Below are 57,671 nucleotides of genomic sequence, written 5' to 3' on the forward strand. Positions count from 1 at the left end.
AAAAAAATCTTTTGGTAATAAGGTATCACATTCGAATCGTAAAACAAAGCGTACCTTTCTTTTAAATTTACATAAGGTTACGTTGACAAGTGATATATTGAATAAAAAGTTTAGATTTCGTGTAGCAACAAGAACTTTGAGAACTATAGATTACAAAGGTGATTTAGATGCTTTTTTGCTCAACACAAGAACGATTAAACTAAGTGAAAAAGCGCAGAAGATAAAAAGAAGGTTGAAAAAAGTTTTAGTAAAGCAAGAGGTAGAGTTAGCCGTTTCAGATGCATAGCAAACCTCAATGGCTTAGAGCAAAAGCTCCGACCGGTGAAGTATTCAATGAAACTTTAAACATCGTTAAACTGCATAACTTACATACGGTATGTGAAGAAGCTGCATGTCCAAATATTGGTGAATGTTGGGATAAACGTCATGCTACTGTGATGATTCTTGGTTCTGTTTGTACTCGTGCTTGTGCATTTTGCAATGTTGCAACTGGCATTCCTGATAAACTAGACCCTCATGAGCCAGAAAATTTAGCAAAAGCGATAAAAAAGTTAAACTTAAAACATGTTGTCATTACCTCTGTTGATCGTGATGATTTACCAGATGGTGGCGCAAATCAGTTTATACAGTGCATAGAAGAAATTAGAAAGATAACTTCAGAAACAACAATAGAGATTTTAACTCCTGATTTTTTAAATAAGAAAGGAGCATTTGAAGCAATTGCTGTTGCATCACCTGATGTCTATAACCACAATATTGAAACAGTGCCGAGATTGTATGCAAAAATAAGACCACGAGCTCGCTATTTTCATTCACTATATTTGTTGAAGATGGTAAAGCAGATTAATCCTAAAGTTTTCACAAAGTCAGGGCTTATGGTTGGTCTTGGAGAAACAAAAGAGGAAATACTTCAGGTTATGGACGATTTGCGCAGTGCTGAGGTTGATTTTATTACAATTGGTCAATATCTACAACCAACTCCAAAACATGCAAAACTTGATAGGTATGTTACCCCAGAGGAATTTGAGCATTATAAATACGTTGCTTACTCCAAAGGTTTCTTAGTGGTTGCATCAAGCCCACTAACTCGGTCATCATACCACGCTGAAGAAGATTTTAACAGGCTCAAGGCCTGTCGTTATGTTAATTCAAATTAATTTTTACTAATTATAAAGGAGTTGAGCGACTTTACGTAATGTCTACTATAAAAATCGAGAAGAAATCACAATTAGTTAAAGAGGTATTCGATTTCGTGGCAAGTCGCTACGACACCATGAATGATATAATGAGCCTCGGAATGCACAGATTATGGAAAGATAAGATGGTAAATAGTGTGCATTTTACAAAAAACTCTAAGATTTTAGATGTTGCTGGAGGAACTGGAGATATAGCAATAAGAATAGTAAGAAAAGAGCCAAGTGCTAAGGTTACAGTATGTGACATAAATCAAAATATGCTAAGCAGAGGACGTGATAAAGCTATAAATTCAAACCAAATTAATTTTGATTGGGTATGTGCGAATGCAGAAAGTTTACCATTTGAAGACTCCGAATTTGATTATTGCACAATAGCTTTTGGCATTCGAAACGTTTCTGACCGCAAGAAGGCTTTAAGTGAGGCGCACAGGGTATTAAAACCATATGGGAAATTTATCTGCTTAGAATTTGCCCCTATGCACTATCAAAATGAGATATTTACCAAACTTTATGACTTATATTCATTTAAAGTAATTCCTAAAATTGGCAGCATAGTTGCTAAAGACAGGAGTTCTTATGAATATTTAGTGAAGAGCATTAGAGAGTTTCCAACTCAGGCTGATTTTAAAATGGAAATTGAAGAGGTAGGCTTTAAGAATGTTGAGTTTCATAATATGAGCTATGGAATAGTGGCATTACACATTGGAACAAAATGAATATTAAATTCTGGTATAGAACGCTGGATTATTATCTCATCCTTCCAGTGTTTTTTTTGCTCACTATAAGCTTCATTCTTGTTTATTCAGCAAGCCCTGTAATTGCGCAGCGTCTTTCTTTACCACAAGATTATTTTATACGGCGCCATACAATTTATATAGTCCTGTCACTAATTACCCTGGTGACATTTTCTTTTCTAAACACAAGAACTATACTTAACCTCTCATTCGCAGGTTTCATTTTATTTACTATTTTAGTGGCAGCTGCGATAATACTTGGTATAGAGGTAAAAGGTGCGAAACGATGGTTACATATTGTCAAAATTTCAGTTCAACCATCTGAGTTCGTAAGGCCATTTTTTTCTGTTGTTATAGCTAGTATCTTAGCCAGCGGAATGAAGTTTAAAATGCACATATCAATCATAATATTTCTGTTAGTTTTTGTGTTGTTACTTTTGCAACCTGATTTCAGTATGTCCATGCTTTTAACATATTCTTTTATTGGTCAAATGTTTATTGCATGTATACCACTTTTATACTTTCTATGCATAATAGGAATGGCCACAACTGGAACTACAATAGCTTACTTATGCCTCCCACATATAAAGCAAAGGATTTACAATTTTGTCTTTTTTACGCAACGCGATAACTTTCAAGTCACAAAATCATTAGAAGCATTCAAAAGAGGTCAATTAACTGGAGTTGGACCTGGTGAAGGTAGCGTAAAAACCTCTCTTCCTGATTGTCATACAGATTTTGTGTTTTCTGTTTTAGCAGAAGAATTTGGTTTGATTACGTGCTTAGCCACATTGATGTTATTTGGCATCATTTCCGCCCGCTTGCTTTACGTTGCATATAGAGAAAATGAATTATTCAATCTATTGGTAATTCTTGGTATCTCAATTCAATTCATCACACAATTCATAATAAACACAGGGGTAACATTGAGTGTTTTTCCCACCACCGGCATAACCCTGCCACTACTTAGCTATGGTGGTTCTTCTCTTTTATCTTCGAGCATCGCACTTGGCATAATGCTGTCTTTCAGTAGAAATCAAGCTATCGCATTAAAGTTTCGTGAGCGTGTTATGCTTGTGGACTAGTGGTCACCCGCTCACAACTATTATTGGTATCCCTCCAAAATGGGTATCTGTTCAGATGAGTGGCAAGAGATATTATGAAATCTGAAAGAGTTATGTGGAAATTTTTCAGAAAATATTCCACTGACATACTGAACAACAAATACATCACTATGTCGTTTATCGCAAAAACTTATATTTTTCGTAACCGTTCACAGATTTCCACTTAATTCTTCAATCTCACTAATAGAAAGGCCAGTAAACTTGACAATAGTGTTGACATCAACATTATTAGCCAGCATTGCTTTTGCAACTTCAATTTCCCTTTCTTTTCTACCTTCCTCTTTAGCAAGATCAAGTCTGTATTCAAGAATGGCTTCTTCTTTGCGCAGATCCATTATTCTTTCTTCATAAGCTACTAGATCTTTTTCATTCCAGTGAAACTTATCTAATTCATCATATGCTAGCTTTATTATTGGTGATTTTTCTGCAATTTTTCTGAGATCTTCGTCCGTTGTTTCATCTGCATATTTGAAAAAAAATAGCCAACGGTCTACTACACTTTCTAGTTGTTCTTCTCTACTCTTAGGAAATTTTGGCAGCTCTATGAAGATAAATTGAAAATCTTTTAAGTCATGCTCATTGGTTTTCTCATCTCTTATGGTATGGCTAGATATATAGTCAAGCTTATCAGGGAATAAGGTGCAATTTGAAATCATGATAAAGAAAATCTTCTTTAAATCAACGTATTTACCAGATTTATCAGCTTGTCTTGAGTAAGCCTTAGCAGCATAAAGTTGTGCACGTTTTTCAAAGCCTTTATCACGAGTGAGATGCATCTCAATTATATACCTGTTCCCACTAGAATCCCTGCAAAGAACATCAACAATGCTTTGTTTATCAGAAGCAATTTCAGGGTCCATAATGGTGCTTAAGAATTCTACTTCTTGTATAGTATTGACTTCAGTACATCCTAAAATATCGTTCAAAAAGTGGATAAGAATATTCTTATTTTTTTCAGTGCCAAAGATTTTCTTAAATGTTAAATCTAACTTTGGATCGAGAAATTTAGAAAGAGCCATGGCAAAAATGCTTGAAAATATTAATAATTATACACTATTATTAACAATTATTCAACCGTATTTTTGAAGATAGCTATACCGCTGCGGCCGCTAACACGTAGCGGGATGACGGTTGTCAGGCTAGTGCCTTCTCCTGTCATCCAAGTAGCCGATACTGGGATCCAGAAAAAAGGATGATGTCATGAAAGTAGCTGAAACTGGAATCCAGCAGATCAAGCTTTCCGCTCATCCCCAATTATGCCTTGTTCTTTTTCCACTTCATCCATTTCAGTACTAGGTTTTAACATCATATATGTGATACCACCAACTGCTAGTGCTGCTGCTGCAATTGCAGCCACTGCTATTACTATAGATATCAACTCAACTGCAACTGTTCCGGTTGCAAAAAGTGCCACTTCTACAGCAGTGCCTAATACTGCGACTGCACCACTGGCGAAAAGACCTTTTTTAATTGCTGATGTAGGTTGTTTTTTTTCTGTTTCTTCCAGGAGGGGTGTTGTATTCTGGTTATCTTGTGATGAATGGTTCGCTTCTTTGTTTAACTTCTTGAGTTGTTTTTCTTCTTCCTTTAGAAGTTGCTTTGTTGCTTGTTGTTTCAGTTGTTCTTCTTCTGCTTCCTTTAAAAGTTGCTCAATTTTAGTATAGCTTTTAACATTCCCCAAGTCTTTTCTTACCTGCCCGAATACAGAACAGCTCCCAGTGTACATTGAGCCTCTGGGAGTGCTTCCATCTTTATTTTTCAACAAAGGATTTGCACCATTTGTTATTAGAACACCTACTATATCTTCATCACCATCTCGAGCGGCAAAATGCAAAGGAGTCCATCCACGTTGATCCAACGCATTAACATCTGCTCCGTTTTGTATTAGAGCATTTACTGTGCCTATACGACCATATTCAGCAGTCAAATGCAAAGGAGTTTTTTTATTTTTATCTACTGCATCGACTTCTGCATTGCTTTGTGATAGAACTTTAACTATCTCTGTATGACCATTTCTAGCAGCCAAATGTAAAGGAGTGTATCCATTTCTATCTTTTGCATCAACCTTCGCCCAGTTTTTACTAGAATTTCTACTATCTCTGTATGACCTCCTCCAACAGCAAAATGTAAAGGAGTCATCCCTTTGTATTCTACATCAACACTTGCATCATTTTCTATTAGAAGGTTTACTATTTTTTCATAGCCACATAAAACAGCTAAATGCAATAATGTAAATCGATCATATGCTATTAGTGTATCATCTTTAATTTCAAATAGGTAATCTACATCAAAACCAGCTTCTTCCCATTTCTTATATTCTTCTGGATATTTCTTTAATTCCTCTTTTATTTTGTCAATTACGTTGTCTTTACTTAAGCCTTCCTCCTTATCAACCGCGCTTAACATTCTTTTCAACTGCTCATAGTTCATTGTCATAATTTTACCCCTACTTCAATAATATTTTAATTATCATGTATTATGGCAAAAAAATCAACTCATCTCTTCCAAAGGTTCTATATTAAAGATGGAAAGTCCAGAAGCGATGACGTGCGCTAAGGCTTGTACGAGAAACATTCTTGCAGCGGTGAGGTTTAAGTTGTCTTCCAGTATGAACCGCATGTTTAAATCACTCTTGCCATACCCCCATAAAACGTGAAACGCTTCTGCAACTTCAAGTAAGTAGAAAGTAATTCTGTGTGGCTCACAAAGCCTTGCCGCTGTTTCTATCACATTTGGCCACTTTGCTAAGGTTTTTATGAGGAAGAGCTCCCCATCTGTCTTTAAAAGTGAAGGATCTGCTGTTGGGAGCTCTTTTGGAGCATTACGCATTAATGAGTGAGCACGAGCATGCGCATATTGCACGTAAAAAATAGGGTTGTCTTTTGACTGTTCTTTAACTTTAGCAAAATCAAAGTCCAAGACCATATCATTCTTGCGTGTTAACATTATAAAACGAGTTATGTCCCTGCCAACTTCTTCCACTACATCTCTTGCTGTGAGGAAGTTTCCTGATCTTTTGGACATCTTAACAGGTTTGCCATTCTCGAAAAAATTCACAATATTATGCAGTTTTACCTCTATTTTTGCTTGATCATTACTTAGTGCAGAGACAACTGCTTTTAGCCTTTTGATATAACCACTATGATCACTACCGACTGCTACTATCATATTATTAAAACCACGTGATATCTTATCAAAATGATAAGCGATATCTGAGGCAAAATAAGTCCAACTGCCGTCCTCTTTCTTCAATGCACGGTCAACGTCATCACCAAATTTTGTAGAGCGAAATAACATCTTTTTTCTGGGAGTCCAATTTTTACTTTCTTTGCCTTTTGGTTTCTCCAGGTACCCTTCATACACCAAACCCTTGTCAGACAATATCTTTATACTCTCTTCAATTTTGCCACTTTTTTGTAGCTCATACTCTGAAGTAAAAACATCATGACTTACCCCAAGTAAGTTCATGTCTTCCTTTATGAGTTTTAATATAGAACTTAAAGTATATTCCCTAATCACCTGATTATCTTGCTTTTCTAGAAGCTCCTTGCCATATTTTTTGGCCAGCCCATTCCCTATCGGTTTTAAATATTCACCTGGGTATAAACCTTTTTCGATGCTGATTTTTTCTCCCAGAGCTTCCTTATACCGCAAATATACTGACTTTATTAGTGTATCTATCTGCGCTCCAGCATCATTAATATAGTATTCCTTAGTAACTTTATAACCAACTTTTTTCAATAAATTTGCCAGAACGTCACCAAATACTGCTCCTCTTGCATGACCAATATGCATTGGACCAGTTGGATTTGCAGATACAAACTCAACATTGATGGCCTGATTGTTCCCTATATCTAGGGTGCCAAACTCTGTTTTCAGCTCATTTATTTGTTTTAAAATTCCATGCCATACTTCTATTTTTAAGTGCATGTTGATGAAACCAGGGCCTGCTATTTCTACTTTTGCAACTTCATCAAAAGGTTTAAATTCTCTTGCTAACATCCCTGTAATCTCGACTGAATTCTTCTTTTCATGCTTTGCAAGCACCATAGCAACATTTGTATAGATATCACCATGTGCTCTATTGCTTGGAGGCTCTACAATAAAATTTGCCGCACTTGTATTTATGACACCCCTTTGCTTCAACTCATTTAATTTGCTGGAAATTAGAGAGGAAACCTGCTTGAAAATGTTCATTAACTAAAAAGCTATAAGACTTGTAGCAGTATAGTGGATAAATGGAAGGAGTTGAAGGGTTATCTGATGTAATTTATAGCTAATGATAATTATATAAAAAACACTGGCACTACCTCCGAAGAATCCCAAATTACTTCTTTGCACAATTCACAATCTCTGCCACCTTCTGTACAATCAGTTATTCTTTCCTTCTGATCAAAAAATGCTCTGCATTCATCAAAAGTTTTATTACTTATTGTTCCATCTTTTCTTACAAGTCTATCTGTTTTCTTGTCAGCAATCATCAGTGATTGACTTTGAGAGAGCACCGCCATTGGCTTACCTCTGTCAATACTGTCAGGGTAGTAATATGCTCTTGTGTTAACTAAATAACTATTGTCAGAAAACATGCTATTCTTACAAGATGCATACCAATCAGGCCAATAATCTTTGTTACCAACTTGGCGTATATTATAAGATTCTTTGCAAGTACTATTCGAAGGAATAGTAACGCACCATGAATTCATAGTTCTTCTCCAAGTGATAAAAGGGTATTCCATGCCATTCTTATTGCAGTTAGTTGCCGTTATACCAAATTGTTTTACATAATAATCATCAGTTTTAATCTTGTCAATAATGTCTGCACTTAAGTCAGGGTATAATTTATTTATTGCCTCTCTTATATAAAGCTTACCATCGTTACTTACGTCAATATAGTTACCATCTTTTTTGCTGTTTTCACATCCTTTTCGGTTACACCCACCATCATCAATTATTTCTTTAGTTCTCTCTTCAAGGTTACACGTTTTTAATATGTCACAATTTAACTTTACCCTTAATTCTTTGTCTATTTTTTCTTCTACTTCCTTTATCAATTCACCCTTAGTCTTATCATCAATCTCACAATTAAGATCTTCCTCTAGTTCATTTTAAATCTTTTCTTTCAGTTCATTCTTAGTCTTATCATCAATCTCAAACTTAAGATCTTTCTCTAGTTCATTTTAAATCTTTTCTTTCAGTTCATTCTTAGTCTTATCATCAATCTCGGACTTAGGGTCTTTACAATCATCTAGCTTTGTATGTAAATTAATTTTTAACATACGTGGCAGTTGACGTACATGACTTGCATGCTTATAATTTGAATAAGGAAAAGTGTTTTTTAACATAAAATAGCTCCATTAATAAATAAGAATTAACATAAAATGGGGGGTTGTACTAACAATGTACACACCTTGGTTGCCTTTATATAATATGAACAGTATCTTCTGGTACTGACATTTTTTCTGAAAAAATGCTGGTTCTTTGCGTGAGTCTATTATAGAAGCATTTATCGCATCCACACAAGCTTTGCATTCAGAATTGCTATCACATCCTCCTTTGAGACGATTGTCTGGACCAATTTCAAGGTCGTTGTCAGTTTTATCTATAATTTCTTTACAGTCTGCAAATTTTAAGCCACTAGTTTTCTTAGTAATGGCATCTTTAATCTCTCCAGAAGTTGCGTCAACTGCTATTGTGAGTTTTGAAAAGTCAATTGGTTTTTTAGGTTCTGGACAAGCAGGACACTCAGGACAAGGAGGTATTTTTACCTCAGGACATTTTACATCAGGACGAGGAGGTATTTTTATATCAGGAAGCTGTATATTTAATTCGAGTCTATCACAACACGGATCAAAGTGGTCATGGCAATGTGGGTTAAAGTGGTTATGACAATGTGGATCAAAATTATGATGGTACCGTGGGTCAGTTGTGCAAGCTGTGCGCGTAGGAATACATGAACCGACACGTAGAGATGAGGAAAAATTATAATTCATAAGAATCCTTTAAAAAATAACTATTGAATTATTATAGGATAAAAAAGTTAATGATCTAATAATTTTAAGGCTAAAATTAGCATATACAAACTTACAGTACATTTCAAAATACGACTTTAATGTAGCAGATATTAGAGTTAAAAGTTTTACTATGGTAGAATAATGATAAGATTCCAAGAAGAAGCTGTCAGTAGTCAAATTAGTCGTGTTGCTGAAATAAATTGTAATATATGGTTACTGTGAATAACAAGTAAGCACCTGTTTATTATATTTTCAAGCAAAATGTGAAGCACATGGGAAACCATGTGCTCTTGGAAGCACGTATAGCTAGACGTGCGTTTATGAGTTGTTTAAAAACAATCTTCTAATAAAGAAACCCAAATTCATCACAAGGATTATAACATGTGTCATAATAGTTATGATATGAGTTAAAATGATTGTGGCACGAATTAGTAGCATAAGTTGCGTATGCAGGTGCACAAGCTTGTGCACAGTTCAATACTGGTGCTGGTAAAGCTGGCAAATTATAACCCGTAAATGGTATTTTTGGTAAATTACTGCAATGAGAAAACATAATAATCCTTAAAAAAATACTATGATGTTATTATAAATCACAATGATTAAAGATATAATAACTTTAATTATAAATCTAGCATATCAACTAACGATATGATGTAAATTTTCTTTCAATTCCACTGTATCTTCGCCAGTTTTGCATACAACCCGTCTTTACTTATTAGGGAGTCATGAGTCCCTACTTCTTCTACTTTTCCGTGATTAATTACTATAATCTTGTCAGTTTTAAGTGCAGTTGATAGTCTGTGTGTAATTACGATCGTTGTTCTGTTTTGCATTAACTTGCTTAATGCTTTTTGCACGAGGTTCTCACTTTTATAATCAAGGGCAGAGGTTGCTTCATCCAGTATTAAAACCTGAGGGTTTTTGAGTATGGCTCTTGCTATTATAATACGTTGTTTTTGTCCTTCAGAAAGTTTTAATCCTCTTTTTCCTACAAATGTATCAAATTTATCAGGCAGCTTATCAATAAATTCCATCGCATAAGCGCTGATAGCTGCTTGCTTCACTTCTTCATATTCAGCACCAGGTTTGCCATATAGTATATTTTCCATTATTGAGCAAGAGAATATTATGTTATCTTGTGGCACTAAGCCAAACAACAATCTGAGGTCATTTAACGCAATTGACTTAATATTGTGCTCATCGATAGTAATGCTGCCTCTGCTTGGATCATGAAAACGGAGCAGAAGTTTTAAAATGGTGCTTTTACCACTGCCAGATGGTCCAACAATTGATACTAGTTGACCTGCCTTTATAGAAAATGATACGTTATTTAACGCTGGCTTATCAGACTGAGATTCATAAAAAAATGTCACGCCATTAAACGAAATTCCTTTTTGAACACTACAAATTTTTATAGGATCATTGGCATCTGCTATAGAGCTTTTCATATTTTTAAATTCAAATAAACGCTCTACTATTCCAAGACCTCGTTGTAAATCACTGATATTATCGCTCAAATTATTTATAGCTCCTGCCGCAAGCGCTGAATAAAACACAAATGAGGAGAGTTCTCCAATAGTTATATTATTGCTTAAGACTTCTTTAATACCAAAAAAGAGCAAAACAACTAGTGAACCTATCACACACGTGATAACTAGAGTTACTAAAATAGCACGCAAGAGTACTAATTTTACGTATGATTTTGATACTGAGTTTAAATGCTCCTTAAAACGGGTTTTTTCATTTTCTTCGAGTACAAACGATTTGATAGTCACTATAGATCGAAAATTTTCCTCACTAAGTGATGCAAGCTCACTTAATTTATCCTGGGCAAAGCGTGCATAGCTACGCACTTTTTTTCCAAATGAGGTCATAATAATGAGTAGTATAGGTACTATTGCGGCTGCATACGCAGTTAGGTGCAGATTTGTATATAATAACATGGCAACACTGCCAATTAATATTACAAAATTTCGCAATATGGTGAGTAGGCTGCTATTTATTATTGATTGCAGCGCAGAGGTATCAGTAATGAGTGCTGAGATAACATCTTGTACGCCTGTGTTCTCAAAGAAACTTGGTTGCAAGTCACTGATACTGCTATATAAGTCATATCTGATTCTTGCGATAACTTTCTCGCTGCCAATGCCAATGAAATATAACCGAGTAAATGCAGTGAGAGAAATGGCTAAAACTATAAGTATTGCAACTAATAGTTTGGTAGTAAAATCGTGCTCTGTGCCAGAATCAATTATGTTGCTTAAGCCTCTGCCAAAGAGGAGGATCGTTAAGGCTGAAAATAAAACTGCAATAAAAGCTATGATGAAATAAGATAGATTAGGCTTTATATAGCAAAATAACTCTCTAATATTAGATCGCATCGTATTTTGAAGTTTCTAAAGTTAAGTATATAGATTTTAGTTTCAGGGGAAAGGGGAAAAGTGTAGCACAATAGCTAACGTCATACCGTGTACAAACGTTGCAATTTTTAAGCAAAGTGATGTTGTTCAAGTAGCTGACACTTGGGGTCTATGTTTTTTCTGGTCACACGCTGGAATGACAAAGTGAGCGTGCGTAGGTGTCATCCCAGTACTCCTTTCTCGTCATCCCAGTGCCCCTATGATGTCATCCCAGTGCCCAGACACTGGGATCCAGGAAACTTAACTCTACACCAAGTAAATGTACAATAAGAACTAGATTCCAGCGTCACGCGCTGGAATGACATCATAGGGGCACTGGGATGACGAGAAAGGAGCACTGGAATGACACCTCTCTTGGGCTCTTTTAGCCATAAATATTTAAGAAATTTACCAAAGGAAAAAAGGCAAAAGAAGCCCCGTGGTTATTATCCGCTTTAAAATATTGGCGTTTTTTATGTTTTAAACGCTTGACAAGAGAAATTCAGCTGCTTTTAATTGCAACTAACCTACGCTGCAAATGTTTAAGAAATTTACCAAGTAGAAAAAAAGACAAAGAATCCCCGAGTTAGCTAGTCTTTTACTATCTTTGTCGAGTATTGGCATTTTTTGATGTCTTGTAACGCTTTGTAAGCGCGTTCAGCTTATTTAGATAAAAATCTAGATGTAGATGAAGTTTTGTAAAGACATACAGTATCTATATACTGCAAAAAATTGAACATAAAACGCCGATACATTAAGTAATCCTTACCTTTTAATCTGCAGATTGGCGAAAGCAAATACAATAGCTTCACTGTCATGATAAGGGGGCTGGCGGAGTTTGTCAAGTAAGTTTTTTCGTTTCTATTCCCAAGAAAAGTTCGTCATATGGTTATGCAAGAAGTCTATTCGTGTAGTTGTGAGCAGCCTAGTTATAAATCACTCACAATTGATATGCTTGAATTATTCTCAGTAAATAAATCAAGCATAATGTTAGGTATTCTACCATCAACTATGTGAACAACTCCAGCACATTCCTCTACCATTTTAGTATATGCCATAAGCCTTTCAATAAATTTTTCTCCTTGAATTTTGCCACAATCAATCGATGCATTTAAATTTTTAACAGATATCTTCCTGCCACCAATTTTATCTATTTCTTCACCTGTATCGCTAAAGGTTATCATTTTAGATGCAGAAACTGCAATTGCAATTGTGCTTGCAGTGCTATCGGCATCAATATGATATGTTTCCCCATTTTTTCCATGACCGATAGGTGCAATAACTGGTATAAAATCTGATTCTTCAATAAAAAATAATATATCAGGATTGATTTCAGTGGGCCTACCGATGAATCCCATGTCTAGTATTTTTTCGATGTTATTTGATCTGTCTTCCTTAAGCGTAGCGCTTATCTTTTCAGCTTTTATTAAGTTGCCGTCTTTTCCACATAATCCAATAGCTGAACCACCAGCAGAATTTATATGCTGAACAATTTTTTTATTAACTGAACCACACAGTGCCATTTCAATGATTTTCATAGTGTCTTTGTCTGTAAGTCTGATACCATTCACAAACTTACTGTCCATACCCAGCATTTTTAACACTGAGTTAATTTCATATTCTCCGTCATGAACTATCACCGGATTTATACCAAGCTGCTTTAATAAGACAACATTATGCACAAAAGTATAGAATAGTGTTTCATCTGAGATCGTTACGCTGCCACATTTAATGACAAAAGTTTCACCCACAAAGCTAGGTATGCTAGACAGCACTTCAAGTAATATTTCTGCTTTTTGTTCAAATGATACTTCACCCTTTAAAAATTCACTACTTTTCATTTTTTTATCTTGTAAACTTGAAAAACTCATCTCTTACCTTGATTATTTTATGCTTAACACGGATGCTTATTTGATGAATTGACACATTCTCATTATTAATCCATTTTTGAGTATCTTCTAGAATGGCATCTAGGCTTTTTTGACTCACTTTATCTATTTTTGTTAGCACAACGTTAAAGTTAATATTATTATATATTAACCAATAAATGAAGTCTTTGTCTATTTCTTTTAATCCTACCTTGCTATCTATCAACACAAACACTCTTCTTAGATTTTTTCTTTGAATTAGATAATACTCAATTAAGTTTAAATATTGTATAATTTCCTCCTTACCTGCATGGGAATAACCATACCCTGGTAGGTCAACAAGTCTGAATTTATCATTGTACATAGAGTAAAAATTTATTTGTCTAGTACATCCAGGTTTAGAGGAAACTCTGGCAGCTTTTTTGCTGTTTATCAGTAAGTTGATCAGACTGGATTTTCCTACATTTGATCTACCAGCAAACGCAATCTCTGGAGCCGACTCATCTGGTAATGATTTCATGTCCGAAGCTCCAAATATGAAATTGCAGCTTGATGTTATCTGTCTTGCCATTATATTCAAGTAGAAGGTAGTAGATATATTATAGTGTTATTGCTTGATATAAGAAATTTTTTATTTCAGTATGTATTACTTAGTTAAAATACTAGATCTGTGCTATATGAATATAGAGAATAATTTACAAGACTTAAAGAAAAAATTTAGTGATATAGAAAGGAACTTGGAAAACCCTACCAATTTAAGTCAAAAAGAATTCATTACCTTTTCAAAGGAATACTCTGAGCTCAGGCCAATAATCAAGATAATTGATGAATATAACACGCTGAAAGAGGAAATTTCAGACTTAGAGGAAATAATGAAAGATGAAAACAGCGAAGGTGATATAAAAGAGTTAGCAAAAGAAGAATTTTTTGAAAAGCACAAGGTATTATTACCAAAAGTAAAAGCAGAACTAAAGTTAGCATTATTGCCTAAAGATGAAGATGACTTAAGAAATGCAATATTGGAAATCAGAGCAGGTACAGGAGGAGAAGAAGCAGCATTATTTGCAGCAATGTTATTTCGTATGTATCAAAAATATGCAGAAAGAAGAAATTGGAAGTTCGAGCCAATAAGCATTTCTAATACAGGTATAGGTGGCTATAAGGAAGCTTCTGCACTCATTAATGGAACAGAAGTTTTTGCAAGGTTGAAATTTGAATCAGGAGCACACAGAGTACAGAGAGTGCCAGAAACTGAATCCTCAGGAAGGTTACATACCTCTGCCGCTACTGTTGCGATATTACCTGAAGTAGAAGAAGTTGACTTTAAAATAGAAGAAAAAGACTTACGAATAGATGTTTATAGATCCAGTGGTCCTGGAGGGCAATCAGTGAATACAACTGACAGCGCAGTAAGGGTCACCCACTTGCCAACAGGGATGATTGTAATACAGCAAGATGAAAAATCGCAGCACAAAAATAAAGCTAAAGCGCTTAAAGTATTGAGGGCAAGGCTATACGAAATTGAAAGACAAAAAAAAGAAATGGAAAGGTCAACAATGAGAAAAAGTCAGATTGGCTCTGGTGATCGTTCCGAGCGTATAAGAACATATAATTTTCCACAATCAAGAATAACAGACCACAGAATTAATCTAACTTCACATCGGCTAGAGCAGATTATAAAAGAAGGTGAACTAGATGAATTTATTGAGGCATTAATTTCACGTAATGAAGCAGAAAGATTGGCCGGGGAAAGTTAATCGCTCACATCTGTAAAAAGATCATTAATTATACCGGATCTTTTAAAAACAATAAACAGGCAGTAAAAACAAGTTCTAGTACTATCGCGGATAGAACAAGAACAGCTACACTAATTGCTTGACCGTTTTAAATGTAGCTTGTTAAGCCGATAAAAATAGCCATGATAAAAGCTCTAATGAACGAGACTGCAGAAGAAGCTGTGCCTTTAATTTCAGGGAAAACATTTATTGATGCATTAAAAATCACTGGCTGGCAAATTGCACAACTGATAGAAAAAATAATCATAGACAGTGTTAGTAAGTAGAAAGAGTGGGGTACAATTATACTGAATATTACAAGCAATAGAGACCCAATAGCACCCACGCTCGTACCAGAAATTACACACCATATTGCTCCAAGTTTCTGTAAGATTTTGCCAGCAAATAGACTAATGAGTGAGAAGCACCCAACTATTGCACCTTGATGTAGTGCATAAATAGTGCTAGATAAACCAAAAGTCTTTATATACAGAAAAGGTCCACAAGTGATGAATGACATATAAGCGGCAGAAAAGAGGCTTGACATTAAAGACAACGTAACAAACCTCGGACTAGATAGTAGTTTTCTGTAATCTTTCGTCATTTTTTTCAAACTAAAAATATCGCGGTCCTTTTTTGTTTCTGGTAACAGAAAAAGCAGCAAAACCCAAGAGATCAAACAAAGTATTGCAACAGTTGCATAATTACCACGCCATCCTACAATTTCATTAATGAAACTGCTATGCAAAAGCCTAGGAAATTATAAGCAATAGTTAATTGAATTGTGCCTTCTGATACGTTAAAATAGTGCACCATATCAGGAAAACTAGGTACGGAAATGTCAATTTCAATGAACTTAGCAATTAGAGACAGGATTAATAGAAAGGGTAGTAACATTTGAAATTTTTAATTAATGAATAAAAATATCACATTTAAAGTGTTGAAAGAAGAACATTTTTTACTGTTATTAAAATGGTTAGAAACACCTCATGTGAAGCTATGGTGGGTAAATTGGACACTAGGGTTAATTAAAGAAAAATATGACAACTATGTTAAAGCCCTTACTCTCTGTCCTAACTTTACTTATTTCCTCTTACTTTTTCAACAGTCCGTCTAAATTACCACAAGCAGTTTAATTTTTCATCATTATTCAAAAATATGCAAGAAGCTTTATAGAAACTTAACATAATTTTATCATAAAAATGTCATTCTTAAGTCTTATGTAAAAACAAATTTTGACACTAAGTGAATCTTTTTTAATTAACTATGAGCTGGATAAATTGGAAAATAAATTTTGTTTACTTTTATAATACCTTAAGATCTAATATCACTTTATCAGTCAAAAGTATCACAATAGGCTAGTATGTTCCTTACTCTTTTCCTAAAAATATTACCTATTTATATTACAATATTTATTGGTTATTTAGCAGGAAAATGTCTTAAAATTGATAGAAACACTATATCTCAAATACTCTTTTATATAGCTAATCCAATAGTGATTTTATATGGAGTCTCTCATACAGAAGTTAATTTAAAAGTAATTTCTCTGCCGATTTTGATATGGTTTATAGGTAGCACTATGTCCTTATCAGTGTATTATCTTTCTTCTTTTTTATTTAAGGATAACACGAGAAACATATTAGCGTTTAGCTCGGGCAGCACAAGTATGGGTTATTTTGGCCTGCCGATTGCCATGGCTTTGTTTGATGAAGATTCAGTATCTGTATATGTTGTTTGTTATATAGGAATGGCGTTGTTTGAAAATAGCTTAGGATTTTACATAGCTGCAAATGGTATTTATACCGCAAAAGAATGCATATTAAAGTTGTTCAAACTTCCTTCGCTTTATGCGATGGTTCTGGGCTTCTTTTTAAGTATATATGATATACAAATACCTACTTTTTTAACAGATGTTATGATGAATATTAGAAGTACATTTGTCACATTAGGGATGATGCTACTTGGAGTGAGCATTGCAAATATTACAAGCTTTAAAGTAGATTGGAAGCTTGCTTTGATCACTATTACAGCAAAGTACATATTCTGGCCACTGTTTGTTTTAGGAATTGTCCTTCTAGACAAACATGTTATAGGTGTATACGACGAGAGTATATATAAAGCACTGATGTTGCTGGCTATTATTCCAGTTTCTGGGTCCAGTATAATACTTGCTAATATTTTGAATTATCAACCAGATAAAGCTACTCTGTTGCTTCTAATTAGTACTGCAGTGGGACTATTTTATGTTCCACTAATAATATCATTATTTTTTACTAAACTTATTCTTTTTTGATCAAGCGGTAGATAAAACTTAAATTTACGCTAGCTTCTTGCATAATCACATAAAAAACCTACTCTTTTTTGTCATTCCAGCGCGTGACGCTGGAATCTAGTTTCACTTTATGATGGTGTCATGAAAGTAACTGGCACTGGAATCCAGAAAAAAGAATGGTGTCATGAAAGTAGCTGACACTGGTTCACTCTATAATGGTGTCATTCCAGTGTCAAGCACTGGAATGACACCATAGGGGCACTGGGGTGACAAGAAAGGGGCTTGAATGACAGGAGGTAACGCAAGAAGTCTACTGCTATTCCACGTCAAGAACAACCATAAGTTCATTAGGGTTCACATAACCTAAAGCATTTTTTGCTTGCTCATCAAGCAGATCTAAATCTAAGCTTTTTTCATATAAGCCAAATACTTTATTGTCCAACTTTTCCTTTTCAGAAGAGACATCCTTTAGCAAAAGCTTATTGTACTCAATCTCTTTTTTTAAGTCGATTAACGTCAATAAGCCACGTTTACCTGTAATTGTGCTAATGCTAAAATATAATGTAAGAGAAGAAATGAATAAGGCTGCGCTTAAACACAGTAACTTTTGCTTCTTTTTAGATATAAGCACCATACTTTCACATACAAGAAATACATAACATGAAAAGGTGAACAAAAAGCTAAGAACCTTGACGCGCTTTACACCTTGGCTTTACCTTGTTTATAATGTAAATCTTACCACCCCTTTTCACAACTTTACAATTTTTATCTCTGTTACGATGAGATTTTAGCGACCCTTTGACTTTCATATCTATAGTAAGAATTAAATTACCTTACATTATGATCACTTACAGAGAGTTAGTCAATTGATAAATTTTTCACATTTTATTAAAATACTGTATAATTGTTGCTGATACTTCTTCGATTGACTTTTGCGTGACATCAATAATTGGCCAGTTATTCTGCTTAAATAGTTCCTCTGCTTCTTTAATTTCCTTTTCTACTTTCTCAGGGTTAGCATATATATTATTATCTTCGTTGTTAATTGAAGTAAGTCTATTTTTGCGTATTTCTATTAGCCTACTTACGTCTATTGTTACCCCTATCGTTAGTTTATTTTTTAATTTTGCCAAGTCGACATAAAAGGGTACTCCACTAACAAAAGGAATATTTGCAACCTTATAGCCTCGATAAGCTAAATACGTACTGGTGGGAGATTTTGATGTGCGTGAAACTCCAACCAAAATTATATCTGCTTTATTAATATCTTGAATACTTTGTCCATCATCATGATTAATAGTGTAGTTTATTGCCTCAATGCGCTGGAAATATTCGTTATTTATCTCAGTATGCAAGTCAAGCTTTTCGTCTTTTTCAATTTCAAGATAGGACGAAATTTCTCTAATAATATGTGATAATATTGCTCTATAGGGAATTTTCAACTTTATACAGTTATCTTTTAGATATTTTCTTAGCTCATCATCAGTAATAGTGCATATAACAAAGTTATGCTCATCACTTTTCTTATTAATTTCCTCCAAAATTTTGTCAACCTGCTCTTCTCCTTTCACAAAAGACCAAACATATTCGATTGTTTCTACAGAACGAAAGTGTTTCAGAGCTGATTTTGCAACTGATATAACAGTTTCACCACTTGAATCTGATACTAAGTGTAAATTAAGCTTTTTAAGGGTCATGTTTTATATAGTGTTATACTAAAAATAATAGCAAGCAATCGGCTACTGAAATTGTGCTAATTTGTTAATCTATGTCAATGCAGAAAAACTATCTTGTTGATAAAACTCAAACTAATTGGTAAATTCTTAACACAATTATTCTCAAAACGAATGTTTTTATTAAAGCCTACAAATTTCACTTCTTTTTCTAAAAAAGCACTACCTTGGATTGGGATTATTTGTTTCGCATGTTTTTTAATTGGAATGTTTTTAGCGTTATTCTTCTCCCCAGAAGATTATAAACAAGGAGAAATTGTACGAATTATGTACATTCATGTGCCTTCTGCATGGCTTGCTCTTGGAATATATGGATTAATTGCATCACTTAGTTTCATTTCATTGGTGTGGAACAATAGCATTGCTAGTGTCTTGGCACATGCTGCTGCTCCTGCAGGGACAGTCTTTTCTGCAATATGCTTAATCACAGGTAGCATCTGGGGAAAAGGAACCTGGGGCACTTGGTGGGTATGGGATGCAAGGCTTACTTCAATGCTAATTTTATTTTTCCTATATGTTGGCTACCTTTCATTGTGGAGCGCTTTTGATAATGAAGCGAGGGCAGAAAAATCAGCAGCAGTATTTGCCATTTTTAGTGCTATAAATATTCCCATAGTAAAATTTTCCGTGAACTTATGGTCTACTCTCCACCAGCCTGCAAGCATTTTGAGAAAAGGTGGAATAGCAATAGAAAGTTCTTTGCTGTTGCCACTCATTGTAATGTTTATGTTTTGTGCCACATTTTTTTTAGTAGTGTGGATACTGTATTCGCTTTACTTAATTAATTTATATACGATAAAGAGAGAAATTAGTGTGCGGTATTAGGTAGCTTTGTAAGTATACAGGTAAATATGCTAGAGAAAATTAGGTAAAATATCTTTGGTCACTTTAAATACTTGCCTGCTGAAACTGAAGAACGTGCTATGTTATGTGATCTAACTAATTTTAAAAGCAGCAATGACCAACTAACTAGAATAGATCAGGTATTGAATCGAGATCAACTTGAACATTTTACCAACGTTCTTGAAACATATGATGCAACGGCACGTAGTTTTTACGATTAGGTGCATTGTAAAATAGCAACCGTTGCAACCATGAACTCTAAAATATTCAAGGAGCCTACCAGTATCTTTAAAGTAAATGTTCATGTGATTCCACAGATAATTTCTGTTTTTTGATTCTATCTGTCCATTTATCATTTTCTATATCTTGTTTGTTTGTTGCTCTTTTTTCTTGCTCAACAATTGCCTTATCTACCTTCTGATAAATTGCATTAATTGCATTTTTTTCTTTGTATACTTCGCTTTTCCCTTCAATAATTAACTTAATAAAAGTATTTACAACAGACTGCACTTGGTTATGATTAATATGGCCTCTTATCAAAGAAGGTAAACAGCCTAATTCCATTATATGTTGACCTATGTTATTATCTATACCTTCTGTATGCATTAACATTTCATCATCAAACTCTTTCAATACTTCTGATGCTATTTTACCTTGAAAGGAAAGCCCTAAATTATCTGCTACTTCACTTATTAATAACTCTCTGTTTTCTTTATTATCTTCCAATTTAGCATAATCACTCAATAGATCCATAACTGTAGATACTCTGACTTCAACAAGATCATTAACATCTTCTAGAGCAAGTCCTAACCCCAAGAACCTCTCTCTGAGATTTTCGCTTAAAAGATTGATAAACTCTTCATTTGCATCCGATCCTGTAGTAGATATTGTACCATCTAAATAGTTACTTTGAGTACCTAAGCTATGCTCTATTTGTATTTTTGTCTCAGGTTTAAATCCTAATTTTGCACAGAATTTCTGAAAATATTCTTTAATAATGTTAAACAAGCTCTTGCCATCATCTTTATAATTTTTTAACTCTTTAGGAATAGTAAGTGACAATTTACCATCTCTGTATGTTACAAAGTCTTTACCATCTTGAGACTCAAGTGTAAATTCTAATGAGTTAGACAGATCACATATCTTATCACCATGCATAACTTGATTTTTAACAGAGAGTATTGGTAGCCTCATGTCAGATCTAATTCTTACATTATTTTGGTTAGCACAATCAATATTTATTACTTTTTTAGGATTTTCTACTATGAACGACTGTCCAAGTGCAAGTTGGGTTTGTATAAATGGAGCAGCCTCATACCCTGCTTGATTACAATTGGTGACTAGCTCTTCTAAAATAGCATCACTTGGAACTTCTGCCCCAGCGTATCTAAACATTTTTTTGAAAACTTCTTTTGCAAAGGAACGGTAGTCTTTGTTTTCATCTTTCTCTGTTGGTAATAGATGTTGGCCAGCATTGTAAAATTCTTTCTTATATGAATCGGTTTTTTGATGATTGGCAGTTTTGGGATTTTCACAGTGATTTTTCCATAGCTCACCCAATGCATTACTTACAAGCTCTTTCTCAATATCTTCGAGTACTGAAGCAACAAAAGCTTTGCCATGATCGGTATCTATTTCTCTTGTTCCTTTTTTGTTAAATATTTCGTCATTATATATATCATCACTATTAAAAAGTTCGCTTTTGCGGTGCTTAGCTCCTTCCTTAAATGCAATAATAAGATTTTTATCTATTTCTTTTCCGTTAATAATAAAATTCATCCTTTGAAAATCTAAGAACATTGTTTCACCAGAATTTGCTAGTTCATTATCTTGACCTGCTCTTAATTTACTAAAATTGAACTCTTTAGCTGTGGCCTTTAATCTAACTACTGGACTCTTATTATTTTTTCCTTTTGCCTCTTTCATAAATAACACCTTACTGTAAATATGCTGTAAGTTATATCATATAATGATGAATAATTTGGTAATATATTAAGAAAATCGACAGTATATTTCTTTATTTAAGAGGTGCAGGAAAGGCGCAGATTTCTCTTTCCATTTGTAGCGTACTGCATTAATATTTATGTATTAATTTAGAAAATAATGATGAATAACATTGTAATTGTTGGTCTGCAATGGGGTGACGAAGGCAAGGGTAAAATAGTAGATTATCTTTCTGGGAATGCAGATGTAGTTGTGAGATTTCAGGGAGGAAATAATGCAGGGCACACTATAGTAATAGATGATGAGGTTTATAAATTAAATTTACTGCCCTCTGCTGTTTTGAGAACGGGCAAAATATCCATCATAGGAAACGGTGTTGCTCTTGATTCACATGCTCTAATCTCAGAAATAGAGTCATTGAAAGTTAAAGGAGTGGATGTAAACTATAACAACTTGATGGTATCCGAGAGCTGTCCATTAATACTTAGCGTACATAAGGACAAGGAAAAGCTATTTGAAGATTTAAACGGAAATCACAAAATTGGTACAACAAACAAAGGGATAGGGCCATGTTATGAAGATAAAGTTGGAAGGAGAGCTATACGCCTTTGTGATTTAGAAAACGCAGATGAGCTCAATAAAAGAGTGGATACTCTTCTGAATTACCACAATGCTATCAGAAAAGGCCTTAACTACCAGGTGGTTAAAAAAGAAGAAATATTAAAAGAAATTCAAGGGATTTCAAAAAAAATTCTTTCATATAAAAAACCTGTGTGGAGGATATTAAATGACTTTGTGAAAGAAGGTAAGAAAATAATATTTGAAGGCGCCCAAGGCACATTTTTAGATATCGACCACGGAACTTACCCTTTTGTTACTTCAAGTAATACTGTAGCGTCGCAAGCAATAACAGGCTCAGGATTAGCCTCCAATGCTTACATTATTGGTGTGGTAAAAGCTTATACAACAAGAGTGGGCAATGGTCCATTCCCTACTGAGCAAAAGAACGAGATTGGAGATAGCTTATTTACTATAGGCAAGGAGCTTGGAACAGTGAGCAATAGAAGAAGGCGCTGCGGATGGTTTGACGCAGTTTTAGTGCGCCAGGCTGTGCAACTTTCTGGAGTTTCAAGCATTGTATTAACCAAATTAGATGTGCTTGATTCTTTTGATACAATTAAAATATGCACTGGTTACAAGTATAGCGGGAAAATGTATGATTATTTACCCGCATCGCATTCAATACAGGAGGAATTAGAGCCAATATATGAAGAGTTTCCTGGCTGGAAAGAAAATACTCAAGGTAAAAGGTCGATTGAAGCATTGCCTATCAATTTAATAAAATATATAGACAAGTTAGAAAAATTAATAGGTGTACCAATTCATCTAATTTCAACTAGTCCAAAAAGAGAGGATGTTATTGAGCTTAAAGATTTCTGAAAACGTCTTGTTAACTTTTGTCCAATAAAAAAAAATACTTGCATAACTCAAAATACTAAGTCTATTATATAAGGTATTATTATAAACTTATAGTGAGTAGTGTACAATGAAAGACAAAAGCTTAAGTTTAACACTTGCAGTTATTTTCAACACAATTAAGTTAATAATAAAAGTTAGTGTAGAACGTGGTTATACAGTTTGATTTTTTTGAATATATGTTAATTGGTATAATATAAATATAGTTAAAGGAGGTGTGTTATGATTGGAGGTTTGACTAAGGAAGAAAAAACAGCAGAGGCAGGAAAAACAAGTGATCAGCCGAGAGAATTATTAGTTGCAGAATATGTGATTGAGGCAATAAATGACTTGCAAAAATTGCATGACAAATTATGTTCACCACAGGGCAACGATTGTGTTAATGATATAAAGAAGTTTGTCCACAATGGTGTTGGGCTTTTTAAGTTTCTACTTCTCGGGAGCCATATCAATTGTGTAGAAAAAGATGAGCCTTCCATTGGGAGCCTTACTATAATGAAATTTCTTCGCTCAATTATAGAAGATAAAGAACTGCATGAAAAGTTATGCAGTTTCGATAATTTTCTCCAATGTTTTGACTGCATACCTCATTCTACCTATTATGAAGAAATTCATTCTCAATTGAGTAGTATAGTAACAGATTGTGAGTTAGAAAATTTGGAAGATAAGATAAGGTTATTAGCGCTTTTGAGAGGAAGGATGGACTTTGCTGATATACAAAAAGCTTATGATAATTGGCGTTTTAGTGATCTAATAGGTGATAATGATTTTAAGCGAATGTATGTGGATCAAGCAGTAAAAGAAAGAGAAAAACCTGTTAGTGAGTACTTTGAGGAAAATATAGGTAAATACATAAAATTAGTAGAGGAAGGAAAAGAAATTACAAGTAGGTATTTTGGAAAATGGAAAGTGAATTTTCAAGCTTACTGTGAAGAAATTAATAATAATAGAGTTTTGAATGTTAACCTTATTAATTACAATAGAAGTGAGCCAACAAGAATTAGTGACATTTTACAGCAAGAGAAAGATATTAAAGAATTGAATATCTATTGCAATAAAAAACGTGAAATACGCGCTCATCGAGAAGGTAAGGAAAGACGTTATAAATTTGAAGAAGGCGCATGTTATGAAATGACAAGCACTTGGCCTGTAGAGAATGGATCCAGAATGTGTACCATGATTATGAATGTGAGTAGCGATGGCATAACTGAAGTACTAAAATTTGATGGTAAAGATTTTGTGTCATCGGAGGAGATCCTAGAATTAATAAAGCAAAATGATGAATTATATATTCAAGGCCTCGTCTTACATGATGCTGTAATGAAATCACTAGAAAAGGGTAAGGCTGCTGATGTTGTACCTACTGCTAATAATAATTTTCAAAATGAATCTATAGTGGCCTATCAAGATAAGGAACCAGGGGGGGAATCGAAAGGTCCAGACCCTAAAGTTGATGATGACAATAGCCTTCCTTCTTCTCCTTCTATTAATAGCAATGCATTAATTCAAACAGAAGTCAATTTACAGCACACTGAAACTCAACCAGAAGTTGCTTCACAACAAATAACTGATTTACAAAACAGGTTTGGAAAAGAAGAGCAAAAAAACACAAAATTGCAAACTGAACTGGCACAAAAAGATGAAGAGTTAGCAGAGCTACAAGGGAAAGCACAAGAACTTAAAAGTGTATATGAAGAAAAAGGAAAGCTAAGGCAAGAGCTGGGAGTTGCTAATGCAAAAAAGGAGGAGTTAAAAAGTGAATTAAAGAAATCGCAAGAAGAACTATATCATGTGCAGGAAGGAAAGTCTGATTTAGAGGACAAGTTTGATAAGTTAGAACGCTCTAATAAGGATATAGAGGAAGATAAAGAACGGTTTTCAAAACAAGTATTAGATCTGCAAAAAGAATTATCATGCTCGGAAAAGGTAACCCAAGAATTAATCAATAAGTTAAAAAGTGCTGAAGCAGAAAAAAAAGAAGTGAATCAGAAACTTGCGGAAGCTGGGCAAAGAATTGAAGCATTAAAAAAACAGACTAGTGATTTAAAAGATAAACTTGAAAAAAAGGAGCGAGGATCCAAGATAGAAATAAATGAAATACGTAAGGAGTTAACGCAGCTTAAAGAAAACCTGGAAAGGAATGAGGAAGAACTTAAAAGTGTGTATGAAGAAAAAAGAAAGCTAGAGGACAAGCTGAAAGGTGTTAATACAGAAAAGAAGGAATTAGAAGACAAATTAAAAGAATTTGAAAAAGAGATAGACCAAGCAGCACACATAATGAAGGAAAAGGAGCAGTTTATAAGCAATTTAAAATATCAAATGCTAGGGTTGGAAAATGAGTATAAAGCACAACTGGAATCTTATGAACAAGAGATAGGAAAGTTAGAAAACATGCATGATGAGTTTAAAGAGTATGTAGCATCAATATTGGAATCCATGGATAGAGAGCATGAAGATGAGATTAAGGAATTGGAAGAGAACCGTGATGCATTGAGCGACATCATTGGAGGTAAAGTTTTGGATATTGAAGGTCTGATGAAAAAATTACAAAACAGTGAAAAAGAAAAAGAGTTTTTCCGTGGTCAAGTAGAAGAGTTAAGTGAAGAAACGTTTGCTGATAAACAAAAAGACTTCAACAATCAATTTTATACTCTAACAGGAGACATTTCTAGTGAGCCTGATAATGTTCCACGAAAGAAGATAGAGTTATCCAGATCTTTAAGCTTTGATAGTGAATCTGATAATAAGTCTTATGTTCCACAGGAAGGGGACAATGATAGCGCATATGATAGCAATGAGGAGAATTGTGATAATCATCCTTGTAGTTCAGTTCTAGTCCTAGGGTCCGTAAGTCCTATCAAAGCACAGGCAAGGAGTAGAAACGTAAGTAGGTAGCTCACCTTCCTCTCGCATTATTGTGAAGATGGTTGGGGTTAAGTTGCAAGAGAAATACTTAAGTGGGGTGCAAAAAGTCTTTTGTGTTGATAATAATTTAAAATCTATAGTAGACTGAAAAAGATTATTAAATTATAATATAACATATGATAAAAGACGAGAAATCGAAAACAATTTTTGAAGTGGAAGGGGCAGTAACTGCTTTACTACCTGCAGCAGAATTTAGAGTGAAACTGGACAATGAACATGAGATTATCTGTCATGTATCAGGGAAAGTGAGAAGAAGTAAAATACGCATCATTATCGGGGATAGGGTGTTAGTTGAGATGAGCATTTACGATAGGAATGCAAAAAAAGGTCGGATCATTAGAAGGCTTAAAGGTACAAGTGACAGAACGATCTCTAAATAATCTTATTCTTGCTTCATCATCGAAAAGGCGTATAGCTTTACTAAAACAAATAAATATTGAGCCAGGTTTAATTTTGCCAGCAGACATAGATGAAGCCCCTTTAAAAAAGGAACTTCCGAAGGATTACTCAATCCGTATGGCAAAAAGTAAAGCTGAGAAAATACAAAGTTCAAATCCAAATTACTTTGTGCTTGGTGTTGATACAGTTGTTGCTTGTGGTAGAAGGATATTGCTTAAAGCTGAAAACGTTGAGCAAGCAGAAAAATGCATCCGCTTGTTATCAGGAAGAAGGCATAGAGTATATACCAGTGTGTGTCTATTAACTCCCGATCAATCTAAACAACATATTAGAACTGTGGTTACAATAGTGAAATTTAAACGTCTCAGTGAACAAGAAATTAAGTATTATTTAGCATCAGAAGAGTGGAAAAATAGGGCAGGGGGATGCAATATACAAGGCCTAGCTGGGATGTTCGTATTGTTCTTACGCGGCTCCTACTCTTCCGTTATAGGGTTACCATTACATGAAACCTATTGTTTGCTAAGTAATTATTTTAACCGGGAGTGTTAAATAAACCATACGCGTCAAGTTAAGGCCCAATATAGCACTATTTAAAGTGGGTAGATAGCCTTTCGAAATCCCTTAACAAGTGTGCCCAACAAATCTGTCTTTTTTCGTCACTGAAGTAGTTGTAAACCGTATACCTATCGGTAACAACCAAATTCTTATAACTAGAAAATGTACTACTCTCTAGAAACTTAACTCCTCTTGTGTCTGCTAATTTAATAAGGCTTGCTTCATTATTAGCAAACACCCAGCACCAGCCAAGTTTACCTTTAGAATAATGGCTAGTTTCATCAATATGCAAAACTTTGCTTGCTCTCTCTACTTGTTCATATACATCTTAATACATAATTCTCCACAAAAACAATCTTCAGGGAGGAGCTGGATAATTATAAGCTCAGCATTATTGTTTGGCGCTATAGGAGCCACACTGGCTACAATGGGAATTATACCTGAAATTGCTGCTATTGGAGTAATTGCAACTGTTGTGTTGTCAGGAATCGCTGGTACTATAGTAGGTGGTGTAGCGGGATATCTTGTTAATGTGGCAATAAATCAATGCTGTGGAGCATGCAGCTCAGTAGTTCAAGAATAAGACCAATCCGGTAAAGAAGCATTTGTGGGAGTGGAAACCATTTTTTGATTTTTCTTTACTAAGTCTACTAAATATAGTTTAGAGTTGCTTGGTGATTCTGTTCTTGTGAAAATGATTTCTCTACCATTTGGTAGCCATGCCGGAGATTCAATTTTATGCCCTTCTGAAAGTAGACGTTCTTCTTTGCCATCTGGCTTCATAACCCCTATGTAAAATTTTCCTGACTGAATCTTTGTGAAAGCTATCAGATCTCCTTTTGGCGACCAAACAGGCGTAGCATATCTTCCACTTCCAAAACTAATTCTTTTAGGTTTTTTACTTTTGTTAGTAAAATCGATAACATACAGCTGCTGACTCCCACTCATATCGGAACTAAAAACCATATACTTTTGATCTGGAGAAAAAGAGGGAGAAGTGCTTATAGCTGAACCTTTAGTAATTTTTTTTGTCCGTTTACTACTTAAATCCAAAGATAATATATTCGTTTCACCACCCAATGAGTGGGAAATTAAAAGAGATTTACCATCAGGAGAAAATCTTGGTGCAGAAATAACTCCTTCAAATGCGCTGATTATTGATTCAGTGTGGTCTTTTAAATTTTTTAATACTATATAACTTTTACCATTTGCGTATGAGATATAAACAATACCCTTTCCATTTTGTGAGAATCTTGGTGTTGACACAAATCTATCGCCATTTGTTAAGTATTTTATATTACTTCCATCTTGATTCATCACAGCAATTTTACGTACGGATTTATAATTGCTATCTTTTTCTTCAGCAATATACGTGATTTTTGTGTTGAAGTGCCCTTTCTCACCAATCAATCTATCATGTATCACATCCGAAACGAGGTGACCAATTTTTCTCCAGTCTTTTGCTGGAAAAACAACTGACTGAGTAAGTAATTCTCTTTTTGTAAAAGTGTCAAATAAACGAAATGATAGCTCTAATGCACTACCAGATACTTCGCTTAAACTTACTGTGACTACAGTATCGCTTTTCCAAGATTTAAATTCAACTTCCGCGCCACGTTTTACATTAAATAAGCCACAATTAGATAAATTTGTTCCTATTACCTTTGCAATATTTTCGCTTAATTCGCTTTCCAGCGCTGTTTTACATGTACATTTAGATACAACAAGACCAATGTTACCAACACTGCTTTTTTTTATATCAACATATAAAGCAGCTTTTGTAAAATAAGGAATAAATAACGAAACAAGCAATATTAATTGAACGAATAACTTCATTCTTTCATTTCATACCTGTTCTATCTGGACTTCAATTATAGGTCTTTTTAGTAAATATTCCTTTAAGATACTCAATATTGAACTTTCAATCTTATTTTTAATTTTTTTTGTTGGCTGTAAACTAAACAACGAATCAACTTTCTTGACAATTTTCTGTATAATAGCTGCATCTTCTAGCACTTCAAAAACACCAGGTACAAATACTTTCGGTTTAGTAAGCAATTTATTTTTCTTGTTTACAACTGCTGTTACCACAATAACTCCGGCATCTCTCATTCTTTTACGCATTTTTATAACACTGCTCTCCGGATGACGTAGCAGCATACCATCAATACCAAAGTAGTCAACACTGATTGAATCAACTTTTTCTCCGTTCTCCAAATTAACAATATCACCTGGTGCAATCATTATTGCTTTTGCCACACCGCACTCTTTAGCAAATTTTACATGTGCATGCGTGTGAATATATTCGCCGTGAACTGGAATAGACATCTTCGGTTTTATTAAAGAATACATTTCCTTTAACTCTTCTCTTGTTGGATGCCCAGAAGCATGAACATGCTCTGTTTTTTCAGTAACAACTTCTACCCCCATCTCAATAAAGGCATTGAGCATGTTGTACGCACGAGTTTCATTTCCAGGAATGATTTTTGACGAAAAGATCATGGTATCACCTTGCTGCATTTTAAATGCTTGATGACTCTTATTAGCAAGCCTTGAAGTTGCTGCCAGTGGCTCACCTTGACAACCTGTGCAAAGTAGCACCAGTTTTTCCCTTGGAAAATTTACTGCTTCCTTTGCTTCAAGAAACTGAGGAGAATCAGTTAAATAACCACTATCTTGCGCAACCTTCACTATTCTCCATAAAGATCTACCAAGTAAAACTACTTTTCTATTTAGTGCTTTTGCAGCTTGGCTTATCGTTTCAATTCGTGCCACATTTGAAGCAAATAGCGAAACAGCAACTAATTTTTTAGACCGCTTTATTATGTTATAAATGTTATTATAAATTTCACCTTCTGACTCAGGGTGATGCTTGCTTAATATATTGGTTGAATCGCAAATTGCTGCAAGCAGGTCACCTTTATCGCCAATTTCTTTTAGACGCTCTATATTAGAAGTTAATCCAACAACAGGTTTTGGATCAAATTTCCAGTCTCCGGTATGGAGTGCACTACCCATTTCAGTGCTAATTAATATTGAATTTGCCTCAGGAATTGAATGAGTTATATTTATAAACTCAACGGTAAAAGGACCCAAATTTGTGCTGCCATTTATGTCCACCTCTTTCACAGGTACTGTACCTTCTAATCGAAACTCCTTTAGTTTCTCCTTAAGAAAATTAACCGTAAACTTTGTTGTATATATGGGGCACTGCAACTCTTCCCACAAGTGGGGCACTGCACCGCAGTGGTCCTCATGTGCATGTGTAATTATTATTCCAAGCAAATCTTTTTTTCTTTGAGCAATAAAATCTACATCAGCAATGAGCAGCTCAACACCTGGCATAGTTTCATCTGCAAAACCAATACCAAGGTCGATCATAATCCACTTACCTTGATAATGATATAGGCTAACATTCATCCCGATTCTTCCTACTCCCCCAAGCGGAAGAAATAAAAACTCATTTTTGTTTATATTCATTAAATTTAAATTATTAAAACCTGAGAATAGCAAAACTTCGACCTTAAATAAAGAAATTTATTGCTTTTACATAATTTAAAGGAACTAAGAAGTTTCTGTTGGCTAATAATGTTGATATCAACACTATTGTTAAGTTTTCCATTAATAAGGTCAAAGAATTGCAGGATTAAATGAAAACCCGTAAACAGTTACTCCTTCATGTCATTTAGCAGATTTCTTATTTTTTTTTTACTTTACTAAAAAACCCTTCAGATTGCTGTTGTACACTTGCATTTTCCTCTTCTTCAAGTGCTTTTAATAGTTCAATTTGCTTTTTAGTTAAATTTTTTGGATTTAAAGTCTCAACTATTACCTGTACATATAAATCACCACGAACATGTGAGTTCATATATGGCATACCCTTTTCCCTACAACGTAGTTTGGTACCAGTTTGAGTGCCTTCAGGGACCTTTACTTTTATTTTAGCTCCATCAATTGATTGGACATCGATTTCGCCACCAAGCACTGCTAGTGTCATTCTTATAGGCACTTTACAGTGTAAATCTGCTTTATTTTTAGCAAAGATTTTATGGGAAATTATTTTCACGTATACGTATAAATCTCCACTTTTTCCACCTCTTGTTCCAGCTTCTCCTTTACCACTTATCCTTACCTTAGCTCCTTCTTCTATGCCTTTTGGAATTGAAACGGATATATTTACTTCATCTCTTCTACGTCCACTTCCACCACATTTCTTACATTTATTTTGTATTATTTCTCCTTCCCCATAGCATGTAGTACATGTTCTTTCGATGGTAAAAAAGCCTTGTTGAGTTCTAATCCTACCGCTTCCCTGGCATGTGGGGCACTGAACTGGTTTAATTGCTTCTTCGCTACCTGTGCCTTGGCATGTGTCACATTTTACATTTGTCACATAATGTATAGGCGCTTGTATTCCTTTAAATGCATCTTCTAAGGTAATTTCAAGATCATAACGTAGGTCTGCTCCAGACACTCCTGTTGTGCTCCTCTTTGCTCTTGATCTACTTGCACCACCACCGAATCCTCCACCAAAGAAGTCATTGAATATGTCGCTAAAATCTCCTGCAGAGCTAAAGCCTTGAAACCCACCAGAAGCACCTTCGTGGCCATAACGGTCATAGCTTGCCCTTTTCTCAGAGTCAGATAGAACTTCATATGCAGCTGTTACTTCTTTAAATTTTTCCTCTGCTTCTTGATTGCCAGGATTTCTATCAGGATGATATTTTAACGCTAATTTTTTATACGCTTTTTTTATCTTATCAATACTGGCATTTCTTCCTACTTCCAGCAGATCATAGTAGTCTTTTTTGCTCATATATAATAGTTTAGTGTTTAACCTTTAAAGATAGGTATTGCATATATTAATTTCAAGTGTGACTTCTGTTTCCTATAAAATGTGGTGCACCCTGAGCGACTTGAACGCCCGACCTTTTGATCCGTAGTCAAATGCTCTAATCCAACTGAGCTAAGGGTGCTTTCATAAAGTTAACTTTAGCAGGTTTTGTAGCTTGATTCAATTAATTTGGCTAAAAATAAAACTGTTAATTTTTATCATACGTGAAACCTGCAAAAAATTGCATTTGTTTTCTTAAGAATCATTTTATGGTCAAGCTCACAACTATACGAACATTTGTAGTCAAGGCACTGGATCTGAAATTGCAATGTTCGTATAGTTGTGGGTTTAGAACCCCTCACAATTCCCAAACTGCTGTTCCGCATTAGAATTATTAAATTCACTATAAGGAGGAGGTGGTCCATAATTCCTAACTGCTTCTTCAGCCTCCTCAATATTGTCTGATTCTTTCTCATGCTTCATATGAAAAGCTAAAACACCAGCAAAACATACGAGAGAATTAACGCCAAGGATAGCTAAACCCCACACTGGTAAGACTGGGTAAACAGCACAAGCTACCTACTTTCAAAACACGTCCCCTCAGATTCTCACTTTGGCATCATTCTACCTTATCTAAAGCCATTTTATACCTTTTTATCCCTTCTGGGGTAATCTTTTTTCAGTTAGCTATAGTAGATCTTTCAGAACAACTAAACGTGACTTGTTCTACTTCCATCTAATACAATGTAACAAAGGGGTATAACTCAGAGCTAGAGGTTATGATTGTAATAAAGATATAAAAAAAACGGATAAGTCAAGCAAAGTTACAAATGTAATTTTGCTTGACTATCCATTTATTACCACCTAAAATAGCTAACAAAGCTATCCCGTATGAAATTTTATCTATATCTAATCAAGCATATTAATAAGTAAGTAAATTTTAATATAATCTTATTATACTTATAAATATGCTGTATAGAATGAAAGTATGGATGATTTCATAACTGCAAGAAGGAAAGATGATGCTGTGATATCTGTTTGTCAGGATAATAAGAAAAAAAACGTATTAATTTTAGGGCTCAATCAAGCCGCAAGGAATTTGTTAAAATACGAGGAAGGGAATTTACTTAATAAGCCGTTAATCAATATTTTAAGTGCAAGAGCAGCTGACGACATGAAGAATTATTTAGAGTATACCGAAAATGGACACGATTTACTTAATGTATTACCTAAAGTGATAGGTTTTTCCTTAACTGATGCTAAAGGAGAAGATATAAAGATAAAAGTAAAAGTTTTCCGCACTGCACAATTTGCTAGTAATAAAATAAATTATGAGCTATTGATACGTGATATCAGCTTGTCTCATAAATTAGGAATCTTTAGAGATGAATATCTAATGGGTAAAAAATATAAAAACCATGACTTATTCGATATACCAAACAATGAGTCTACTATTCTAGAGTTATACGTTATATTAAATTTTGCCTTTCAACATCAAATTAATGCAGCTATAGGAGTGATTGGCTTAAATAGTAGCTGTAGTGAGACAAATGATGCACTGAAAGTTATCATAGAACATTTTTGTAAAAATTGCCGTAGTGATGATTTTCTAGGGTATATTGATGAGAATAAAGTGCTTTTTGTTTTGATTAACTGCGATGTAAAAAGTACGTCTAAAATAATTAATCGTATACATTCTGCCATTAATAAGCAGTTATTAAAGCGAAAATTACCAAGTGTATCAATAATTTATGGGAATATAGCTCAAAAACGGGCAGCAAAATCTACCAGCGGCGCCTTCTGAAAAGTTGTTTTTTATTTATATTGAGTTTAAACTTAAATTTTTATAAAAATTTAAGTTTATTTATGAAGTTAAGGTACTACCTGGTAGCACTGCTTTCATCATTATTTTTGCAGAGTAGTGCTAGCTCTAGAACAATTTTGGATAAGGAAATATTTTATGTAGAACTAGACGGAAAAATAGATTTGAGATTCGGCTACGCCTTCAACAGAGGTTCTTTCAATGCTAAGGCTAAGGATAAAACTTCAAGTTATTCATACTTGCGCTTTCTTTATTTACAGCAAGTTTATCCAAATACTCAAATGGGGTTTAATGTTAAGGCAGGAGTTTCTGGTATTGCAAACCTAAAAGCGTTAGACATAGAAAAGTTAGACATGGAGGAATGGTATTTCATCATTAAAAATCAGGTGCTTGGATCAATTAAATATGGTAAAAGAAGTTTAGTTAGTCAGGGCATGTTAATTAACACTTCAAAAATTTATACAGCTGCTGGAGGAGTAAATGGTCATTGGACAAACTATGCAAATTTGCGTGGTAACGAAAACAGAGATAATGGCCCTGGATATGATAAAGACAAGGTATTTTGGGCAAAACCCAACATTTACAGTAATTATAATGGACTCGAACTAGGGTTAAAACAATCATCAATTAACTACATCTCCCCTGAAATCTATAACTTTCAACTCGGGTTCAGTTATGTCCCAGGAAAAAATAACTTACAGTACAGCAATTTAATTGCTGCTGGCCTTTCCTATAAAAATGGCCTATCAGATAATATAAATTTTACTACTGCCTTAACTGGTGAATTTGCAAGAGAAAATTTAACTGATTGCTCAGATGGAACTTCTAAAAATTATGAATGTCGTAATCAATTACTGCACTGGAATTTTGGTTTGAAGCTAAAATTGTTCGATCTTGATTGCATTTTTTCGTATGGTAATGGCGGTAAATCTGGTGAGAAGCGTAATCCTGAAATAAATAATACGTATTATATGAATGCAGGTATTGCTTACCATTCTGATTCTCGTAAATTGAGCTTAACATATTTCAATAGTGGTAGGGATATTGCAGCAAACGAGTTAACATCATATGCTTTAAGCCTTGAATATCCATTTTTTATGGGCACTTCATACTATTTCGATATTGTAAAATTTAGTACCAAAGAGCCTGAAGTAGAAAATAGCAACTCTGGTTATGTGCTCTTGACTGGACTGAAATTAAGTTTTTAATGAGGTTACATTGCCTCCTGTCATCCCAGCACTCTTTTCTGTCATCCAAGTAACGGATAACATAGAAACGAAAAACTTACTTGACACATTTTGCCAGCCCCCTTATCATGACGTGTATAACAATGTTACAAAAAATAATATCATAGGGTTCTCTCTACTTTTTCTGGGTAAGGTCAGAATTTCCTCTTAAGCCTTTAGCTCCTCAAATACTTCACTTGCTCTATTTAAAACAGAATCAGGAAAACCAGCAAGTTTTGCTACATGTATTCCATATGACTCATCTGCAATGCCTTCAATTACTTCATGTAGAAAGATAACCTCTCCGTTCCACTCTCTTATTTTTACACAAAAACATTTCACGTTCTTCAAGTATTTGCTTACTTTAGTTAATTCATGATAATGAGTTGCAAAAATGGCGCGGCACTTATTTACATTGTGAATATGTTCAATCACTGCCTGTGCAATAGATAATCCATCATACACTCCTGTGCCCCTACCAATTTCATCAAGTATCACCAAGGAACGATCTGTTGCCTGATTTACTATCGTTGCTGTTTCGATCATCTCTACCATGAAGGTAGAATAACCAGCTGTTATATTATCTGTTGCACCAACCCTGCTAAATATCTTGTCAATCACTCCAATATGTGCACTCTCTGCTGGCACAAATGACCCCATGTGAGCTAAAACTGCAATGAGAGCGTTTTGCCTCAAGAAAGTGCTTTTTCCAGCCATATTAGGACCAGTAATTAGATGTATACCAGCTAAATTGATGCTATTTGCAATGAATTTATCGTTAACTTCAACCACTGGATGTCTCCCATTGCGGATATTGAACTCTTTACTGTCATCGATAATGGGTTTTACGTAATTATTTTGCACTGCAAGCTCCGCAAAAGTGGCTCTAATATCAAGTTTTGCCAAAGCATTTGCAGCAAGAGCAATTTTTTCAGATTCTTTAGCGACTTCACTACACAGTTCACTAAAAATTTTCACTTCTAAGCCGATTGCAGCATCACGTGCCGTAAGAATTTTATTTTCTAGTTCTTTCAATTCATTAGTAGTGTAGCGCATGCTATTTGCTAAGCTTTGCCTATGAATAAATATGTCCGAAGTTATTTTGTGATTTGCTGACACTTCAACGTAATAACCAAGTATATTGTTGTGTAATATTTTGAGTGCGGCAATGCCAGTTAGGTCGCGATAAGACTCACGGAGCTTAGTTACCAACTTGTTACTGTTGTTCAATATATAAGATAACTCAGATAATTCTGAGTTGTATTTTGGATTGATAAATCCTCCTTCTTTCACGGAACTGAGGTTATTATCAAGTATAGCGCTGTTTAGAAGCTCGAATAGATCTTTATGATTACCAAGACTTTTATGTATTGTGCTTAGTTCACTCTCGTCTGATTTTACTGTCATTCCAGCGCGTGACGCTGGAATCTGCATCTGGATTCCAGTGTCAGCTACTTGGATGACATATTGTTGCGGGAGAGATTCATTTTCACCTGATTCAATTTTACATAAGAACTCAGATAACTCTAAAGTTTTTCCTAGGCCTATTTTTAATAGGTTCATATCCTTTGGTGAACCACGTCCTAGTATTAAGCGCGATAAAGACCTCTCAATATCCGGAATGTTAGATAATATCTCTCGTATTTTTCTGCGTGGCTCATGATTATTTACAAAAAATTGAGCAGTGCTGAGCCTCAAATTGATTGCCTTGGAGCAAGCAAGTGGTGAAGCGAGCATTTGTTTGAGCAGGCGTCCACCAGAGGCTGTAACTGTGTGATCAATAACTGAAATTAGTGAACCTTTCTTTTCACCAAATTGAGTTGAAAACAACTCAAGATTTCTCCTTGCTGAAGCATCAATAAGCATGAAATTTTGTTGCTTATAGGTTTTTGGGAATTCAAGCCTTGGAATGGAGCCCCTTTGTGTTACTCTGACATATTCAAGCAGTGCAGCGCACGCCATGATTTCTACTTTGCTGAAATTTCCTATACTCCCAAGTTCCCTGATTTTATAAAACTCGCATAACGTTCTGTGAGATTTACTATACTCAAAAAAACTCTGTGCGTGTTGTGTAATTGATATTTTATAATTTTTTAAAATCGATCTAATTTTTTCGTCCTCAGTGAATTTTTCAGAAATTAATAATTCTCTTGGTGATATACGCAATAAATCACTATCTAGAGCTTTCAAATTCGTTAAAGTGTGAAAAAATTTTCCCGTTGATAATTCAAGCCAACTAATAGCATATTCGTCATTTTGTTCAACTATGGATGCGAGATAATTATTGCTTTTATCCTCCAGTAGCGAATCTTCTATAATTGTACCTGGAGTTACAACTCGTACTACATCACGTTTTACTATGGATTTATAGCCCCTCTTTTTTGCTTCATCAGCAGTTTCTAATTGGTCACAGATTGCTACTTTGAATCCTAAATCTATTAGCTTGTGTAGGTAAGATTCGCTACTGTGTGCTGGCACTCCACACATTGGTATTTCTTGCCCATTTGAATTGCCCCTCTTGGTTAGCACTATATTCAGCAATTTCGCAGCTTTAATAGCATCATCGAAAAACAACTCATAAAAATCTCCTAGCCTATAAAATAGCAGATGATCCTTGTATTGAGCTTTCAGGTTCAAATATTGTTCCATCACAGGGGTGTTTTTTTCTCTTACGAAGCTCATAATATTTTTTAATATATTGTATTGATAATAAATTCAACGTTATTATAGATTATATTGCACATACATAAAATTTAAATAGGTGTATAGAGGGGCGTTGAGCAAAATTTAAAACAATTAAATTTCCTGGATCCAAGTAATCAGGACACTTGGATGACATAAAGAGTAGGAGTATTCGATGACAAAAAAGCAAAAAACGCAGTTATCATTCAAGTAGCTGACACTGGGATGGCTTTGTTGCATCGCTCAAGTAAAAAGAACTGGCAGTTACTGACAAAATTCATTATAAATAGCCATTTAACTGTTGAAGAAAAAATATGCCACAAAAAATGAGAGTCAGTAACTGCCATGAATATAACAAATTTCTCCAAGAAAGAGGAAGCATTTTTTGTTATATCAATGATGCCATAGAAAATTGGTACGAGAATTGTCCAAAAATGCAGGGCGGCAACTATATTTATAGTGATAAAGTTGTGATTTTGGTGCATATAATCGTCAGTTTCTTTAGAATTGGTTTAAGACAAACAGTCGGGTTTATAAAAGGGTATTTGCAACAAATAGGAAGAGATTTGGCAGTTATCAGCTATTCACAAGCATCAAAAGAAACTTAATATTAAGATAAATGATTGCAGAATTGATAAAAATAATATGGAAGATATCGAAATTGCTATAGACAGTACAGGAATTAGTATATACAACAACACACAGCAAGGAAAATAGCACTGACAGAAAATATCGTGGCTATGAGAAAACGAGAAAATTGCACGTAATGTTGAATATAAACAACAAAAAAGCCATAGCTGTAAAATACAGTAACGGTGTCTACTCTGATCACTATGGAGCTTGTGATTTGCTAAAAGAAGTTGATTTTCAGCATGCCATAAAAGCACTATATGCAGATAGAGCATGTGATAGGCACAAGTTTTATAAGTTGTGTAACGAATATGATATAAAGACAAAAATTCCACCAATAAACAATGCGGCAGAACATCCAGAAATAGATTATATGTCTGACAGGAATGCTGCTATTACGTTAATAAAATTATACGGTGAAGATGGCATGAAAGAATGGAAAAAAGAAGTAAATTATGGGAAAAGATCTTATATTGAAGGGTTTTTCTCAAGATTAAAGCAAATATTCGGATTTAGTTTTAGGAATAAATCTGAGATAAATCGAGAAAAAGAACTGCTAATCAAATGCTATTTGCTTAATAAATTCACTGATATTGGTATGGCTAAATTTGAGATAGTTACATGAATTTACCATAAATCACCATCTCATAAAGTGTGATGCAACAAAGCCATTCCACCGTCACGCGCTGGAATGACATCATAGGGGCGCTGGGATGATACCCTCCTGCTAGACAATGTTCGTACAGTTGTAGAATGAATCGCGGTATGACGTGTTGCTTGGGTCAGCTATACGTAGGTTGTGGCACTTCTTTATCATTTGCGGCAGTTGCACCATCAACAGATATTTCAGAGCTAACAGTGCTAATAGTTTTTTCTATCGCTTTAGCCTGTTCATAGTCTTGACTCAAAAAATACATGGCCAGCCCAACAGCTATACTAGCAACAAGAACAGGTGCTATCATTACACCTAGTATCATACCACCAGAAAGACTTACTGCAACACACACACCAGCTCCAAGTACAACACCAAGAAAACTACCAATTATTACGCCAGGCACCAAACTGCCTATCATAGCGCTTTCTTTTTTCGTATTAGCTTGTTTTTTCATACTTTTAATAAGCACTTCTTTTGTTTTTCCTTGAGCTAAATCTAAAGGAATTTTATTATCCGCGTTTTGTATCAAAGGATTTGCACTATATGTAACAAGAAGGGTGATTATTTCTTCAGTTTTATTACCTATAACTGCATGATGTAGTAATGTATTTCCCTTTTCATCTTTAAAGTTTATATGAGTACGAAGTTCCTCATCTAGATTTCTTATTGGGTTGTTTTTTGCATATATCCTAGGTTTTATTGCTCCATCTAAGTATTGTATTACTTGTTCTAGTGATTGCTCGCCAGGATTTTGTATAAAATGAAGCAGAATTTCGTGTACTATCGCTTCCTTTGTAGTTTTTGGGCATCGTAAAGCACATGCAAATGTGTCTTTATTAATAGTTATTTCTTTGTTTTGTTTAAGGAAATCTTTTAACTTTCCAACTCTATTTATACTGTGATTTTCGCTAGCAATTATCGATTGTAAAGTTTTTCTGTTATCGTCACCAGTCATGCTATCCTCCTTGGTTTGATTGCATTACTCATTAATAAATAATATAATAAATCCTGCTAAAAGTCAAGCAATTAATTAATAAGTTAATATAATCCTCCAAAAGGAGCTCCTTACTTTTTGTTCAGCATGTCCATTGGATCAGACTCTTTAAGCTTGCTGTTTGCTGAATTTATTCATTACAATAGCTACAATGTGCTATCGAAGTTCTCTGTAATCTTAGTTGGTTCTTCTAGAATATTCAAAATATCAGTTGCACAATAAACCCGATCTCTCTTTCCTTGAGAAGTTTGTGAAACGATGCCTAAATCTTCAAGCTTTACGATTGCTCTTTGGGCCGTTGTAAATACGACACCTAAGTTTTCAACCACTTTCCTTATAGTAAAGTAAGGGTTTACAGCGAGATACCTTACAATACCACTCGCAACTCCTTCAGTTTTAGAACTAACTTCGGTTTGCCAATTTGCAATCAAAATGTTAATTCGTTCTGCTCTTGACAATGCATCCAATGATTGCAGTACTACACCATTTAAGAAATAAGAGAACCAATCATGCCACGTGCCTCTGTTGCTTATATTGTAAAGTTGGTCATAATACTCACTTCTTGTAGCTTCAAAAAATGCACTTAAGTATAACAGAGGTGATGATAATAATTTTCTTTCGATCAGAGGTAACGTTATTAATAAACGTCCAATACGTCCATTACCGTCCAAGAATGGGTGAATTGCTTCAAATTGATAATGACATAGATCTATATGTATAAGTGGGGGTAATGTTCTATCATGTAAAAATTTTTTAAAAGAGTCCAAGCAACCCATCAATTCACCTGGCATTGGTGGTACATATTTTGCTGTGTCTATTGTAAATCCTGGGCTTCCAATCCAATTTTGCACTCGGCAAAATTCTCCTGGAGTTGCGTGAGAACCTCTTACACCTTGCATAAGTTTTCCGTGAATTTCTTTAACCAACTGAAGCGACAGTGGAAAAGATTGTAAACGTTTTAGTCCATAATCGAGCGCTGATATATAATTGCGTACTTCTTGTAAATCATCGGGATTGCGATCTACATTAGCACCTGCTTCTTGAGCCAAAATTTCACCAAGAGTTGCTTGAGTTCCCTCGATTCTACTTGAAAGAACTGCTTCACGTGCTATAAAGGGTCGTATGAGAAGATGAGGGTTAGGCAATTTAGCTCCTTCCCTGGATAACATACCCAAAATATGATCTGCTCTGGAAAGACTATTAACTAAATAATTGTCCCATTCAAATTTTAGTGGCAAGGGATTAGGTATAGATGCCTGATAACCAGCGAATGCTCTAACAACTTTGCCTGATGGTGATCCTTTAATATAGATTCATTCAACCTAGTACACTATTTTTATAGTATATATTATTTTCAAATAAAGTCAAAAATGAAAATAAGGCTTTATCTTATTTGCGTGCATGAAAATAAGAAACTCTCTTATTGTCGATTTTGCTCAAAAACAAAAATAGAAGAAGCTGCTGAACTTTATATTACGTTTGCTTCAGTCATCCTGTTTTTCTGAAGAGCTGCTATAAAACTTCGTAGTGAAGTCACTTAATTTTTACACATCTATTGTAGAGTAAGAAGAGCCGAATTTGGGACAAAAATGCTAGCTGATGCTTGGACTTTACTGACATTTACACTACTTGAAACTATACTTAGTGTAGACAATTTAATCTTTATTTCTCTAGCAATAGATAAGGTACCAAATGTGCTGAGAGAAAGAGTGCGCCTTATGGGCCTTGGATTAGCGCTATTAATGCGTTTTGTAATACTATTTTTTACATCATCTATATTGTCAATGCAAAAACCTATATTTCACACTGCATCGCTAAATATTTCAGCAAGGGATTTACTTATGATTGCAGGGGGATTATTCCTTATTGTTAAAAGCTCTATGGAGTTACGAGATGACATCTTTGTATGTAAGAAAAATAAAAAGAAAGCAAACGTTAAATCAAAATTTTTTTTAGTTGTGCTACAAATTATATTAATAGATTTAGTTTTTTCAGTTGATTCGATATTAACTGCTATAGCATTAACTTATAACATGATAATAATTGCCACAGCGTTTACATTTTCCATGCTAGCAATGCTGTTTTTATCAAGTTATACTGCCCAGTTAATCAAATCTAATCCAGGTTTAAAAGTAATTGCTATCTTATTTATTTTACTTGTCGGTGTGTACCTCATACTTCATGGATTTCATATAGAATTACCAAAAGGATATTTGTATTCTTCATTTATGTTTGCACTGCTTGTGGAAGTTATAAGCAAAATAAAGAAAACGTAGTGTGTAGATATAGCCTCACTCAAGCGAGATTTTCCTGTGGATTTAAGGTAATAAGAGGAAGTAGTAATGTTTTTTCAGGGTGAAAGTAACCTCTTGCATACATATTAAAATCTAGGAAAGTTAGTTTTTGTGCTATAATGGTTCTTTATTGAAAATAGCGTTGATGGATATCACTACTAGCTTATTAGGGGATATTAGTAATTTAATAGATAGAGCAAAGAATCATCTTGCTACACATTTCAATTCTACTCTAGTATTGTTAAATTGGGAAATTGGCTTCAGAATTGGTCAAGATATCTTAAAGCACAAACGTGCAGACTATGGCAAACGAATCATCTCCCAACTTGCAAAAGAACTTCAGATTAAATATGGACGTGGGTTTGATAGAGCTTCATTGTTTCGGATGGTGCAAATATAGGAATGGGGAGAAATTGATGAAACATGCATCCAGTTTGCCTGAGTGGCAAAAAAATGTTGTTGAGTTCTTATCTAGTCGTAGAAAGTATCGGTTATTTGGATGGGAGTTTGGTCCAATTTTACTTGATGAGTTATATAGGATAAGGGATTATCGCACAGACTATATAAGAGTTGGAACTTTTTTCATTCCTATAGTTGCTTTTTCTGCTGGGCTTGTTTCATTTGTATCAACACGCAGGGTAAATCTTGCTGCAGTAGTAACTTCTAGCCTAATAGTACTAGGGATTATAACTACACTTGCCGTTGACTATCAAATGACAAAAAGAAAGGCTGGGGTGGTAAGCCAAGAGGATTGTGTTGAATTGCTGAAAGCACTAGAGAGAATGCCGCAGTATTGGTGGTTGCCATGGGGTAAACAGATAAAGGATATTACGATCACTGAAAAACAAATAAATAGAGCAGTGAACTACAATGATTACTCGATTGCTTCACGCTTAATCTATTCCTTATTTACTAACGTTGCGTTGCATCAACTTTACGTTGCAAGGCTAAGTTATCTTTATAGTTATCATAAACTTGGAGGGAAAATGGTATTAGGGTTTGATATAATAGGTTCATGTAAAAAATTACTACAAAGCAACAATCTTATTTCTAGTGATGAAAAAGTACCTGAAACTGCACAGGAAGCATATAGGGAAGAAAATAGATTAGAAGAGGCAAGTAGGATTGATAAATTAGTCAGGACCATATATAGAGTTGATAACAAAGAAGTGAGTTTAAGTCAGGCACTTGATTTATTGCAAGCAGAGTGGATGCTATTGTATCTTGATAAAAGCTTGGGTGGAGTGAGAGATAAAACAAAGAGTGAAGAGGAACATAACAAATATTTTGAAAGTCTTATTAAACAATTGATGAAGTTATCATTAACGTACCATTCAGACAAGGGAAAAGTTAAAGATGAAGAAATGCAAAAAATAATTAACCAGACTACAAAAGCTCTGAGGAATATACATTCATACATCATGCAGGATGAGACGTTTATTCTCAATAAAGACTGTTACTCATTGTATAGAATGTATAACCGCATACCATTAAGCACATTAAGTAGTGATGAAAAAGATATATCTAGAGTAGTAAAGGTGTCGTCCATAGATGGAATGTCTGCTTTGTTTGAGTTGAGTTTTTTAGCTGACCAGGAAGAAGGGTTCTTAATGGAAGCAAGAAATAGGTACTTAAAAGATGCAAAGGCATCTGTTGAATTCCTTTGTGAAAAGTTGTTGGCAATAAAGAACATAACATATAAAGAAATTGAGTCTTTAAGCAACGTTATAGAAGTAAGATGGAAGGAGTTTGATAGTGCTTATAATGGGTATGTGGAGGAATATTATAAACATTGGGTAAGTTACTTAGAGTCTTTGAATGCTCGTTGTGAAAAATCTGAGTTGCTTGAGGTAATAAAGGAAGCAGTAGAAAAGTTGTTAAAAGAGAGCAAGGAACAATATGAAATGCTAGTAAGCAAATCGTACTGTGTAAACCCAGACGATAACTTTGTACTACCTACGTTAGACTATTCTATTTTGATGGAGGCATACTATAAGTTTGCTACTAAACTACTTAAGGACAAAAAGAATTGCTATAGTTTTCAGGGTTATCGTTCCGACTCAGATGCTCTTGATAAGATAAGTTCCATACTGAAAGAAAGTAAAGATAGCAAGGAAGTTTTGAAAGAAAAAAGCAAAAAAGCAAAAAGCAAAGAAGAGGTAGAGGGTGAATCATCGCATGAAGAGAGAATAGAGAAGAAAAATCAATTATCTTATAAAGATAACATAAAGGAGGATAAGTTATCCTACAGAGAATTACTATTTCATACAAGAGCTATGGTAAATTCCTATGTTAAGAATGATGATAATGAATTAAATGAAGAGGTAAAGAGATCCTATAAGGAACCGAAGGTAGGTAAAGTACCGACTAAAGAAGAAATAGGAAATGTAATAGTATTCATGTTAAAACGCTTAGAGGAATTATTGAGTAATAGATTTCAAAGCAAGAAAACAGCTTTTCAAAGGCAAAAAGAAGAATCTGAGCAATTGAAAGAAATACGAGAGAAAGCAGAAGAAGGATTAAGACAAACAAAACACAAAGCAGAACTTATTGAAGAGGTAAATGATCTTTTTACGAAAAGGGTATGTGGCCCCAGCATGGATAGTAAATTAGGGGAAGCAATATTGAAAGATCAAAGAAAGATTAAACGGGAGATTGTGAAGTGTATTATGGAGTACCACTTTTCTCTAGAGTAGGTGCTAGGTGCAATAATGGAAGAAATAAAGTTTAATGAAGAACGAGTTGTAAGAGAAGGCGCTGTTAGTGATGAATTGATAGAAGTATGTATAAGTACTGTTTTGCAAGATATGCAGGAAGAACAAAGAAAAAGAGCTATTGATTTAATGTATAGTTCAGCACAAATGCAAGCGCCAAGCTCTGTATTTAACAATGTAACTAATGAACCGATTGCAGGACCTTCTTGTAGGAGATAAGAGTTTTAAAGTTTGTGAAAAACTTGGATTTGTGGCTATTATTTTGTATGCTCTTTTTATCATAAAAAGTATTACTTTTATAAAAACACAAGTCCCTTTAGCGTCACAAAAAATTTGTTCATTTACTTTTTCTCAAACCGCAAAAAAGTACGTATCTTTGTGAGAGCTTGTTTGGTAAAAATAAGGTTGTGAAAATAGAAGGTTGAAATTGTTGCAACGAAGTTAGGCAAATTAATTCGTATATAAATATGGTAAAAGTAGGCCAATATAGCTAGTTTTGTGGTATAGTAAAATTATTATAAGAAAAGTTCGAACGTGTCATTTGGAAAAGAAGATCATTAGAGGGAAAAGAGGAGCTTGATGATTTGGAAGAGAGCTTAATTGATGAAAGATAGCGCTATGTGTTTCCAAAATTGTGCATAAAAGTAAAACAAAACGAAGGTTAACAGTTGCGTCTTTTTCGCAAGAATAGCTGATAAATGAATTTATGGAAAGAAGGAGTGCCTGAACTATGAAAACATTTACAGGAGAAACTATGAGAAAAAGAACATTAACTGTTACCTGTCGATATGAGCCTGATGAGTTAGCAGATAAAAGCTTATCGGATGTATACGGGCAACTGATAGAGAGATTGATAAAGAGAAAAAAAGAAAATAGAGAGAAAGAAACAAATGAAAGTAGTGAGTTTATATGCGAGAGTGTCATCGTGCAAAAAATTAAGCATAGTACGACAAATACAAGTTTTCTTGTCGTTTTAATCTGCACAGATTGCGAAGTTAAATGAAATAGCTTCAGTTTCATGATAAGGGGGCTGGCGAAACTTGTCAAGTAAGTTTTTTCGTTTCTGCGGGCTACTTCTCGACACCAGTGGTGTTAAGTATTCGTACAGTTATTGGTATTATTAAGATACTCCCTAATCTTCTTTAAATCCTCCCAGGCTAAACGTTTTTGCATTGGCTGACGCAGTAGGTAAGCTGGGTGAAATATAGCAGCTGTAGTGATTGAGTGAGATAAATATTGGTTAGTGTACGTATGAAATCTACCACGCAAATTCGATATAGTTTTTGTGCTGTCAAGAAGACTATAACACGCAATTCCCCCGACCAAAATTAGAATTTGCAGTGAAACCAGTGCAACATGCTTCTCAACAAATGGTCTGCACATATCAAGCTCTAGGTCGGTTGGCTTTCTATTGCCAGGTGGGCGCCAAAATACGGTATTGCTTATGTATACCTTAGTGCGATCAAGATTGATTGCATTTAACATTTTATCGAGCAACATTCCACTTGCACCACAAAATGGTATGCCTTGAAGGTCTTCATTTGCTCCTGGAGCTTCACCAACGAGCATAATTTTTGCGTTTGGATTACCATCGGAAAAAACAGTATTAGTTGCAGTTTTTTTTATCTCACAACCTTCAAATGATTCAACTGCACTTCTTAGTTCATCCACACTACTACATTTACTTGCAAGTTTCCTTGCTTCAATTATCCAATCACTTGGAAACATGTCTTTTCCATCTTTAGTGTCACCCCAGCGCGTATCTGCATCTTTCTTCTGGGTTCCAGTTTGGATAACAGAGGGTTGCACACCCTCTTTGCTCTCCAACTTTTTTTCCTCTTCACCCTCTGTTAGTGTGCAATCAACGCCCACTTCATGGTAAAATTTTAATAATTCTAGGTCTTCATTGCTCATAATGCTTTTTAACCTTTTGTGCTTTTTTCATGGCCATATCATACTTTAATTTAGATAAATGTCTAATATATAATATGCCATTTAAGTGATCTAGCTCATGCTGAATACACCTTGCGAGCCAGCCGCAAGCTTTTAGCGTCTGTTCCTCATTATTTAAATCCTTATATTTCACAGTCAAATATTTTGGACGCTTAATTTCATAGCTTTGCTCTGGAATTGAAAGGCACCCTTCTTTGAGAATTACTTGTTCATCGGATAATTCCGTAATTTCAGGGTTAATCATGTAAAATTTGCCAGTCGATTCATACCCTACTGGCTCGTCTTCAGCTCGAGAGAGCTGAATGTCCATAACAAAAACTCTCCTCAGCACTCCAACTTGCACTGCAGCAAGGCCAAGACCTTCTGCATCGTACACAGTTTCGAACATGTCGTTTACTAATTCTTTAATTTTATCGTTTATATCTGTTACTTCACTGGCACGTGTGATTAGTCTTTCATCAGGGGCAATTACAATTGGTAATATGGACATAAAAATTATAATTCTATGTTTTGCTTTTCCTTTTGTCCAGAATTTAGTGTATATTAAAATGTTGCTATATCTATAATAGAAATATAAATTATTAAAGAAAGCTACAATTTAAATGAAATTGCGTAATAAGGTTAACTAATGTACTCTGCAGTAATAGCAAAACCAAAGAGAAACGTTTTTGCTGTTTTAGACATAGGTACAACAAAGATTATTTGTCTAATCGTTAAAATAAATGGCAACTTCAGCTATAAAGTGACAGGAACGGGCTATAAGATTGCAGAAGGTGTAAACGGTGGGTCGATAACTAATGTAAAACACGCAAATTACTCCATCTCATCAACTATAGGTTTAGCTGAGCAAGTGTCAGAGGAAACTATAGACCAGATATATGTGAACATTGCTGGATGTGGCATCTCATCTTTTAATGTACATAATGAAATTATTGCAGCTAATCATGAAATTTCTGACCGGGATATAAAACGTGTAGTTTTTCAGACGTTTGAGAAATATATTGAAGAAAATGTTATCATTCACAATATACCACTGAAATATCACTTAGATGACATGACTGACATAAAAGAAGTTGGTGGATTGTACGGAAAAAGACTATCTGCTGATGTTAATGTTGTCACTGCTTCGCGTCCAGCGCTTACCAATATTGAAAACTGTATTACCAATAATGGTGGATTAAATATGGCAGGTTGTATTGCTTCTGCATATTCTGCAGGTCTTGTCTGTCTGAGTGAAGATGAAAAAGAGCTCGGGACTGCTATTGTTGATATAGGCGGTGGGTGCACTGCAATTGGAATTTTCAAAAGAGGGAAACTTGTGTATGCAAGCAGCGTTCCAATTGGTGGCGTTCATATCACTCGAGATATTGCTTACGGGCTATGCACAAGCATAGAACGTGCAGAGTATATAAAAATACTGTATGGTAGCACTATCGTAACTTCAATAGATGAGAACGAATATATTACAGTCCAAAATAGTGAAAATGATGAACCTACTCAAGTATTCAAATCTGAGCTTATTAACATCATAAGACCAAGAGTTGAAGAAATACTTGAAATGGTAAGAGAGCAATTTCAAGAGCAGAAAGATCCAATTAATAAAGTAGTGATCACAGGTGGAACTAGTCAACTCACAAGCATGAAGGAAATTGCAGGCTATATATTCAATAAGCAAGTTCGAATTGGGTGCCCTGAGTCTTGTAGCGGTCTTGATGGCGAATATGATAAAAATCCTGTATTTTCTGCTGCTATAGGTTCTATAAAGCTAATAGTTGACACTTTTTATAAGAATAACTCTGGAATGCTCGGTCAAGATAGTAAAATAAGTAAGTTGTACCATTGGGTTAAATCAAAAGTTACAGTTTAATTTTACTGAATGAAATTCTTATATCTATCAAAGGAAACATTATACATAAAAAACATTGTTTCAAAATTAATAAACTTGTTCGTGATCATACAACTGAAATTATACGTTCCCATGGAATTATTGTTTATGAGAGGGTAATGGAAAAAGATGAATACATTGAACGTCTCAAAGATAAACTTTTAGAAGAAGCAAAGGAAGTTATTGCCTCTAAAACCTCAGATAAAAACCTTGAAGAGTTAGCTGATTTACTTGAGTTCATACATGCATTAGGCAAAGAAAGTGGACTATCTATAGAACAAATTGAAGAAAAGCGTATCTCTAAAAAACAAGAGAGAGGCGGTTTTGAGAATCGTATCTACAATACTTACATTGAGGTGAATTCTAATAGCATCGATTACTATCACAAAAAACCTTCAGATTATCCTGAGATAGTAGTTGTATAGTTCAGATTATTAAATAGACTTCTTGCTTGACCACCTTTCATACAAATGACTTGACACTAGGATCCATAGGGCTTATTTTCATAATACGTAAAGTTATTACATTTATGTACTTGCAAGTAAGCGTACCAATTACAATAAGACATGGAAAATATGAACATAACTATACACTCACAAGAAGATTTTGAATTTATGCGCAAGGCTGGCAGGCTTGCTGCTGAAACTCTTGATTTCATTGCACCGTACGTAAAGGTAGGGGTGACAACTAATGAGTTAAATGATCTATGTCATGATTTTATAATTAATGCAGGTGCAATTCCAGCACCACTAAACTATAGGGGGTATCCAAAATCGATTTGCACTTCAAAAAATGCAGTTGTGTGCCATGGTGTTCCCGATGATAAACCGCTTAAAGATGGAGATATTTTAAATATTGATGTCACGGTGATTTTAAATGGTTGGCATGGTGATACAAGTCGCATGTTTTGGGTTGGCAAGCCATCAATAAAAGCAAAACGTTTGTGTGACGCTACTTATCATGCATTGATGGAAGCAATTAAACAAGTTAAACCCGGCAATAAGTTAAATGAAATAGGGCTTGCTATAGAGAAATATATTAGAGATTTTGGATATTCTATCGTACGCAGCTGCTGCGGACATGGTATAGGAAAAGTCTTTCATGCTCCACCAAATGTAGTGCATTTCTATGATCAAGATGAAAATCTCATCTTGAAGGAAGGTATGTTTTTTACAATAGAGCCAATGATTAATGCTGGAAAACATGAGACTCTGCTCAGTAAACTCGATGACTGGACAGTGACAACACGCGATCTTTCACTTTCTGCTCAATTTGAACATACGCTCGGAGTAACTAAAGATGGTGCTGAAATATTCACATTATCACCTAAAAATTGGCACTTCCCACCATATAATTAGATTTTTTTAAACTCTGCTATACTGCAACTATACTTGGATCTTGAAGAAAGCTAATCCTTAATTTGCGATATAGCAACTAGCCCAATTAATGCACAGAAAATCATGTAAAAACTAGCTGAAGTCTCTTGTCCTGTAACTTTGATAATTGTTGTGCATATAAATGGTGCAAGGCCACCAAAAAATCCAGCAGCTATATTTCTTGACAAGCCAAATCCGCTGTACCGAACCTTTGTTGGAAATAATTCACACATAAATGCACTGACAGGACCAAGCGATGCAGCTATTGGAATTATAAAAAGAATATGTGCCGTAAAAGTGAGTAAGTAATTGCCACTACATAACATTGAGAAAACTGGATAACTCACTATTACAAAAGCTATAAATGCAAATTTCATAACTTTTTCTCTTCCTACCTTATCAGAAAGTATTGCAAACAATATTGTCAATCCTCCGAGCGCAATTTGACTCAGTATTTCTACCATATGGTTAAAATGAGTATTTATTGTTGATGTAAGCACATTGAAAAATACCAGATATATGTAAAGAGATGAGTTTTCAACTATATCAACCCCAACTGATATCAGAAAAGGTTTTTTATAGCTATTCAATAACTCTTTTAATGGTAGTTTAGATGGATTTTTCTGTCTTTTATACTCTGGGCTTTCATCAAGTATATATCTCATATATATGCTGATTAATCCCATTGCTAAACTGAAAATGAAAGGTAATCTCCACCCCCAAGATTCAAAATCAGATACTTTTTTGCATATGAGTACTGCTATCAGGCTTAATACTGAACCAAAAATTGCGCTTAATACTTCAATGCTGCCAAAAAATCCTTTTTTGTTTTTAGGAGCGTGTTCTATTAAAAATGGTGCATTTCCTGCTTCTCCTCCAAGGGATATACCCTGCAATAATCTTAAACAAACTACCAGCATTGACGCTAGTATTCCAATGCTTTGATAACCTGGAACAAAAGCAATTAATACAGTTGATAAAGTCATTAATATAATCGAGAGCAATAAGGCAACTCTTCTGCCATGCTTATCACCAATGTGACCAAATATAGCAGCGCCGACTGGTCTCATTAAGAAACCCACTGCAAACACTCCAAAAGCCTTCAATACGCTGGTTAGTTGATCATCCGATGGAAAAAACACACCACCTATTATGTTTATTAAGTGGCCAAAAAGCATGTGGTCATACCACAATAAAGTGTTACAAATCAAACTTGAAAATATTACTTTTGTTATTTGCTGCATAATTTTCTATAGTTTGTTTAGTATTTAGTAACATACATTACTTTTTTTATATAATAGAAAAATTTGAACATTATATTAATAATAGTATCTTATTAAATCTTAATATTTTTATATCATTGACTATATTCAAGTATTTTTATATTATTGCCTATATATTTCCATGAAATATCGTGTTTTAGTGGGAAGCTATTTTTATTTGTATGCACAGAGTCTCTTGATGGAGCACTATGACACACACTCCAGTTTTGTTAAAAGAGATGCTATCACTACTATCACCGCAGGATGGTGGTATATACGTGGACGCCACATTTGGAGCTGGAGGGTATAGCAAAGCAATATTGGAGTCAGCTGATTGCAAGGTATATGCAATTGATAGAGATGAAACGGTAACTAAGTTTTATGATGATTTAAGCGTTAGATATCCCGATAGAATAAAACTATTCATTGAGAAGTTTAGTAATATTAAAAGTATACTAAGCAGCGTTGAGCCATCTCCTGTCATCCCAGTACTTGATACTGGAAAAAATAACTGGTCACGCGCTGGAATGAAATCAAACGGAGTGGATGGGGTGGTTTTTGACATCGGAGTTTCATCTATGCAGCTTGATAACGGAGATAGAGGGTTCTCATTTTTACATGATGGTCCACTCGATATGAGCATGGATAACTCTTCTTATATAAACGCTTCAACGTTTGTTAACGCTTTACGCGAAGAAGAAATTGCAAATACTATATATAACTACGGAGGAGAGCATCATTCTCGCAAAATCGCAAGAGCAATAGTAAGTGCACGGAAGAAGAAAACTATCAAAACTACATTTGAGCTTGCGAACATTGTACGTTCTGTGGTGTTCCGTGGAAAAAGCAAAATTGATCCTGCAACCAGAACATTTCAGGCAATCAGAATATGGGTAAACGATGAGCTGGGAGAACTTGAGAGGGGCATTAAAGCTGCATCTGAAATTTTAAATGAGAATGGCAAATTAATTGTTGTCACCTTTCATTCTTTGGAAGATCGTATAGTCAAAACTTTTTTTAAAGATCTATGTGAGCCAAGATCTACTGATTGTAAGACATTCTCTCTTCTAAATAAAAAAGTGATCAAAGCAAGTATAGAAGAAGTAAGTGCAAATCCGCGTTCACGCTCAGCAAAACTAAGAGCTATACAGAAGTTGTCATGAGAACTTTCTGCATCATCTCAATAGTTATGTTTTTTCTTAGCATTGTAGGACTATTTAAGATAAAACTACATGTTCAGTCATTAAATAGAGAGCTAATAAAAATAAAAAGTGAAATTAGTTTAGTACAAAGTGATATAAAAGTTTTACAAGCAGAGTGGAGCTATTTGAATAATCCAAAAAGACTTGCAAGCCTTGTAAAGAAATACCTAAAAAATAACTCTTTAATACTGGCTAGCCAGGTTAAAAATCTTGACTCTTTAAAATGGCCGCAGTGTGTTAGCACAACTTAAAACCCAGAGTTAAATTGGTTATACTAAGCTTTATCTTTTACAGATAAGCACACCACAATAAACCTTACTTTAGTATGAAATTGCTTGCGTAAGATTTTGGCAGCCTCTTAACATTTTTTGGCATTTCAATTACGTATTTAACGTTGCGTTTTTTTGCGTAGAATACTGCTTTTTCAAGAGAATCAAACTTTAATACAATCTGTTTTTTTGGATCTTTTGAGCCAACCCACCCCATTAAAGGTTCAATGTAGTAAGAACCAGATTCAATTTTTAGGTGCCAGAGATTTGTATTACCTAAACCAGATTGTGTTGCAGTTTTTGTTGGTTTATAAATCCTAAAAACTACTTTATCATCAATGCCCATAGTTCTTGTTAAATAAGCTTAAATATACATCTAAATAAATCCTTTCACAAACAATTAGTATGAAAGAATGAAGTTTGAAATAAATATTTTTATGTTATATTATTATTAAATTATATTAAAAGGATTAGCTGAATAGGAGTAATCGATGACGCAACAAGAAATAGTAACAATTAATGCAGAGTTACGTGATATAACAAAAACAAAAGCGATGCATTCTCTAAGGAAGAAAGGAAACATCCCTGGAATCATATATGGAAAGGGTCATGATAATGTAAATTTAACATTGTCTGCAAAGGAATTCACGAAGCAATATAAATCAGGCTCTCTTTCTGCACATTTGATAGAGCTGAATATTTCGGGCAAAAAGGAATATGCTCTTGTTCGCGATATCCAATTGCATGTAGTAAAGGATACTGTGCAACATGTTGATTTTCAATTTGTTGATAAAGGCAGCGAAATTAAAATAGACATACCTCTATCATTTGTGAATGAAAGTAAAGCTCCAGGGATCAAGTTAGGTGGAGTGCTTAATGTTTTGTGTCGTTCTATTACTGTTAAATGCTCTCCTGATAAAATACCTCAGGTTATAGAAGTTGATTTATCTGGTAAAATGATTGGCCAATCTATACATATCAACGATGTAAAATTACCAGAAGGTGTTAAGTTTGTAGCTCATGAAGAAGAAAATTTTACTATTGTTACAATTTCTGCTGCCGATAGTGACGTTGAAGAACCTCAAGCAGAAACAGAGTAATAGTGCATCTGATAGTTGGACTTGGTAACCCTGGTGGTCAATATGAGTTAACTCATCATAATATCGGCTTCATCGTAGTTGATAAAATTTACAAATATTGGAATTTCCAGTCGTTTTCTAAAAAAGCCGATTATCTAATAACCTCTGGCATAATTAATGATAATAAAATCATGTTAATAAAGCCTTATTCATTTATGAATAATTCAGGCATCCCTGTTGCAAAAATACGAAACTTTTACAAATTATCGCTAGATAATATCGTTGTCATACACGATGACGCTGATTTGGAAATTGGAAGAATAAAAATAAAGAAAGGTGGTAGCTCTGCTGGACATAATGGACTTAAATCCATAGATAGTTTTATTGGTAATGATTATTGGCGCTTGAGATTTGGAGTGGGTAGACCTGAAGATGAAAAAAGCTTAGCAGATTATGTATTATCAAAATTTTCAAATTTTGATAACGTTACTCCCTTAGTGGAAAAAATAGCAAAAAATATACACTTAATGCTGCAAGGAGATAATACAGCTTTTATCAATTTGATTGTATAATATTATGAAACACAAAACTAAATTTTACACAATTAAAATAACAGATTTCTTGTACTACCTCCCAAGCCACAACTGTCATTCAGTGGAAACAAAAAACTTCCTTGACAAACTCCGCCAGCCCCCTTATTATGACAATAAGGGTATTTATGACTCAAAACTTGTTTTTGACCTGCAGGCTCAATGACAAAATTCAGTAAAAAACTTAGGGTATTTTTTGGCGGATTACATAAAATTATAGCGGCTGCATGTCTTTTTTATTTTTTCTACATTCAGCCAAATCGCGCTTATTTTAAGGGTTAGCACATTATTACAGCGCCAGTTTAAATTATTATAGGGTCAAAACTCGCATCACGGGAGTTCTTTGCCTTTTTTTTCTGCCTGGTAAATTTCTTAAATATTAAAGCTAAGGTTAGTTGCATTTAAAAGCAGCTAAATTGTAGTGTTTAAGACTTAAAAAACGCCAATACTGAAAATAGACAATGACTAGGGCTTCTTTTGCTTTTTTTTATTTGGTAAATTTCTTAACATTTATAGCTTAGGTTAGTTACAAATTAAGAGCAATATTCACTAGGGAGGATGTCATCCGAGTAGCTGACACTGGGATGGCTTTGTTGCATCGCTCAAGTAAAAAGAACTGGCAGTTACTGACAAAATTCATTATAAATAGCCATTTAACTGTTGAAGAAAAAATATGCCACAAAAAATGAGAGTCAGTAACTGCCATGAATATAACAAATTTCTCCAAGAAAGAGGAAGCATTTTTTGTTATATCAATGATGCCATAGAAAATTGGTACGAGAATTGTCCAAAAATGCAGGGCGGCAACTATATTTATAGTGATAAAGTTGTGATTTTGGTGCATATAATCGTCAGTTTCTTTAGAATTGGTTTAAGACAAACAGTCGGGTTTATAAAAGGGTATTTGCAACAAATAGGAAGAGATTTGGCAGTTATCAGCTATTCACAAGCATCAAAAGAAACTTAATATTAAGATAAATGATTGCAGAATTGATAAAAATAATATGGAAGATATCGAAATTGCTATAGACAGTACAGGAATTAGTATATACAACAACACACAGCAAGGAAAATAGCACTGACAGAAAATATCGTGGCTATGAGAAAACGAGAAAATTGCACGTAATGTTGAATATAAACAACAAAAAAGCCATAGCTGTAAAATACAGTAACGGTGTCTACTCTGATCACTATGGAGCTTGTGATTTGCTAAAAGAAGTTGATTTTCAGCATGCCATAAAAGCACTATATGCAGATAGAGCATGTGATAGGCACAAGTTTTATAAGTTGTGTAACGAATATGATATAAAGACAAAAATTCCACCAATAAACAATGCGGCAGAACATCCAGAAATAGATTATATGTCTGACAGGAATGCTGCTATTACGTTAATAAAATTATACGGTGAAGATGGCATGAAAGAATGGAAAAAAGAAGTAAATTATGGGAAAAGATCTTATATTGAAGGGTTTTTCTCAAGATTAAAGCAAATATTCGGATTTAGTTTTAGGAATAAATCTGAGATAAATCGAGAAAAAGAACTGCTAATCAAATGCTATTTGCTTAATAAATTCACTGATATTGGTATGGCTAAATTTGAGATAGTTACATGAATTTACCATAAATCACCATCTCATAAAGTGTGATGCAACAAAGCCCACTGGCATCCAGAAAAATTGATTGTGCACTATACAACATTTTCGATCAAAAGCTGGATTCCATTGTCAAGCACTGGAATGACACCATCTGCCACGCAAATTGCCTGCAAATTGCAATGTCCGTACAGCCGCGTCTGAGTAAATCTGAGGATTAATCATGGAAAAAATTCAAGCTATAAACGAGTTGTACTATAGTATTTATGCAGCACTAAAAGCAAACTCTGATTTAAGGAAATATGTTACTAACATTTATGACTACTTACCTAAACAGGTCACCATTCCTTACCTGAGATTGCATGTAGTGAATTATAATAATCTGCACATGCTGTCCAATTTTGCTACAAAGGCAAGATTTTCATGCGACATATATACCCATCATATAGGCAGTATGTTTGCCATTATAAGGCATATTAACTTGATACTTAAGAGTATTAAATATTCTGATAATGAAACTATTTTGGAAAGTAATTGTGCTATGAGTCAGCACGATGAAATTTTACATTCAACAATTAATTTTGATATTTTAATTAAAGGAGGCGATAATGAGCAAATTACAGCTAAAAATTAAAGATCATGACAATAATTTTATTGTGTTAAATAATATACGAAACCTAAGGTTTACTTTGCGTAATAACAGAGAAGAGGTGAAAGATATTTCTTCTTTTGGCTGGAGAAAAGTGCTCGATTGTGCTGGAAGCAGACACATTACGATAAAAATTAATGGAATTTTAGACTCTGTATTAGCTGATGAATTATTACGTAATTCTGCCATATTAAACTCTAATAATGATTATGAAATTAATTTTAACACTAAGGAAAAGATCAGATTACGGTGTTCAATTGAACTGTATGAGAGATATTATGACCCCGCTGCTTTTGACAGTTTTACTGTAATTTTAGCGAGTGCTGAAGTTGTAAACGCTTTTCATTAATGTTAATTTAATTTTTTCATATACAATAGTAACTGGTGAGAATTTTAACTAAATTAAAAAAAATCATGAACGACGAAAACCTTTTCGAGGAAGACGGTGGTAATATTGAAGAAAATAACAATGACAGAAGAGAGAGAAGTTTAGAAAATGAAAATCAAGAAGAACAATACAAAGAGGAAGATAAGCAATACATAATACAGTATATTCAAGACTATTTAAAAGTTTTTGAGGATATTCTAAATCAGATCGACGAAGGAATTGATAATTCGGATAGTTACGAAAGGACTATACAAATAAAGCGAAGCATAGACAGGCTCATAGAGACTTTATATAGTCAGGCTGCGTCTGAAGATATT

60 protein-coding genes, 1 tRNA gene and 2 pseudogenes (2 of these 63 running past the window's edge) are annotated in these 57,671 nt (G+C 34.4%); 33 read left to right on the forward strand and 30 right to left on the reverse strand.

The genetic code is table 11. The annotated features are described in order from the left end of the window. The 4 genes in view from rpmB to AAGD91_RS02580 are tightly spaced (at most 38 nt apart) and all read left to right on the forward strand, a layout consistent with a single transcriptional unit that may run on beyond the window. Positions 1–286: the 3' portion of a 50S ribosomal protein L28 gene (rpmB, locus tag AAGD91_RS02565; protein ID WP_341821399.1), read on the forward strand. Its footprint begins 29 nt before the window's first position; the window shows 286 of its 315 coding nt (coding positions 30–315); its start codon lies beyond the left edge, outside the window; the stop codon is at positions 284–286. Continuing rightward, entirely contained in the window at positions 279–1,157 is an 879-nt protein-coding gene (gene lipA / locus AAGD91_RS02570) for a lipoyl synthase (protein WP_341821400.1), read from the forward strand. Before rpmB ends, lipA begins: the two co-directional genes overlap by 8 nt. A 38-nt stretch (positions 1,158–1,195) precedes the next feature. Then, on the forward strand, positions 1,196–1,912 hold the full coding sequence (ubiE, locus tag AAGD91_RS02575) for a bifunctional demethylmenaquinone methyltransferase/2-methoxy-6-polyprenyl-1,4-benzoquinol methylase UbiE (RefSeq protein ID WP_341821401.1): 717 nt from the start codon (positions 1,196–1,198) through the stop codon (positions 1,910–1,912). Next, positions 1,909–3,015: an FtsW/RodA/SpoVE family cell cycle protein gene (locus tag AAGD91_RS02580; protein ID WP_264732371.1), complete on the forward strand. Its 1,107-nt coding sequence runs from the start codon at positions 1,909–1,911 to the stop codon at positions 3,013–3,015. The genes ubiE and AAGD91_RS02580 overlap by 4 nt, the downstream gene beginning before the upstream one ends. A 188-nt stretch (positions 3,016–3,203) precedes the next feature. On the opposite strand, the gene AAGD91_RS02585 is transcribed toward AAGD91_RS02580, so the two are convergent. The 12 genes and pseudogenes from AAGD91_RS02585 to yihA all read right to left on the reverse strand — a co-directional run bounded on the left by AAGD91_RS02585 (position 3,204) and on the right by yihA (position 13,906). Continuing rightward, positions 3,204–4,073 (reverse strand): Rpn family recombination-promoting nuclease/putative transposase, encoded by an 870-nt coding sequence (locus tag AAGD91_RS02585; protein WP_341821402.1) that lies wholly within the window; start codon positions 4,071–4,073, stop codon positions 3,204–3,206. Positions 4,074–4,285: 212 nt separating this feature from the next. Then, positions 4,286–4,987: an ankyrin repeat domain-containing protein gene (locus AAGD91_RS02590; protein ID WP_341821499.1), complete on the reverse strand. Its 702-nt coding sequence runs from the start codon at positions 4,985–4,987 to the stop codon at positions 4,286–4,288. After that, positions 4,970–5,083: pseudogene (locus tag AAGD91_RS02595) on the reverse strand (ankyrin repeat domain-containing protein); the annotation flags it as partial. The gene AAGD91_RS02590 and the pseudogene AAGD91_RS02595, both read right to left, overlap by 18 nt. After that, entirely contained in the window at positions 5,050–5,490 is a 441-nt protein-coding gene (locus tag AAGD91_RS02600) for an ankyrin repeat domain-containing protein (protein ID WP_341821403.1), read from the reverse strand. The gene AAGD91_RS02600 and the pseudogene AAGD91_RS02595, both read right to left, overlap by 34 nt. A 54-nt stretch (positions 5,491–5,544) precedes the next feature. Then, the gene (gene argS, locus AAGD91_RS02605; protein WP_341821404.1) at positions 5,545–7,251 is read right to left on the reverse strand and encodes an arginine--tRNA ligase; all 1,707 of its coding nucleotides are present in this window, start codon (positions 7,249–7,251) and stop codon (positions 5,545–5,547) included. 89 nt (positions 7,252–7,340) lie between these two features. Beyond that, positions 7,341–8,105, reverse strand: a complete 765-nt coding sequence (locus AAGD91_RS02610) for a hypothetical protein (protein WP_341821405.1) — start codon at positions 8,103–8,105, stop codon at positions 7,341–7,343. A gap of 126 nt (positions 8,106–8,231) precedes the next feature. Beyond that, entirely contained in the window at positions 8,232–8,396 is a 165-nt protein-coding gene (locus tag AAGD91_RS02615) for a hypothetical protein (RefSeq protein ID WP_341821406.1), read from the reverse strand. A 12-nt stretch (positions 8,397–8,408) separates the two neighbouring features. Beyond that, positions 8,409–9,044 carry a hypothetical protein gene (locus AAGD91_RS02620; protein WP_341821407.1) on the reverse strand — a complete coding sequence of 212 codons (636 nt, stop codon included), beginning with the start codon at positions 9,042–9,044 and terminating at the stop codon, positions 8,409–8,411. Positions 9,045–9,730: 686 nt separating this feature from the next. After that, a complete protein-coding gene (locus tag AAGD91_RS02625) occupies positions 9,731–11,446 on the reverse strand; it encodes an ABC transporter ATP-binding protein (RefSeq protein WP_341821408.1) in 1,716 nt (571 codons plus the stop codon). Positions 11,447–11,682: 236 nt separating this feature from the next. Beyond that, the gene (locus AAGD91_RS02630) at positions 11,683–11,823 is read right to left on the reverse strand and encodes a hypothetical protein (RefSeq protein WP_341821409.1); all 141 of its coding nucleotides are present in this window, start codon (positions 11,821–11,823) and stop codon (positions 11,683–11,685) included. 570 nt (positions 11,824–12,393) lie between these two features. Next, positions 12,394–13,305 carry an acetylglutamate kinase gene (gene argB / locus AAGD91_RS02635; protein ID WP_341821500.1) on the reverse strand — a complete coding sequence of 304 codons (912 nt, stop codon included), beginning with the start codon at positions 13,303–13,305 and terminating at the stop codon, positions 12,394–12,396. 4 nt (positions 13,306–13,309) lie between these two features. Beyond that, the gene (gene yihA, locus AAGD91_RS02640; RefSeq protein WP_375316731.1) at positions 13,310–13,906 is read right to left on the reverse strand and encodes a ribosome biogenesis GTP-binding protein YihA/YsxC; all 597 of its coding nucleotides are present in this window, start codon (positions 13,904–13,906) and stop codon (positions 13,310–13,312) included. A gap of 103 nt (positions 13,907–14,009) precedes the next feature. On the opposite strand from yihA, the gene prfA reads away from it, so the two are divergent. Further along, positions 14,010–15,089: a peptide chain release factor 1 gene (gene prfA, locus AAGD91_RS02645; RefSeq protein ID WP_341821410.1), complete on the forward strand. Its 1,080-nt coding sequence runs from the start codon at positions 14,010–14,012 to the stop codon at positions 15,087–15,089. Between the two features lie 127 nt (positions 15,090–15,216). Here prfA and AAGD91_RS02650 read toward each other — a convergent pair whose 3' ends face one another. After that, entirely contained in the window at positions 15,217–15,855 is a 639-nt protein-coding gene (locus tag AAGD91_RS02650; RefSeq protein ID WP_341821411.1) for an MFS transporter, read from the reverse strand. 615 nt (positions 15,856–16,470) lie between these two features. Between AAGD91_RS02650 and AAGD91_RS02655 the strand changes: the two genes are divergently transcribed. Then, positions 16,471–17,400 carry an AEC family transporter gene (locus tag AAGD91_RS02655; protein ID WP_341821412.1) on the forward strand — a complete coding sequence of 310 codons (930 nt, stop codon included), beginning with the start codon at positions 16,471–16,473 and terminating at the stop codon, positions 17,398–17,400. 295 nt (positions 17,401–17,695) lie between these two features. Here the strand turns inward: AAGD91_RS02655 and AAGD91_RS02660 are convergent, their stop codons facing one another. From AAGD91_RS02660 to AAGD91_RS02670, 3 genes are all read right to left on the reverse strand, one after another. After that, entirely contained in the window at positions 17,696–18,013 is a 318-nt protein-coding gene (locus tag AAGD91_RS02660; protein WP_341821413.1) for an FtsB family cell division protein, read from the reverse strand. 46 nt (positions 18,014–18,059) lie between these two features. Then, positions 18,060–18,188, reverse strand: a complete 129-nt coding sequence (gene ykgO / locus AAGD91_RS02665) for a type B 50S ribosomal protein L36 (RefSeq protein ID WP_006279631.1) — start codon at positions 18,186–18,188, stop codon at positions 18,060–18,062. A gap of 69 nt (positions 18,189–18,257) precedes the next feature. Beyond that, positions 18,258–19,076: a pyruvate, water dikinase regulatory protein gene (locus tag AAGD91_RS02670; protein WP_341821414.1), complete on the reverse strand. Its 819-nt coding sequence runs from the start codon at positions 19,074–19,076 to the stop codon at positions 18,258–18,260. A 150-nt stretch (positions 19,077–19,226) separates the two neighbouring features. Here AAGD91_RS02670 and ccmC point away from each other — a divergent pair, with 150 nt between their 5' ends. Further along, the gene (ccmC, locus tag AAGD91_RS02675) at positions 19,227–19,937 is read left to right on the forward strand and encodes a heme ABC transporter permease CcmC (RefSeq protein WP_341821415.1); all 711 of its coding nucleotides are present in this window, start codon (positions 19,227–19,229) and stop codon (positions 19,935–19,937) included. Between the two features lie 71 nt (positions 19,938–20,008). Continuing rightward, positions 20,009–20,176, forward strand: coding sequence for a hypothetical protein (locus AAGD91_RS02680; RefSeq protein WP_264688104.1), 168 nt, complete (start codon positions 20,009–20,011; stop codon positions 20,174–20,176). 67 nt (positions 20,177–20,243) lie between these two features. On the opposite strand, the gene AAGD91_RS02685 is transcribed toward AAGD91_RS02680, so the two are convergent. After that, the gene (locus AAGD91_RS02685; protein ID WP_341821416.1) at positions 20,244–21,881 is read right to left on the reverse strand and encodes a hypothetical protein; all 1,638 of its coding nucleotides are present in this window, start codon (positions 21,879–21,881) and stop codon (positions 20,244–20,246) included. Between the two features lie 180 nt (positions 21,882–22,061). Here AAGD91_RS02685 and AAGD91_RS02690 point away from each other — a divergent pair, with 180 nt between their 5' ends. The 4 genes from AAGD91_RS02690 to AAGD91_RS02705 all read left to right on the forward strand — a co-directional run bounded on the left by AAGD91_RS02690 (position 22,062) and on the right by AAGD91_RS02705 (position 27,251). Further along, positions 22,062–23,339: an adenylosuccinate synthase gene (locus AAGD91_RS02690; protein WP_264732549.1), complete on the forward strand. Its 1,278-nt coding sequence runs from the start codon at positions 22,062–22,064 to the stop codon at positions 23,337–23,339. A gap of 258 nt (positions 23,340–23,597) precedes the next feature. Then, positions 23,598–26,270, forward strand: a complete 2,673-nt coding sequence (locus tag AAGD91_RS02695; RefSeq protein ID WP_341821417.1) for a hypothetical protein — start codon at positions 23,598–23,600, stop codon at positions 26,268–26,270. Positions 26,271–26,416: 146 nt separating this feature from the next. After that, the gene (infA, locus tag AAGD91_RS02700; RefSeq protein WP_164224845.1) at positions 26,417–26,680 is read left to right on the forward strand and encodes a translation initiation factor IF-1; all 264 of its coding nucleotides are present in this window, start codon (positions 26,417–26,419) and stop codon (positions 26,678–26,680) included. After that, entirely contained in the window at positions 26,658–27,251 is a 594-nt protein-coding gene (locus AAGD91_RS02705) for a Maf family nucleotide pyrophosphatase (RefSeq protein ID WP_064125248.1), read from the forward strand. The genes infA and AAGD91_RS02705 overlap by 23 nt, the downstream gene beginning before the upstream one ends. 52 nt (positions 27,252–27,303) lie before the next feature. Here the strand turns inward: AAGD91_RS02705 and AAGD91_RS02710 are convergent. Continuing rightward, positions 27,304–27,582 (reverse strand): annotated as a pseudogene (locus AAGD91_RS02710) (IS66 family transposase); the annotation flags it as partial. Positions 27,583–27,684: 102 nt separating this feature from the next. Between AAGD91_RS02710 and AAGD91_RS02715 the strand changes: the two are divergent. Further along, complete coding sequence (locus AAGD91_RS02715; RefSeq protein WP_265033945.1) at positions 27,685–27,840, forward strand: hypothetical protein; 156 nt, start codon at positions 27,685–27,687, stop codon at positions 27,838–27,840. Here AAGD91_RS02715 and AAGD91_RS02720 read toward each other — a convergent pair. From AAGD91_RS02720 to AAGD91_RS02740, 5 genes are all read right to left on the reverse strand, one after another. Then, positions 27,831–29,093: a protein TolB gene (locus AAGD91_RS02720; protein ID WP_341821418.1), complete on the reverse strand. Its 1,263-nt coding sequence runs from the start codon at positions 29,091–29,093 to the stop codon at positions 27,831–27,833. The genes AAGD91_RS02715 and AAGD91_RS02720 overlap by 10 nt on opposite strands. Before the next feature lie 9 nt (positions 29,094–29,102). Next, on the reverse strand, positions 29,103–30,737 hold the full coding sequence (locus AAGD91_RS02725) for a ribonuclease J (protein WP_341821419.1): 1,635 nt from the start codon (positions 30,735–30,737) through the stop codon (positions 29,103–29,105). A 217-nt stretch (positions 30,738–30,954) separates the two neighbouring features. After that, entirely contained in the window at positions 30,955–32,073 is a 1,119-nt protein-coding gene (dnaJ, locus tag AAGD91_RS02730) for a molecular chaperone DnaJ (RefSeq protein ID WP_341821421.1), read from the reverse strand. Positions 32,074–32,155: 82 nt separating this feature from the next. After that, positions 32,156–32,233 (reverse strand) — tRNA-Arg (locus AAGD91_RS02735). A 206-nt stretch (positions 32,234–32,439) separates the two neighbouring features. Beyond that, the gene (locus AAGD91_RS02740; protein ID WP_341821422.1) at positions 32,440–32,574 is read right to left on the reverse strand and encodes a hypothetical protein; all 135 of its coding nucleotides are present in this window, start codon (positions 32,572–32,574) and stop codon (positions 32,440–32,442) included. Between the two features lie 505 nt (positions 32,575–33,079). Between AAGD91_RS02740 and AAGD91_RS02745 the strand changes: the two genes are divergently transcribed. Together AAGD91_RS02745 and AAGD91_RS02750 are read left to right on the forward strand one after the other, a co-directional pair. Then, positions 33,080–33,895 (forward strand): hypothetical protein, encoded by an 816-nt coding sequence (locus AAGD91_RS02745; RefSeq protein WP_341821423.1) that lies wholly within the window; start codon positions 33,080–33,082, stop codon positions 33,893–33,895. Between the two features lie 62 nt (positions 33,896–33,957). Then, entirely contained in the window at positions 33,958–35,121 is a 1,164-nt protein-coding gene (locus AAGD91_RS02750; RefSeq protein WP_341821424.1) for a porin, read from the forward strand. 186 nt (positions 35,122–35,307) lie between these two features. Here AAGD91_RS02750 and mutS read toward each other — a convergent pair whose 3' ends face one another. After that, positions 35,308–37,821 carry a DNA mismatch repair protein MutS gene (gene mutS / locus AAGD91_RS02755; protein WP_341821425.1) on the reverse strand — a complete coding sequence of 838 codons (2,514 nt, stop codon included), beginning with the start codon at positions 37,819–37,821 and terminating at the stop codon, positions 35,308–35,310. Positions 37,822–38,135: 314 nt separating this feature from the next. On the opposite strand from mutS, the gene AAGD91_RS02760 reads away from it, so the two are divergent. Continuing rightward, complete coding sequence (locus AAGD91_RS02760; protein ID WP_253309376.1) at positions 38,136–38,429, forward strand: transposase; 294 nt, start codon at positions 38,136–38,138, stop codon at positions 38,427–38,429. A gap of 158 nt (positions 38,430–38,587) precedes the next feature. Further along, the gene (locus AAGD91_RS02765) at positions 38,588–39,076 is read left to right on the forward strand and encodes a transposase (RefSeq protein ID WP_341820774.1); all 489 of its coding nucleotides are present in this window, start codon (positions 38,588–38,590) and stop codon (positions 39,074–39,076) included. A 157-nt stretch (positions 39,077–39,233) separates the two neighbouring features. On the opposite strand, the gene AAGD91_RS02770 is transcribed toward AAGD91_RS02765, so the two are convergent. Both AAGD91_RS02770 and AAGD91_RS02775 read right to left on the reverse strand, forming a co-directional pair. Continuing rightward, positions 39,234–40,061, reverse strand: a complete 828-nt coding sequence (locus tag AAGD91_RS02770; protein ID WP_341821426.1) for an ankyrin repeat domain-containing protein — start codon at positions 40,059–40,061, stop codon at positions 39,234–39,236. Positions 40,062–40,246: 185 nt separating this feature from the next. Further along, positions 40,247–41,269, reverse strand: a complete 1,023-nt coding sequence (locus AAGD91_RS02775; RefSeq protein WP_341821427.1) for a Fic family protein — start codon at positions 41,267–41,269, stop codon at positions 40,247–40,249. 420 nt (positions 41,270–41,689) lie between these two features. Here AAGD91_RS02775 and AAGD91_RS02780 point away from each other — a divergent pair, with 420 nt between their 5' ends. The 5 genes from AAGD91_RS02780 (at position 41,690) to AAGD91_RS02800 (ending at position 46,111) form a co-directional block, all read left to right on the forward strand. Then, complete coding sequence (locus AAGD91_RS02780; protein WP_341821428.1) at positions 41,690–42,376, forward strand: TerC family protein; 687 nt, start codon at positions 41,690–41,692, stop codon at positions 42,374–42,376. Positions 42,377–42,539: 163 nt separating this feature from the next. Beyond that, a complete protein-coding gene (locus tag AAGD91_RS02785; protein ID WP_264688114.1) occupies positions 42,540–42,794 on the forward strand; it encodes a DUF1016 N-terminal domain-containing protein in 255 nt (84 codons plus the stop codon). A 16-nt stretch (positions 42,795–42,810) separates the two neighbouring features. Further along, positions 42,811–45,090, forward strand: a complete 2,280-nt coding sequence (locus tag AAGD91_RS02790; RefSeq protein WP_341821429.1) for a hypothetical protein — start codon at positions 42,811–42,813, stop codon at positions 45,088–45,090. Beyond that, on the forward strand, positions 45,091–45,327 hold the full coding sequence (locus AAGD91_RS02795) for a hypothetical protein (RefSeq protein WP_341821430.1): 237 nt from the start codon (positions 45,091–45,093) through the stop codon (positions 45,325–45,327). It abuts the gene before it with no gap. 511 nt (positions 45,328–45,838) lie between these two features. After that, a complete protein-coding gene (locus AAGD91_RS02800) occupies positions 45,839–46,111 on the forward strand; it encodes a hypothetical protein (protein WP_341821431.1) in 273 nt (90 codons plus the stop codon). Positions 46,112–46,200: 89 nt separating this feature from the next. On the opposite strand, the gene AAGD91_RS02805 is transcribed toward AAGD91_RS02800, so the two are convergent. Further along, positions 46,201–47,022: a uracil-DNA glycosylase gene (locus AAGD91_RS02805; protein ID WP_341821432.1), complete on the reverse strand. Its 822-nt coding sequence runs from the start codon at positions 47,020–47,022 to the stop codon at positions 46,201–46,203. Further along, the gene (def, locus tag AAGD91_RS02810; RefSeq protein WP_253309681.1) at positions 47,012–47,551 is read right to left on the reverse strand and encodes a peptide deformylase; all 540 of its coding nucleotides are present in this window, start codon (positions 47,549–47,551) and stop codon (positions 47,012–47,014) included. Before def ends, AAGD91_RS02805 begins: the two co-directional genes overlap by 11 nt. A gap of 138 nt (positions 47,552–47,689) precedes the next feature. On the opposite strand from def, the gene ftsA reads away from it, so the two are divergent. The 3 genes from ftsA to map all read left to right on the forward strand — a co-directional run bounded on the left by ftsA (position 47,690) and on the right by map (position 50,304). Beyond that, the gene (gene ftsA / locus AAGD91_RS02815) at positions 47,690–48,928 is read left to right on the forward strand and encodes a cell division protein FtsA (RefSeq protein ID WP_341821433.1); all 1,239 of its coding nucleotides are present in this window, start codon (positions 47,690–47,692) and stop codon (positions 48,926–48,928) included. 137 nt (positions 48,929–49,065) lie between these two features. Continuing rightward, a complete protein-coding gene (locus AAGD91_RS02820) occupies positions 49,066–49,371 on the forward strand; it encodes a nucleoside triphosphate pyrophosphohydrolase (RefSeq protein ID WP_341821434.1) in 306 nt (101 codons plus the stop codon). A 150-nt stretch (positions 49,372–49,521) separates the two neighbouring features. Further along, positions 49,522–50,304 (forward strand): type I methionyl aminopeptidase, encoded by a 783-nt coding sequence (gene map, locus AAGD91_RS02825; protein WP_341821435.1) that lies wholly within the window; start codon positions 49,522–49,524, stop codon positions 50,302–50,304. 50 nt (positions 50,305–50,354) lie between these two features. Here the strand turns inward: map and AAGD91_RS02830 are convergent, their stop codons facing one another. Continuing rightward, positions 50,355–51,566 (reverse strand): MFS transporter, encoded by a 1,212-nt coding sequence (locus tag AAGD91_RS02830; RefSeq protein ID WP_264736134.1) that lies wholly within the window; start codon positions 51,564–51,566, stop codon positions 50,355–50,357. Between the two features lie 227 nt (positions 51,567–51,793). Here AAGD91_RS02830 and rsmH point away from each other — a divergent pair, with 227 nt between their 5' ends. Continuing rightward, entirely contained in the window at positions 51,794–52,747 is a 954-nt protein-coding gene (rsmH, locus tag AAGD91_RS02835; protein WP_253309686.1) for a 16S rRNA (cytosine(1402)-N(4))-methyltransferase RsmH, read from the forward strand. 354 nt (positions 52,748–53,101) lie between these two features. On the opposite strand, the gene AAGD91_RS02840 is transcribed toward rsmH, so the two are convergent. After that, the gene (locus AAGD91_RS02840) at positions 53,102–53,401 is read right to left on the reverse strand and encodes an ETC complex I subunit (RefSeq protein ID WP_253309377.1); all 300 of its coding nucleotides are present in this window, start codon (positions 53,399–53,401) and stop codon (positions 53,102–53,104) included. A 145-nt stretch (positions 53,402–53,546) separates the two neighbouring features. On the opposite strand from AAGD91_RS02840, the gene AAGD91_RS02845 reads away from it, so the two are divergent. The 7 genes from AAGD91_RS02845 to AAGD91_RS02875 form a co-directional block, all read left to right on the forward strand. Continuing rightward, positions 53,547–54,155, forward strand: a complete 609-nt coding sequence (locus AAGD91_RS02845) for a 50S ribosomal protein L25/general stress protein Ctc (RefSeq protein WP_064125514.1) — start codon at positions 53,547–53,549, stop codon at positions 54,153–54,155. Between the two features lie 2 nt (positions 54,156–54,157). After that, a complete protein-coding gene (gene pth, locus AAGD91_RS02850) occupies positions 54,158–54,706 on the forward strand; it encodes an aminoacyl-tRNA hydrolase (RefSeq protein ID WP_253309378.1) in 549 nt (182 codons plus the stop codon). Positions 54,707–55,397: 691 nt separating this feature from the next. Next, positions 55,398–55,691 (forward strand): transposase, encoded by a 294-nt coding sequence (locus AAGD91_RS02855; protein ID WP_253309376.1) that lies wholly within the window; start codon positions 55,398–55,400, stop codon positions 55,689–55,691. A 158-nt stretch (positions 55,692–55,849) separates the two neighbouring features. Next, positions 55,850–56,338, forward strand: a complete 489-nt coding sequence (locus AAGD91_RS02860; RefSeq protein ID WP_341820774.1) for a transposase — start codon at positions 55,850–55,852, stop codon at positions 56,336–56,338. 202 nt (positions 56,339–56,540) lie between these two features. After that, positions 56,541–56,951 carry a DUF3168 domain-containing protein gene (locus AAGD91_RS02865; protein WP_341821436.1) on the forward strand — a complete coding sequence of 137 codons (411 nt, stop codon included), beginning with the start codon at positions 56,541–56,543 and terminating at the stop codon, positions 56,949–56,951. Next, positions 56,926–57,315, forward strand: coding sequence for a phage tail tube protein (locus AAGD91_RS02870; RefSeq protein WP_341821437.1), 390 nt, complete (start codon positions 56,926–56,928; stop codon positions 57,313–57,315). The genes AAGD91_RS02865 and AAGD91_RS02870 overlap by 26 nt, the downstream gene beginning before the upstream one ends. A gap of 65 nt (positions 57,316–57,380) precedes the next feature. Beyond that, positions 57,381–57,671: the 5' end (the start) of a hypothetical protein gene (locus AAGD91_RS02875; protein WP_341821438.1), read on the forward strand. Its footprint extends 486 nt past the window's final position; only the first 291 of its 777 coding nucleotides appear in the window; the start codon lies at positions 57,381–57,383; its stop codon lies off the right edge, out of view.

This window comes from Wolbachia endosymbiont (group A) of Myopa testacea (assembly GCF_964027115.1).
GTDB lineage: Bacteria > Pseudomonadota > Alphaproteobacteria > Rickettsiales > Anaplasmataceae > Wolbachia.

Excerpts from the sequence above, each read along its gene's own strand:
- lipA (WP_341821400.1), top strand. The coding sequence starts at position 279 with ATGCATAGCAAACCTCAATGGCTTAGAGCAAAAGCTCCGACCGGTGAA.
- ubiE (WP_341821401.1), top strand. The coding sequence starts at position 1,196 with ATGTCTACTATAAAAATCGAGAAGAAATCACAATTAGTTAAAGAGGTA.
- AAGD91_RS02580 (WP_264732371.1), top strand. The coding sequence starts at position 1,909 with ATGAATATTAAATTCTGGTATAGAACGCTGGATTATTATCTCATCCTT.
- AAGD91_RS02585 (WP_341821402.1), bottom strand. The coding sequence starts at position 4,073 with ATGGCTCTTTCTAAATTTCTCGATCCAAAGTTAGATTTAACATTTAAG.
- AAGD91_RS02600 (WP_341821403.1), bottom strand. The coding sequence starts at position 5,490 with ATGACAATGAACTATGAGCAGTTGAAAAGAATGTTAAGCGCGGTTGAT.
- argS (WP_341821404.1), bottom strand. The coding sequence starts at position 7,251 with ATGAACATTTTCAAGCAGGTTTCCTCTCTAATTTCCAGCAAATTAAAT.
- AAGD91_RS02615 (WP_341821406.1), bottom strand. The coding sequence starts at position 8,396 with ATGTTAAAAAACACTTTTCCTTATTCAAATTATAAGCATGCAAGTCAT.
- AAGD91_RS02620 (WP_341821407.1), bottom strand. The coding sequence starts at position 9,044 with ATGAATTATAATTTTTCCTCATCTCTACGTGTCGGTTCATGTATTCCT.
- AAGD91_RS02625 (WP_341821408.1), bottom strand. The coding sequence starts at position 11,446 with ATGCGATCTAATATTAGAGAGTTATTTTGCTATATAAAGCCTAATCTA.
- argB (WP_341821500.1), bottom strand. The coding sequence starts at position 13,305 with ATGAAAAGTAGTGAATTTTTAAAGGGTGAAGTATCATTTGAACAAAAA.
- prfA (WP_341821410.1), top strand. The coding sequence starts at position 14,010 with ATGAATATAGAGAATAATTTACAAGACTTAAAGAAAAAATTTAGTGAT.
- AAGD91_RS02655 (WP_341821412.1), top strand. The coding sequence starts at position 16,471 with ATGTTCCTTACTCTTTTCCTAAAAATATTACCTATTTATATTACAATA.
- AAGD91_RS02660 (WP_341821413.1), bottom strand. The coding sequence starts at position 18,013 with ATGGTGCTTATATCTAAAAAGAAGCAAAAGTTACTGTGTTTAAGCGCA.
- ykgO (WP_006279631.1), bottom strand. The coding sequence starts at position 18,188 with ATGAAAGTCAAAGGGTCGCTAAAATCTCATCGTAACAGAGATAAAAAT.
- AAGD91_RS02670 (WP_341821414.1), bottom strand. The coding sequence starts at position 19,076 with ATGACCCTTAAAAAGCTTAATTTACACTTAGTATCAGATTCAAGTGGT.
- ccmC (WP_341821415.1), top strand. The coding sequence starts at position 19,227 with ATGTTTTTATTAAAGCCTACAAATTTCACTTCTTTTTCTAAAAAAGCA.
- AAGD91_RS02685 (WP_341821416.1), bottom strand. The coding sequence starts at position 21,881 with ATGAAAGAGGCAAAAGGAAAAAATAATAAGAGTCCAGTAGTTAGATTA.
- AAGD91_RS02690 (WP_264732549.1), top strand. The coding sequence starts at position 22,062 with ATGAATAACATTGTAATTGTTGGTCTGCAATGGGGTGACGAAGGCAAG.
- AAGD91_RS02695 (WP_341821417.1), top strand. The coding sequence starts at position 23,598 with ATGATTGGAGGTTTGACTAAGGAAGAAAAAACAGCAGAGGCAGGAAAA.
- infA (WP_164224845.1), top strand. The coding sequence starts at position 26,417 with ATGATAAAAGACGAGAAATCGAAAACAATTTTTGAAGTGGAAGGGGCA.
- AAGD91_RS02715 (WP_265033945.1), top strand. The coding sequence starts at position 27,685 with ATGGGAATTATACCTGAAATTGCTGCTATTGGAGTAATTGCAACTGTT.
- AAGD91_RS02720 (WP_341821418.1), bottom strand. The coding sequence starts at position 29,093 with ATGAAGTTATTCGTTCAATTAATATTGCTTGTTTCGTTATTTATTCCT.
- AAGD91_RS02725 (WP_341821419.1), bottom strand. The coding sequence starts at position 30,737 with ATGAATATAAACAAAAATGAGTTTTTATTTCTTCCGCTTGGGGGAGTA.
- dnaJ (WP_341821421.1), bottom strand. The coding sequence starts at position 32,073 with ATGAGCAAAAAAGACTACTATGATCTGCTGGAAGTAGGAAGAAATGCC.
- AAGD91_RS02740 (WP_341821422.1), bottom strand. The coding sequence starts at position 32,574 with ATGAAGCATGAGAAAGAATCAGACAATATTGAGGAGGCTGAAGAAGCA.
- AAGD91_RS02745 (WP_341821423.1), top strand. The coding sequence starts at position 33,080 with ATGGATGATTTCATAACTGCAAGAAGGAAAGATGATGCTGTGATATCT.
- AAGD91_RS02750 (WP_341821424.1), top strand. The coding sequence starts at position 33,958 with ATGAAGTTAAGGTACTACCTGGTAGCACTGCTTTCATCATTATTTTTG.
- mutS (WP_341821425.1), bottom strand. The coding sequence starts at position 37,821 with ATGAGCTTCGTAAGAGAAAAAAACACCCCTGTGATGGAACAATATTTG.
- AAGD91_RS02760 (WP_253309376.1), top strand. The coding sequence starts at position 38,136 with ATGCCACAAAAAATGAGAGTCAGTAACTGCCATGAATATAACAAATTT.
- AAGD91_RS02765 (WP_341820774.1), top strand. The coding sequence starts at position 38,588 with ATGTTGAATATAAACAACAAAAAAGCCATAGCTGTAAAATACAGTAAC.
- AAGD91_RS02770 (WP_341821426.1), bottom strand. The coding sequence starts at position 40,061 with ATGACTGGTGACGATAACAGAAAAACTTTACAATCGATAATTGCTAGC.
- AAGD91_RS02775 (WP_341821427.1), bottom strand. The coding sequence starts at position 41,269 with ATGTTATCCAGGGAAGGAGCTAAATTGCCTAACCCTCATCTTCTCATA.
- AAGD91_RS02780 (WP_341821428.1), top strand. The coding sequence starts at position 41,690 with ATGCTAGCTGATGCTTGGACTTTACTGACATTTACACTACTTGAAACT.
- AAGD91_RS02785 (WP_264688114.1), top strand. The coding sequence starts at position 42,540 with ATGGATATCACTACTAGCTTATTAGGGGATATTAGTAATTTAATAGAT.
- AAGD91_RS02790 (WP_341821429.1), top strand. The coding sequence starts at position 42,811 with ATGAAACATGCATCCAGTTTGCCTGAGTGGCAAAAAAATGTTGTTGAG.
- AAGD91_RS02800 (WP_341821431.1), top strand. The coding sequence starts at position 45,839 with ATGAAAACATTTACAGGAGAAACTATGAGAAAAAGAACATTAACTGTT.
- AAGD91_RS02805 (WP_341821432.1), bottom strand. The coding sequence starts at position 47,022 with ATGAGCAATGAAGACCTAGAATTATTAAAATTTTACCATGAAGTGGGC.
- def (WP_253309681.1), bottom strand. The coding sequence starts at position 47,551 with ATGTCCATATTACCAATTGTAATTGCCCCTGATGAAAGACTAATCACA.
- ftsA (WP_341821433.1), top strand. The coding sequence starts at position 47,690 with ATGTACTCTGCAGTAATAGCAAAACCAAAGAGAAACGTTTTTGCTGTT.
- AAGD91_RS02820 (WP_341821434.1), top strand. The coding sequence starts at position 49,066 with ATGGAAAAAGATGAATACATTGAACGTCTCAAAGATAAACTTTTAGAA.
- map (WP_341821435.1), top strand. The coding sequence starts at position 49,522 with ATGAACATAACTATACACTCACAAGAAGATTTTGAATTTATGCGCAAG.
- AAGD91_RS02830 (WP_264736134.1), bottom strand. The coding sequence starts at position 51,566 with ATGCAGCAAATAACAAAAGTAATATTTTCAAGTTTGATTTGTAACACT.
- rsmH (WP_253309686.1), top strand. The coding sequence starts at position 51,794 with ATGACACACACTCCAGTTTTGTTAAAAGAGATGCTATCACTACTATCA.
- AAGD91_RS02840 (WP_253309377.1), bottom strand. The coding sequence starts at position 53,401 with ATGGGCATTGATGATAAAGTAGTTTTTAGGATTTATAAACCAACAAAA.
- AAGD91_RS02845 (WP_064125514.1), top strand. The coding sequence starts at position 53,547 with ATGACGCAACAAGAAATAGTAACAATTAATGCAGAGTTACGTGATATA.
- AAGD91_RS02855 (WP_253309376.1), top strand. The coding sequence starts at position 55,398 with ATGCCACAAAAAATGAGAGTCAGTAACTGCCATGAATATAACAAATTT.
- AAGD91_RS02860 (WP_341820774.1), top strand. The coding sequence starts at position 55,850 with ATGTTGAATATAAACAACAAAAAAGCCATAGCTGTAAAATACAGTAAC.
- AAGD91_RS02865 (WP_341821436.1), top strand. The coding sequence starts at position 56,541 with ATGGAAAAAATTCAAGCTATAAACGAGTTGTACTATAGTATTTATGCA.
- AAGD91_RS02870 (WP_341821437.1), top strand. The coding sequence starts at position 56,926 with ATGAGCAAATTACAGCTAAAAATTAAAGATCATGACAATAATTTTATT.